Consider the following 57322-nt stretch of genomic DNA (forward strand, 5'->3'; position numbering starts at 1 on the left):
TGGCGCCCAGATCATCGACATCAACATGGGCTGCCCGGCCAAGAAGGTCTGCAACGTGGCCGCCGGCTCGGCGCTCCTGCAGAACGAGCCGCTCGTCGCACGCATCGTGTCGGCCGTGGTCGGCGCCGTCGGCGATGTCGTGCCTGTCACGCTCAAGATTCGCACGGGGTGGGATCGCGAGCACAAGAACGCGCTCACGGTCGCGCGTATCGCCGAGGACTGCGGCATCAGCATGCTCACGGTTCACGGCCGCACGCGCGCCGACCTGTACCACGGCGACGCCGAATACGAGACGATCGCCGCCGTGAAGGCCGCCGCGCGCATTCCGGTCGTCGCCAACGGGGATATCGCTACGGCACAGAAGGCGAAGCACGTGCTGGAAGTCACGGGCGCCGACGCCATCATGATCGGGCGCGCCGCGCAGGGACGGCCCTGGCTGTTCCGCGACATCGAACTGTTTCTCACGACGGGCGAGATCGCTTTGCCGCCGCGCGTCGACGAGATCCAGCAGATCATGAACGAACACCTCGAAGATCACTACGAGTTTTACGGGGAGTACACGGGTGTTCGGACCGCACGCAAACACATTGCGTGGTATTCGCGTGGCCTGCCGGGGGCAGCCACGTTCCGTCAGCGCATGAACACGCTCGACACCACGCAGGAACAGTTGGCTGCGGTCAATGAGTTTTTCGAACAGCAGAAGGCGCACTCGGACCGTCTCTGCTATGAACAAGAATCTCCGAGGGAGCTATTAGCCGCATGAGCAAAGCAAACATAGAACAATCCGTGCGCGACAGTCTGGATTCGTATTTCCGCGATCTGGATGGCGCACGTCCACACGATGTCTACGATATGGTCGTCTCGGTCGTCGAAAAGCCGCTGCTCGAGTTCGTGCTCGGCAAGGCCGATGGCAACCAGTCGCTCGCCGCCGAATATCTGGGAATCAACCGCAACACGCTGCGCAAGAAACTGCAGCAGCACGGCCTGTTGTAAGCGCGGCCGCACCCGACGCTTCGTCCGGTACGCCCATTTGTTCATTCGCCCGTTTTTGCCGCTTCACTTTCGTCCGTCATGATCAAGCAAGCTCTCATTTCCGTCTCCGACAAGACCGGCATCGTCGACTTCGCCAAGTCGCTCGCTGCGCAGGGCGTGTCGATCCTCTCCACTGGCGGCACCGCCAAGCTGCTGGCTGACGCCGGCCTGAAGGTGACCGAAGTGGCCGACTACACCGGTTTCCCGGAAATGCTCGACGGCCGCGTGAAGACGCTGCACCCGAAGGTCCACGGCGGCATTCTCGCCCGTCGCGACCTGCCCGAGCACATGGCCGCACTCGACCAGCACGGCATTCCGACCATCGACCTGCTCGTGGTGAACCTGTACCCGTTCGTGCAGACGATCTCGAAGGACGAGTGCTCGCTCGAAGACGCCATCGAGAACATCGATATCGGTGGTCCGACGATGCTGCGCTCGGCCGCCAAGAACCACCGTGACGTCACCGTCATCGTCGATCCGGCCGACTACGCCGTGGTGCTCGACGAGATGAAGGCGAACGCCAACACGGTCGGCTACGCCACGAACTTCCGTCTGGCCACGAAGGTGTTCGCGCACACGGCCCAGTACGACGGCGCGATCACGAACTACCTCACGAGCCTGGGCGAATCGCTGCGTCACGACGAACGCTCGGCCTACCCGGCCACATTGAACCTCGCGTACACCAAGGTGCAGGACATGCGCTACGGCGAGAACCCGCACCAGAGCGCGGCGTTCTACCGCGACATCGTCACGCCGGAAGGCTCGCTCGCGAACTATCGCCAGTTGCAGGGCAAGGAACTGTCGTACAACAACATTGCCGACGCCGATGCCGCCTGGGAATGCGTGAAGACGTTCGAAGCCCCTGCCTGCGTCATCATCAAGCATGCGAACCCGTGCGGCGTGGCCGTCGCGGCCTCGCCCGCCGAAGCCTACGCCAAGGCCTTCCAGACCGATCCGACGTCGGCCTTCGGCGGCATCATCGCGTTCAATCGCGAAGTGGACGAAGCTGCCGCGCAAGCCGTGGCCAAGCAATTCGTGGAAGTGTTGCTCGCGCCGTCGTTCACCGACGCTGCCAAGCAGGTCTTCGCAGCCAAGCAAAACGTGCGTCTGCTCGAAGTGCCGCTCGGCAACGGCGTGAACCAGTACGACTTCAAGCGCGTGGGCGGCGGCCTGCTCGTGCAGTCGCCGGACGCCAAGAACGTGGCCCCGCACGAACTGCGCGTGGTGACCAAGCGCCACCCGACGCCCAAGGAAATGGAAGACCTGCTGTTCGCCTGGCGCGTGGCCAAGTACGTGAAGTCGAACGCCATCGTGTTCTGCGCCGGCGGCATGACGCTCGGCGTGGGTGCCGGTCAGATGAGCCGCGTCGATTCGGCCCGCATCGCCAGCATCAAGGCACAGAATGCCGGTCTGTCGCTGAACGGTTCGGCCGTGGCGTCGGACGCTTTCTTCCCGTTCCGTGACGGTCTGGACGTGGTGGTCGACGCAGGCGCGACCTGCGTGATTCACCCGGGCGGTTCGATGCGCGACGACGAAGTCATCGCCGCCGCCGACGAGCGCAATGTCGCCATGCTGATGACGGGCACGCGTCACTTCCGTCACTAAGCCTCTTGCCGCCGTGGCCCCCACGGGCCACGGGTGCGCAAAGAAAAAGGACACCCGCGGGTGTCCTTTTTTCTTTGACTCAAGCCAGCCCTGCGCGCCTCAGAAGTAGTGCGCGAGACCCACCGCCACCCCCACCTGATTGCTGCCCGGCACGATGGTCATGCCATAGCCCGTCACGCCCAGGTTCGACTGATTCTGGTTGCGAGAGAAGCCGACCTGCGCGAACAACTGCGTGCGCTTGGAGAGCAGGTACGCCGCGTTGGCTGCCAGCAGGTACGGGTGCTGATTCGCCGACGTGATGTTGTTGTAGTAAATCGCCCCCGAGAGAATCACCTCGGTCACCGGACGATACTGCAAGCCCGCGAAGTAGAGTTCGTTGCGTCCCGCGACACCCGGCACATTGCTCAGATACCACTGATACCCGACGAACGGCTTGAAGTTGCCGATGGCATAGCTCGCCCCGGCCGCCACGCGCTGCGTCGTGTTGCCCTGCGTCGCGACGGACGTGCCCTGCTGCTGGTCGTAGACGAGCGACACGTTGAGCGGGCCCTGCGCATACCCCACGGAGACGCTGTACTCCTTGCCCACGCGCCATTGCCCCGGCACCTGCGCGCCATTGGTGATGGTGGCGTCGTAACCCGTCGAGAAAAGGCCCGAGACCTTGAAACCGTTGAAGTTGCCCGCGTATTTGATCGAGTTGTCCGCCTTGCCGACGAACTGGGCGTCCATCGCGGGCAACGAATAACTGTAGTACGAGAGCGGGTCGAGTTCGAGGAACGCGTCGTAGATCAGGTTCTTCTGACGGCCGATGGTCACCGCACCCCATGCATTCTGCAACCCGACATACGCCTGCCGGCCGAACATCCGACTGTTCTGCTGCAACTGCCCCGAGTCGAGATTGAAACCGGCCTCGAGCTGCATGATCGCCTTGAGCCCGCCGCCGAGATCTTCCGAGCCCTTGAAGCCGAAGCGGTTGGGCGCTTGCGAACCATTGCTCACGCGAAAGAGCGACTGTTTGCTGCCGTTCGCGCCGGTGCCCGCATTGCTCAGGTATTCCAGACTGTTGTCCAGAATGCCGTAGATCTGCAACCCGTCGGCCTTCGCGCAGCCCGCCGCAGCCGTAAGCACCATTGCCATCCAGATTTTGTGTTTCATGACATTCCCTGTTTTTTATAGGACTACGAATTACTTATCATCGCGAACTACATCATCTTCCGCATCGCACGCCTCGTGAGCGTGCGACCTGGTCGATGTTTTCCGGGGGGGTATCGGTACGCTCGCTTCCTCAGGCGGCGCAGAAGTGGCTCACACCCGGGGGAGTGCGCAGCCGAGACGAGGTGACGTGCGAGAGCACGCCGTTGCGCAATGCCGTCATCTCCGACAGGATCGCGAGCGCGATTTCCGGGGGGGTGCGTGCACCCAGCGGCAAGCCGATCGGGCCGTACAGACGTTCGATCTGTGTGGTGGTCAGATCGAACATGCCCAGTCGCTCTCGACGCGCGGCCTGATTGCGATGCGAGCCGATCGCACCGACGTAGAACGCGTCTGACTTGAGCGCTTCGAGCAACGCCATGTCGTCGAGCTTCGGATCGTGCGTCAGTGCCACGATCGCGGTATTGCCATCGGGACGCAGACGCACGATCAGGTCGTCGGGCATCTCGCGTGTGTGAGTCACATGCGCGCTGTCCTGCGTGACATCGTGGATGTCGCGTGGGTCGCAGATCACGATCTGGTAGCCCAGCGGCACGGCCATGCTCACAAGGTGGTGTGTGAGTTGCCCGTCACCGATCACGATGATTCGCCAGCGCGGCCCGAACGGCACCGTCAGCCGCGTGGGCGTGTAGGCGAACGCGCCCGGTTGCGCCACACCACGCACGCGCGCCAGTCCGGTGCGCAGGTCCAGCTCGCGTACCCCGAGCCGGCCTGCGTCGATGGCCTCGCGCATGGCATCGAGCGCGCTGCGTGACGTCACGCGCTCGATGACCAGCTCCAGCGTGCCGCCACACGGCAGGCCGAAGCGATGCGCTTCGTCTGCCGTCATCCCGTAGATCTGCACGTGCGGACGCAATCCGGGGCGGAACCCGGCGGCGACCTTGGCGAGCAGATCGTCTTCGATGCAGCCGCCCGAGACCGAACCGACAACACGCCCGCGCGAGGTCATCGCCATCATGGCGCCGACCGGACGGGGCGCAGAGCCCCACGTGCGCGCGACCGTGGCGAGCAGCACGTCGTCACCCTGCGCCTGCCAGCGCGCGACGGCCTCGAGCACCTCGGCGTCGAGCACGTCCATCAGGCGAGTCCCTGCTCCGACGCCAGTTCGTCGGCGGCGGCCCGTGCGAGCCCACGCGCCTCGGTCACCGTCTGCGGCAGCGGCATCGTGCGTGCCCGCACGCCGGTCGCGCGACGAATCGCCTGTGCGACGGCCGGCGCCATCGGCGGCAGCGACACTTCCCCGCACCCTTGCGGCGGACGATCGCTCGGCAGAATCACGGTCTCGATCCTGGGCATCTCGACGAGATACAACAGCGGATAGTCGCCGAAGTTGCTCTGCTCCACTGCACCGTTGGCAAACGTGATCTGGCTCTTGAACGTGTTCGTGAGCGCGAAGCCGATGCCGCCCTCGATGTTGGCGCGAATCAGATTCGGATTGATGGCACGGCCGCAATCCACACCGCACACCACGCGCTCGATCTTGAAGCGGTCGTTCACCACGCGCATTTCGACCGCGACGGCGACGTACGTCGAGAACGCGGCGGCACGTCCTGTGTAGGTACAGTAGCCGAAGCCGCGATGCACCCCGGGCTTCGCCTTGTTCTGCCAGCCCGCAGAGGCAACGGTCGTCTCGATCACACGCGTGGCCAGCGGGTCGTGCTTGAGCAGACGCTTGCGATACTCGATCGGCTCGATACCCGCCGCGTCGGCCATCTCGTCGATGAAGCTCTCGAGGAAGAACACGCTCGAGGTCGAGCCGACCGAGCGCATGAAGCTCACGGGAATGTTCGGCTGCGGCACGTCGATGCCCTCGACGCGCAGATTCGGCACCGCATAGGCGAGATCGTAGAGGCCGTCGAGCATGGTCTCGTCGTAGCCCGCCTTCTCGTAGTGATCCTTCTTGATGACGTTGTACAGCGACTGGCCAGCCACGCGTACGTGCAACGCCTTGGGCAGTCCGTCGTTGCCGAGCACGGCCTGGAAGCGCCCCGACGCGCACGGGCGATAGAAACCGTGACGCGTATCGTCTTCACGCGAGCGAATCACCTTGACCGGACGCCCCACGGCCGCCGACGCCACCGCCGCATGGATCACGAAATCGGGCACGTACTTGCGTCCGAAACTGCCGCCGAGGAACGTCGTGTGCACCGTGACCTTTTCGGGCGGCACCTTGAAGATGCCACCGAGCGCCCAGCGCACTTTGTCCTGCCCCTGAATCGGCCCCCAGACCTCGATCTCGCCTTTGTCCTTGCGCACATGCACGGTGGCATTCACGGGCTCCATCGTCGCGTGGACGATGTACGGCGTGTGGTACTCGCCCGTCACCACCTTGCCGCCTGCCGAGATCAGCCCCGGGGCGTCGCCGATGTTGGTGGCCACGCCGGCCTTGCCGTCGGCCAGCGCCGCGCGACGCGCCGCGAGAATCGTCGCGCTGTCGGCGGCCGGACCCGCCTTCCATTCGACGTCGAGCGCATCGCAGGCCTTCTTCGCGCGCCAGTAGTCGTCGGCCACCACGATGATGGCGTCCTTCGCGAGCACCACCTCGTGCACGCCCTTGCGTGCCTTGATCTCGTCGCGATTGCGCACCGAGATCGGCGCACCGCCGGACGTCGGCGCCATGCGCACGGCGCCCACGAGCATGTCCGGCACCTTCACGTCGATGCCGAAGACGGCCGAGCCGTCGACCTTGGCCGGCGTATCCAGACGCGACACCGTCTTGCCGATCAGCGCATGCGCCGACTCGTTCTTCAGGCGCGGATGCGGATTGAGCGGTTGCTTCGCGGCGTCGGCCGCCAGCTCACCGTAGCCGATCGAGCGACCCGTTTGCACGTGAATGACGCGGCCTTCGCGCGTCACACAGTTGGATGTCCGCACGCCAAGACGGCGCGCGCCCACGGTGACCAGCGCCTCGCGCGCTTGCGCCCCTGCGATGCGCAGACGCTCGTAGAACAGCGTGACCGACATCGAGGCACCCACGAACTGCTGCAGCGCCTCGTTGGCGGCGGCGGTGCGGTAGGCATCGCGCGCGGTCACGAACTCGACGCGCACGCGTCGCCAGTCGGCATCGAGCTCGTCGGCGAGCACCTGCGGCAGACCGGTGTAGACGCCCTGCCCGACCTCGCACTGCGAGAGACCGAGGACGGTCGTGCCGTCGGCATCGATGCGAATCCAGTCGTTGATCTCGACGAGGTTATCGCCAGCGGCGCGCGCTTCGGGGCTCGCCACCCACGACGCCGAAATCGGGATCAGGAGACTGCCCGCCGCGAGCGACATGCCCTTGAGCCAATGACGGCGGGCGGGCGACGCAGGGGCGTCGGACGAGGTCACGGCGCGCATCGTGCGCTCAGCGTTTTGCTGCGTCATGGATCGCCTCCCGGATACGGTGATAGGTCGCGCAACGGCAGAGGTTGGTCATCGCCTCGTCGATCTGGGCGTCCGTCGGATGCGGATGCTTCTCGAGCAACGCCGCAGCCGCCATGACCATGCCAGACTGGCAATAGCCGCACTGCGGCACGTCCTTGGCGATCCAGGCCTGCTGGATCGGATGCGAGCGCGCAGGCGACAGGGCCTCGACGGTCGTGATGCGCTTGCCCGCGACCGCCGAGACCGGCAGTACGCACGTGCGTGTGGCGACACCTTCGACGTGGACCGTGCAGGCGCCGCATGCGCCGATGCCGCAGCCGTATTTCGTCCCCGTCAGTCCCGCAGCATCGCGGATGACCCACAGCAAAGGCGTGTCGTCATCGCCATCGAAGACGAACGGTCGCCCGTTGAGTTGGAATTCCATTGACTCTCCCGTTGTGACTGCCGTCGGCGCGGACACCCTCGCGGTGGCCGGCTGATGGCGATTGAATTCTCACAACGAGAAAATTGGCGAACAACGGCCGTGCGGCCCGAAAAGGATGCCGTTCGTCCAGAGACGGGAAAACCCTCAGGCGTGAGGGTTCAGGCGAGCGTGCGTCAGTTGCCCAGTTCGCAGCTTCGGAGATATTCGCGCGGCGGCAGGCCGTAGCACCGCCGGAATGCGCGCGTGAAGGCCTTTTCCGAGGCGTAGCCCACGGCGTCGGCCACATCGGAGATACGCGCACCGGCGCCCGCCAGCCGGTCGGCAGCGAGGTACATGCGATGTGCGGTGAGATAGGACATCGGCGATTCGCCGACGAGTTCGCGAAATCGCAGGCAAAACTTCGAGCGAGACATGCCGGCAATGTCGGCGAGTTGCTCCACGGTCCACGCGCGCTGCGGGGCTTCGTGCATCGAGGCGATGGCGCGACTCAGTTGCGGGTCAGTCATGCCGCGCAGCCAGTGGGTGCTGACCCCGCCATTGGCACCGAGATACGCCCGCAGGATTTGCACGAACAGCACGTCGGCCAGACGCGCGACTGCCACACGCCATCCGGCGCCGCGGTGCATCGACTCTTCGATGAAACCCGCGATGGTAGTCGTGAGCAACGCGGGCACCGCCGGATCGCCGGCCCGGATGTGAATCAGTGGTGGCAAGGCAGCGAGCAAGGGGTTGCGCACGCGATCGCGGAACATCACGACACCGGTGTAGAGATCGCTGACGGCGCCCGTGCCGCCGGCACGAAAGGCGAGCGGCGTATCGAGCTTCGGCTCGATGCCCTGTGACGACATCAGATCCTCGAACACCACGGGGGGCTCGTCGAGCGACGAGCACATCACATGTTCGTGACCGTGCGGGAGCAGCACGCAGTCGCCCGGCTCGATGCGCACCGGCGCCATGCCCGCCACGACGAGCCAGAACGGCTCCCCCACGGCGGTACGGAAGGGCGCGCCCTCGAGCGCCGGCTTGCGTAGCGACCAGGGCGCACCGAACGTGAAGCGCCCCGTGACAACGGCATCGGCCCGCAGGTCGGCAAGTACGTCGCTTAACGGGTCCATGACGCCCGGCCTCGCGCGACGTCGGCATCGATCTGTTTCATGGGTGGAACGTTGATTTATCTATGAATAGACGAAGTATGCCGTTTCGCACGCCGGAAAAGTATCGGATTTGCCCTAGGGAAAGTACGGGGAGCGCTCCGGATCGTCGGAGGCGGTGCAGCGGGAGGGGAAAAGCGGCGGATGGCTGGGAGCAGCAGAGTGAAGCGGCGTCGGAACCCGGCCTGCCCCGCAATGCGCAGTTTGCAGGCCGGGTTCCGACGACATCAGCGACGCGAGAGCGACGTCAGGAAGACATCGGCAGCGCCGGTAGTGGCGCGCAGTTCGCACCGCAACTCCCCCGTTTCCCCATCGATGCGTAACGCGTGTGCGGCGGGCAGATTCACGATCTGGCTGTCGCCGAAGACCACCCGTACGTCACCGGCGGCGCAATACAGGAAGGCGACGGCGTCGTCGCCCGCCGGGAGCGTCCACGTCAGCGCTTCGTCACCCAGGTGATGTTGCGCAAGCGTGTGCTGCCAGCCGGCGCGACGCGTCATGACATTGAAGTCGTCGATGGGCACGCCTTCCGTTTCGAGCGTCGGCGTGCTGCTTACGGCCAATTCGCCACCAAACGCGTAGGGCGGCGTACGCGTCGTGAGCGTGACGTCGGGACGCCCTTCGACGTTGAGCGTCAGCGTGCCGCCTCGAACAATGGCGAGCGTTCTGTCGATGCCCGCAAAGACCGAGAATGGCCCCGGATTCGCAACGGTGGCCGTACTGATACGCCAGTCGAAGCCGTCGTCGCCGGGCTGTCGTGCCACGGCCAGTTCAGTGGTCACGCCTTGCCCGTTCTTCCAGGGCATCTTCAGAAAATCGGCCGGACCGAGGACCTGCAATTGCATGCGACGCATGGGATGCCCGGGTTACTTGCGAACTTCGCCGTGACCAAACACGACGTACTTCAGACTCGTCAGTCCCTCGAGACCTACGGGGCCGCGGGCATGCAGCTTGTCGTTGGAGATGCCGATTTCCGCGCCCAGACCAAACTCGAAACCGTCGGCAAAACGCGTGCTCGCGTTGATCATCACGCTGGCCGAATCGACTTCGCGCAGGAATTGCATCGCGGCGGTGTAGTCCTCGGTCACGATGGCGTCGGTGTGATGCGAGCCATAGCGGTTGATGTGCGCAATGGCAGGCGCCAGTCCGTCGACGATCTTGATCGCGAGCACCGGCGCGAGATATTCCGTCGACCAGTCTTCCTCGGTCGCCGCGATCGCGCCGTTCACGCCCGCTTCGACGAGCGCCGCCAGCGTACGCTCACAGCCGCGCAGCTCGACCTGTTTGTCCTGGAACATGCGAGCGATGGCGGGCAACTGGCCGATGGCCTGCTGATCGACGAGCAACGTCTCCATCGTGTTGCAGGTGCCGTAGCGGTGCGTCTTGGCGTTGTCGCAGATCGCCAGCGCCTTCGCGGCATCGGCGCGTGCGTCGACATACACGTGGCAGATCCCGTCGAGGTGCTTGATCATCGGCACGCGGGCGTCCTGCATCAGACGCGCGATCAGGCTCTTGCCGCCGCGTGGCACGATCACGTCGACGTATTCGGTCATCGTGATGAGTTCGCCGACAGCGGCGCGATCCGGCGTGTTCACGACCTGCACGGCGTCGCCGGGCAGACCGCTTGCGGCGAGTGCATCGGCAATCAGTGCGGCCAATGCCGTATTGCTTTCGATGGCCTCGGAACCACCCCGCAGAATCGTGGCATTGCCCGACTTCAGGCAGAGCGCTGCGGCATCGATCGTCACGTTCGGACGCGACTCGTAGATGATGCCGATGACGCCCAGCGGCACGCGCATCTGACCGACCTGAATGCCGCTCGGCTGCACGCGCACGTTGCTGATCTCACCAATGGGATCGGACAGACCCGCGATCTGGCGCAGACCTTCGATCATCGTGCGAAGCGCCTTGTCGGATAGCGTGAGGCGGTCGATGAAGGCAGCGTCCTGACCGTTGGCTCGGGCACGTTCGAGGTCGCGGCGATTCACGTCCTGCAGCTTCGCACCGTCGCGCTCGATGGCGTCGGCGATCGCGAGCAATGCGCGATTCTTGGCAGCGGTGTCGGCGCGCGCCATGGCGCGCGATGCCTCACGGGCGCGCTGGCCCAGCGACTGCATGTAGGCTTTGATATCCATATCGTCGTTCTGCGAGTTCTGTTGGCGGCGTCACCGCCATGGCATTCGGTTGGCTGTCGGTGTGACGGGTATTCCGAAAATTCGGACGCGTCGCACGGCATGGCGCCGGTCATGCGCCAGATTGTCCGTCAATTGCGGGGATTCTGCTGGCGCGGCTCCCGTGTCTCGGGAGGCACGGACCGGCGTGGACGGGGATTCGGGCGCGGTCTACGCGGGCACCGGACGCGGTACACGCGTGGAGCGCGCCATCGGCGGTCGCTCACCGGCGAGCAGCAGACCGAGTTGCAGCATGCCGTCCCACGGATCGCCGGGAAGGCCGTCGGCCCGAAGGCCCTTGACCTGACGATCCAGCCGCGCCGCGAGTTGCAGCGCTTTCGCGAGCATGGCCGGCGTGGCGCGGTTCGCAGCTTGTTCCATCAAGCGCTCGCGCGGGCCCCACACGCGGTACTCGCGCAGCAACACGGCCAGCGGTTTGCCTGCGGCCATGCCGCGCGTGATCTTCGCCAGCGTGCGGACTTCTTCGGTCAGCGCCCACAGCACGAGCGGTGCGGCCTCACCTTCGCCGCGCAGGCCGTCGAGCATCCGTACCAGACGGGCGGCGTCGCCCGCGAGCACGGCTTCACTCAGCTTGAAGACGTCGTAGCGTGCGACGTTGAGCACGGCGTCCTGCACCTGCTCGAACGTCAGCGTACCCGACGGATACAGCAGGCCAAGCTTCTGAATTTCCTGATGGGCAGCGAGCAGATTGCCTTCGACCCGGTCTGCGATGAATTGCAGTACGCGACGCCCCGGCTCGCCGGCTTCGACACGTTGTCCCTGCGCCGCCAGTCGTTGCGCGATCCAGTCGGGCAGACGGGTCCGGTCGACCGGATCGATCTTGACGGTGACACCGGCGCGATCGAGCGTCGTGAACCAGTCGGATTTGCTTGCCGACGCGTCGAGGCGCGGCAGGGTGATGATCGTCAGGACATCGCCGCTCGCGGCCTCGGCATGCGCCTTGAGCGCCGCACCGCCTTCCTTGCCCGGTTTGCCGCCGGGAATGCGCAGTTCAATGAGCTTGCGATCGCCGAACAGCGACATCGATTGCCCGGCGTTGGCGAGCGCGCCCCAGTCGAAGCTGCGCTCGACGCTCAGTACATCGCGTTCGGTAAAGCCGCCCGCACGTGCCGCCGTACGCACGCGATCCACCGCCTCCTGCACGAGCAGGCTCTCATCGCCGTAGATCGTATAGATCGGCGAGAGCGTCTTGGCGAGGTGCGCGTCGAGCGCGTCAGGGCGCAGTTGCATGGTGGCGGGCGAGCTCCGGCTTACTCTTGCGGCTTGGGCTCGGGCATGGACCGGACAGCTTCCATGCGGCGGATGATCTGATCGACGGCGTCGCGCTCCATGTCGCGGGCGAGCAACGCGGCTTCCGTATCACGTGCCGATGACTCGCTATCGCTGTAGGGCAGATTCCGCGTCAGGCGAATCGTGCTCAGCGGAATGATCGGCCGACCATCCGGCGTAACGAGCTGGAACGTGTACGACACGCGCATCTCGTATTCGCGCGCCTGACCGTTGGCATCGAGACTGACGGCAAAGCGAGAGGACTTCGTGCTCACCAACTCGAGACGGGCGTCGGCGTCCTTGGGATCTGTCACCACAACCGTTCCCTTGCTACCGAAACGGACATAGCGCGAAATGTCGGCGGCCATCTGCCCACCGCCCGCAATATACAGACGCTGGAATGCATACTCGCTCTGGCCGCGCAGCTGGAAGCCGCAGGCGGACAGCGCCAGTGCGCAGCCCAGCAGCGCGATCCAGCCGAAAATCCTGCGCGTCACGCCAACGCTTCGTTGCCCGGATGTCATTTGCACGTGGTGTGCCCTCTTCTCGCCAAACGTCAAAATCGTTGTCGGGCGGCAGTCGCTGCCGCCTCGAACCATCAATCTCGTCAGACTACAACGTTCACCAGACGCCCCGGCACGACGATGACCTTCTTCACCGGCTTGCCCTCGCCGAACTTGGCGGTCATTTCGTGGGCCAGCGCCGCCTGTTCGATGGCTTCGCGCGAAGCATCCTTGGCCACGCGGACCGCGCCGCGAACCTTGCCCGCGACTTGCAGTACCAGTTCGATCTCGTCCTGCACCAGCGCCGCTTCGTCGACTTCCGGCCACGGCGCGTCGAGCAGATCGCCCTGTTGCGCGGCATAGCCCAGTTCGTTCCACAGGCCGTGCGTGACGTGCGGCACCACCGGGTACAGCACGCGCAGCAGAATGCCGTAGCATTCGCGCACCGCGCCGGCGCCGGCCGCGCCCTTGTCGCTCTCGATGGCGTTGAGCATCTTCATCGCCGCCGACACGACCGTGTTGTACTGCACACGCTGGTAATCGTAGTTGGCTTGCTTGAGCACGCCGTGAATCTCCAGGCGAAGCGCCTTGGCCGCCGCGCTGGACGTGTCGATCGCTGCATCGGCCTGACGCAGCAACGCAGCCTGCGACTGGCCGAAGCCCCACAGACGACGCAGGAAACGGCTTGCGCCTTCCACACCGGCGCCCGACCATTCGAGCTGCTGCTCGGGCGGCGCGGCGAACATCACGAACAGACGCGCCGTGTCGGCACCGTACTGATCGATCAGCGACTGCGGATCCACGCCGTTGTTCTTCGACTTCGACATCTTCTCGATGCCGCCGAGCGTCACGTCGGCGCCGTCTTCCTTCGAGGTCGCACCGGCCGGACGACCCTTGTCGTCGAACTGCACCTGCACGTCGAGTGGGTTGAACCACGTCTTCTTGCCCGAGGTGTCTTCCCGGTAGAACGTCTCGTTGAGCACCATGCCCTGCGTGAGCAGGTTCTGCGCCGGCTCCTTGAAGCTCACCAGCCCCAGATCGCGCATGACCTTGGTCCAGAAGCGCGAGTACAGCAAGTGCAGAATCGCGTGCTCGATGCCGCCGATGTACTGATCCATCGGCATCCAGTAATCGGTGCGTGCGTCGACCATCGTGTCGGCGTCCGGGCAGGCATAGCGCGAGAAGTACCACGACGAGTCCACGAACGTATCCATCGTGTCCGTCTCGCGACGTGCGGGTTTGCCGCACTTCGGGCAGTCGCACTTGAGGAACGCCTCGGACTTGGCGAGCGGGTTGCCCGTGCCGTCCGGCACGAGGTCCTCGGGCAGCACGACCGGCAGATCCTTCTCGGGGACCGGCACGGCGCCGCACGACTCGCAATGGATGATCGGGATCGGCGTGCCCCAGTAGCGTTGACGCGAGATACCCCAGTCGCGCAGGCGGAACGTCACCTGCTTGTCGCCCGCGTCCTTCGCCTTGAGGTCGGCGGCAATCGCGTCGATGGCGGCCATGAAGCCCAGGCCATCGTACTTGCCGCTGTTGATCAGCGTGCCGTTTTCCTTGTCGCCGTACCAGGCCTGCCAGGCCTCCGTCGAATAGGTCTCGCCCGGCACGGCCACGACCTGCTTGATCGGCAGGCCGTACTTGCGCGCGAACGCGAAGTCGCGTTCGTCATGCGCCGGCACGCCCATTACGGCACCTTCGCCGTAACCCATCAGCACGTAGTTGCCGATCCACACTTCGACCTTCTCGCCGGTCAGCGGGTGCGTGACGAAGAAGCCCGTCGGCATGCCCTTCTTTTCCATCGTGGCGATGTCGGCTTCCGCCACGCCGCCTTGCTTGCATTCGGCGATGAAGGCCTGCAGATCGTCACGGCCTTCGGCCAGACGCGTGGCGAGCGGATGCTCGGCGGCGATCGCGCAGAAGGTCACGCCCATGATCGTGTCGGCACGCGTGGTGAACACGCGCAGCAGCTTCTGCTCGCCGTCGAGTTCGTACGGGAAGCCGAAGTTCACGCCGAAGCTCTTGCCGATCCAGTTTTGTTGCATCACCTTCACGCGCTCGGGCCAGCCGAGGTCGTCGAGGTCGCCGAGCAGTTCGTCGGCGTACTCGGTGATGCGCATGTAATACATCGGGATTTCACGCTTCTCGACGAGCGCGCCCGAACGCCAGCCGCGGCCGTCGATCACCTGTTCGTTGGCGAGCACCGTCTGGTCGACCGGGTCCCAGTTCACCGTGCCGGTCTTCAGATAGACGACGCCCTTTTCCAGCATCTTCAGGAACAGCCACTGGTTCCAGCGGTAGTACTCGGGCTTGCAGGTGGCCACTTCGCGCGACCAGTCGATCGCCAGGCCCATCGCCTGCATCTGCTTCTTCATGTACGCGATGTTGTCGTACGTCCACTTGGCCGGCGGCACGCCGTTGGCCATTGCCGCGTTTTCCGCCGGCATGCCGAAGGCGTCCCACCCCATCGGCATCAACACGTTGTAGCCGCGCATGCGCATCTGGCGGTACATCACGTCGTTGATGGTGTAGTTACGCACGTGCCCCATATGCAGCTTGCCCGACGGATACGGCAGCATCGAGACGCAATAGAATTTCTGTTTGTCCGCGCGCTCGGTGGTCTTGTAAGCATCGATCGCCTTCCAGTGGGACTGGGCGGAGGATTCGACGTCGGCGGGAACGTATTTTTCTTGCATGATGGGTCGGCGGATAGGATTCGGCTCGGCTTCGCCCCCTGTGCATGACGCAGCGCGCGGCGTGCGACACGCCGGGTCTTCGGGGCGGATCCGGGGAAAACGATGATTATAACGCCGCCGCGAGCGGATTCGGCCTGACGGCGGCGGGGGATGCGGCCAGTGGCGCCCTTCGATCCTGTGGACGCCGATGCGCCGGGCGATCCGGCGTGAACGCTTGCTGCAGCGGGCGGCTCGAGCAGGCCGGGAAACCGGGTGGCGTGCCCTGCGTCGCCTTTCCCGGCACAACCGCTGTCGCACGAGCCGCCGGCCATTGTGCCGGCGCTCGAGACGAGCCCGGTGCGATCAACGCAGGCCCAGGACGTCCTGCATGTCGAACAGGCCCGTCTTGTGTTGCGCGAGGAAACGTGCGGCGCGCAGCGAGCCTTGCGCGTACGACAGCCGGCTCGACGACTTGTGTGTGATCTCGATACGCTCGCCGATGCCGGCGAACAGCACCGTGTGATCGCCGACGATATCGCCGCCACGCACCGTCGCAAAACCGATCGTCGACGGATCGCGCTCGCCGGTCACGCCTTCACGACCATAGACCGCGCATTCCTTCAGATCGCGGCCCAGTGCCTCGGCAACGACCTCACCCATGCGCAGTGCCGTGCCCGACGGGGCATCGACCTTGTGCCGATGATGCGCTTCGATGATTTCGATGTCGTAACCGGTGTTCAGAATCTTGGCGGCGACTTCGAGCAATTTGAACGTGGCGTTCACTCCTACGCTCATGTTCGGTGCGAACACGACCGCCACGCGCTCTGCGCCCTTGGCCAGACGCGCCTTGTCCTCTTCGGAAAAACCGGTCGTGCCGACGATCATCTTCACGCCGTGCTTCTCTGCGGCGGCCAGATGGGCCAGCGTGCCCTCCGGGCGGGTGAAGTCGATCAGGTATTCGGCGCCGGCCAGTGCCGTGTCGAGATCGGCCGTGATCTTCACACCGGTCTCGCGGCCCAGAAATGCGCCGGCATCGTGGCCGAGCGCCGGGCTCTCTTCACGGTCGAGCGCACCGACCAGTTCGGCGTCGTCGGCGGCCAGAACGGTTTCGATCAGCATCCGGCCCATACGGCCCGATGCGCCAGCAATCGCAATCTTCATCATGGTGAGTCTTTCGTCGTCGTTCTGACAGCTTACTGCGGGGCCGAGAACAGCCCGCCGCCCGAGGTCACGCGCGGCGAAGGCACAAGACCCGCGCCTGCTGCCGCACCGGTAGCGCCAGTCGCGCCTGCGGCCGGCGTCTGCGGCGCCAAAGCGACCGGCTTGGCCGCTGCAGCCACGTTGGCGGCGGCCGCGTCGGTCGACACGGCGGCGACATCGGTTGCAGCCGGCGCGGCGGTCGGTGCGATGGCGGCGGCATCCGGCGACGGTGCCGCGCCCTCGGCGGCGGCAGCGCTCGCCGTCGACGGGGCCGGCGCCTCGGTCTTCACGGACTTGCGCCCCTTCTGACCGTCGATTTCCTCAACCAGCTGGTACTCGGTCGGCAGGTTCTCGCCACCTTCCCAGCGGGCCAGCGTATCGCCTTCGAAGTACACCTTCAGATGGCGCTCCTGCACCACCGACGCGTTACCGCGCTTGAAATAGAAGACGTAATCCCAGCGGTTTGCGTGGAAGATATCGGTGAGCAGCGGCGTGCCGAGCAGTTGACGCACCTGATCGCGCGTCATGCCGGCTTTGAGCTGGTCGTAGGCCTCCTTCGAGACGAAGTTGCCTTGAACGATGTTGATCCGATACGGCGTAACCACGCCGATCACTTTGTCGGTCACGCTGTCATACGTCGAGCAGCCGGCCAGGGCCAGGAATGCCGCCGCAGCGCAGACGGAGAGCGGAAGGGAGAGATAACGACGCAAATCTGACTCGCTTTCAAAAAAATCGAACTTGATCCGGCACGCCGGGCGCGCCGCCACATCGCCCTCGTTGACGGCATAAACCGTCCCGTTTGCCCCGGTTTGCGCCCGGGCAAGGCAAAAAGGCATTATTATTGGGGCTGTATTGTACTCTAGGGACGTAGAGCGATGCCGAATCCCGCCGATCTGAAAAATATCGGACTGAAAGCCACGCTTCCGCGCCTCAAGATTCTGGAAATTTTCCAGAACAGCGAGGTGCGCCATTTGACCGCCGAAGACGTATATCGTCATCTGCTCGGTGAAAATCTCGATATCGGCCTGGCCACGGTCTACCGTGTCCTGACCCAATTCGAGCAAGCCGGGCTATTGTCGCGCAGCAACTTTGAATCCGGCAAGGCCGTTTTCGAACTGAACGAAGGCCATCACCACGATCACCTCGTGTGCCTCGACTGCGGCCGTGTCGAAGAATTCTTCGACGCTGAGATCGAACGCCGCCAGAAGCTGATTGCCAAGGAACGCGGCTTCGCGCTCCAGGAGCACTCGCTTGCGATGTACGGGAGCTGCACGAAAGATCCCTGCCCGCATCGTCAAAAGAACTGAGCGATTGCCCCACGCCGTCACAGACAGATTGGGAAACTGCTCAAGAAAAAACGCCCGCTGACTTTAGCGGGCGTTTTTTCGTGGATCGAACCGTTTGGCTTACCGCAACTTACTTGGCGGCCATCAGCGCGACGGTCGTGTCGAGCATGCGGTTCGAGAAGCCCCACTCGTTGTCGTACCACGAGCCAACCTTCACCAGACGACCCGACACCTTCGTCAGCGTGCCGTCGAAGTTCGACGAGGCCGGATTGTGGTTGAAGTCGACCGACACCAGCGGCGCCGTGTTGTACGTGGCGACGGCCTTGAGCGGGCCTTCTGCGGCTTCCTTCAGGATCGCGTTCACTTCGTCCACCGTCGTGTCGCGCTTGGCAACAAACGACAGGTCAACGATCGACACATTGATCGTCGGGACGCGAATGGCGTAGCCATCGAGCTTGCCATTGAGTTCCGGCATCACCAGACCCACGGCCGAAGCGGCACCCGTCTTCGTCGGGATCATGCTCATCGTGGCCGAACGGGCGCGACGCAGATCTTCGTGATAGACGTCGGTCAGCACCTGGTCGTTCGTGTAGGCGTGAACCGTGGTCATCAGACCCGATTCCAGACCGATCTTCTCATGCAGCGGCTTGACCAGCGGTGCGAGGCAGTTCGTCGTGCACGATGCGTTCGAGATGACCGTATCGGTCGCCTTGAGCACGCCTTCGTTCACGCCGAACACGATCGTGGCGTCCACGTCCTTGCCGCCCGGGGCCGAAATGATGACCTTCTTCGCGCCGCCGTTCAGGTGGGCGCTGGCCTTTTCCTTCGAGGTGAAGAAGCCCGTGCACTCGAGCACGACGTCCACGCCCAGCTCGCCCCACGGCAGCTCGGCCGGGTTGCGGTTGGCCAGCACGCGAATCTTGTCGCCGTTCACGACCATGTAGTCGCCGTCGACCGTCACGGTGCCCGGGAACTTGCCGTGCGCCGTGTCGTATTGCGTGAGGTGCGCGTTCGTCTGCGCATTGCCGAGATCGTTGATGGCGACGATTTCGATGTCGTGCTTCTTGCCACCTTCATAGTGGGCACGCAGTACGTTGCGGCCGATACGGCCGTAGCCGTTGATAGCGACGCGAATGGTCATGGGGGTTTCTCCGTAAGGTCTAACGAAATCAGCCAAGCACGGACTTGACCGTCGCGACCACGTGGTCGACGGTGAAGCCGAAGTGTTTGAACAGCACGCCGGCCGGGGCCGACTCGCCAAAGGTGTCGATACCGACGACGCCGCCTTCCAGGCCGACGTACTTATGCCAGAACGCCGTCACGCCGGCTTCGATCGCCACACGCGGCACGCCGCGCGGCAGCACGCTCTCGCGGTACGCCTTGTCCTGACGGTCGAACACGTTCGTCGACGGCATGGACACGACACGCACGGCGATGCCCTCGGCGGCCAGCGCGTCGGCGCCCTTGAGCGCCAGATCCATTTCCGAACCGGTGGCGATCAGCACGATCTGCGGATTCGCCGCGTCGCGCAGCACGTAGCCACCACGACGAATATTCGCGATCTGCGCGTCGTCGCGCGAGACGAACGGCAGGTTCTGACGGCTCAACACCAGGCTCGACGGACCGTCGTGACGCTCCACCGCAGCCACCCATGCGGCTGCCGTTTCGGTCGTATCGCACGGACGCCACACGTCCATCTGCGGGATCAGGCGCAGGCTCGACACGTGCTCGATCGACTGGTGCGTCGGGCCGTCTTCGCCGAGACCGATCGAATCGTGCGTGAACACGAAAATCGAACGCAGCTTCATGAGCGCGGCCATGCGCAGCGCATTGCGGCTGTAATCGGAGAACGTCAGGAACGTGCCGCCGAACGGGATGTAACCACCGTGCAGCGCAAGGCCGTTCATGATGGCGCTCATGCCGAACTCGCGCACGCCGTAGTTGATGTGATTGCCGAACTGCACGCCTTCCGCGTTGGCACGCACGGCCTTGCTGGCCTTCCAGTTCGTCAGGTTCGAGCCGGTCAGGTCGGCCGAGCCGCCCAGGAATTCCGGCAGCACGGCAGCCAGCCCCTCGATCGCCAGTTGCGACGCCTTGCGCGTGGCCACCGTTTCGGCCTTCTCGTTGGTCTTGGCGATGAGTGCGGCGGCAGCCGACTTGAAGTCACCCGGCAGCTCGCCCTTCATGCGGCGCTCGAATTCAGCGGCTTCGGCCGGGAACTGGCTGCGATAAGCGGCAAAACGCTCGTTCCAGGCGGCTTCGGCCTGTTGACCGGCGGCCTTCGCGTCCCATGCCGTATAGACTTCAGCCGGCACTTCGAACGGCGGCAGGTTCCAGCCCAGCGCAGCGCGCGTGGCGGCGATTTCGTCGGCGCCCAGCGGCGCGCCGTGAACGTCGTGACCGCCTTGCTTGTTCGGTGCGCCCTTGCCGATCAGCGTCTTGCAGCAGATCAGCGTCGGGCGATCCGACGTCTTGGCCTTGGCGATGGCCGCGTCGATGGCGTCGACATCATGACCGTCGATGCCGCGGATCACGTTCCAGCCGTAGGCTTCGAAACGCTTGGGCGTGTCGTCGGCGAACCAGTACTCGACATCGCCATCGATCGAGATGCCGTTGTCGTCGTACAGCGCGATGAGCTTGTTCAGGCGCAGCGTGCCTGCCAGCGAACAGGCTTCGTGCGAGATACCTTCCATCAGGCAACCGTCGCCGAGGAACGCATACGTATAGTGATCGACGATGGCGTTGCTCGGGCGGTTGAATTCCTTGGCGAGCAACGCTTCGGCGAGGGCGAAGCCGACAGCGTTGGTAATGCCCTGGCCCAGCGGGCCCGTGGTCGTCTCGATGCCCGGGGTGATACCCACTTCCGGGTGACCCGGCGTCTTGCTGTGGAGTTGACGGAAGTGCTTGAGCTCTTCGATCGGCAGGTCGTAGCCCGTCAGATGCAGCAACGAATAGATGAGCATCGAGCCGTGACCGTTCGACAGCACGAAGCGATCGCGATCGAACCAGTGCGGATTGACGGGGTTGTGCTTCAGATGGCGGCCCCAGAGAGCGACCGCGATGTCGGCCATGCCCATCGGCGCGCCAGGGTGACCGGAGTTGGCCTGTTGGACCGCGTCCATGGAGAGGACGCGAATAGCAGATGCCATCAGCGCAGCCGTAGCAGGAGAGGAGTTCGTCATGGTGACCAGCCGGATGAGCGGGCGTGCCCCGTTGCCGCGAGCTGCCGCGCGAAATTCAAATGCAGGAAAAGACCAAGATTTTACCAGATACGACACCTGCCCGGGTCGTCGACTGCGAACTTCCCCAACCGACGGGAACGTGGAATCATGCGAAGAAGTGACGCGTTCGCCACAAATTAGAGGAAGTTGCCTCGCCAATGCCCGCCAAACGTGACCTCTCCGCCCACGAATCCGCTGCCGCGGCGACGCCTTTCACGGCCCCGATCGGCCCGTGGGCGGGCTATTCGTTCTTCGCGCACCCGATTTTCGCCGTCACAACACGCTGGCAGCATATCGAGGTCGTCGATTTGCCGGCGTTCGGTGCGCTCGGCCGGGCGTACCGGCTCGATGGCCGCTTCATGGCGTCGCTCGCCGACGCTCATATCTGTCACGAATGCATGGTGCACCCGCTGTTGCTCGCGCACGGGCAGGCGTGTCGCGTGCTGATACTCGGCGGCGGCGACGGCGGCTCGGCCCGCGAAGCCTTGCGGCATGCGAGCGTGCGCGAGGTGGTCATTGCCGAGCTGGACGCGCAGGTACCCGCCACGATTACGCAACATATGCCTGCGCTGGCCGACGGCGCATTCGACGATCCCCGCACCCGACTCGTGATCGGTGACGCCCGGACGTTTGTCGACGCCGCCCTTTCCCGTGGCGAGCGCTTCGACGCCGTCATATTCGATCTGACCGAGGCCGACGGCGACGCCGCCACCCTGCACGACGCCCCCTTCTTCGCCAAGGTTCGCGCGCTGCTCGCGCCTCGCGGCGGCATCGCCCTGCAACTGGGCGCGCCGTGGTTCGACGGCGCACGGGTGCATCGCATGCTCGATGCGTTGCGCTCGGTATTCCCCGTCGTCCGGCCGATGACGGCCTACGTGCCGCTGTACGGCACACTTTGGGCGCTCGCGATCGCGGGCGACTCACTGGATGTGCGCAACATCCCGAATGCGCTCCCGGAATCTCTGCGGACACTGCGGCACTACGCGCCATCGAGACACGCGGCGTTGTTCGACATCCCTCCGGATCTGGCAGCCATTCTTGGCGAAACGACGCCGACGAGATGACGCCCGACGGGTGAATCGCGCCCGCGTTCCTTGTATATTGAGGTTTCGACACGACCGTCGGTGCACTGCCTGTCCGTCGAAAGCCTTTTTTTCGGACAAGCACCGCTCACCCATCACGATTCGCCGACGGACTTACCGGAGCCTAGTCATGTCCGATCCCCGTCCCTCCCATGTGCCGTGGCTGACGCCTTACCTCACCGTGCGCGACGCCAAGGCGGCGGCGGCGTTCTACGAGCAGGCGTTCGGGTTCACGGTGCACGACATGGTGGACGACGATGGTGCCGTGATGCACGTCGAGATGTTCTACCAGGGTCAGTTGATTCTGATGTTCGCGCCCGAGGGTGCCTTTGCGAGCACCGCCCGAACACCGCGCACCTCCGGTGTTGAGGCGCCGCAGAGCTTCTATGTCTATACCGAGGATGTGGATGCCCTTTACGCGCGTGCGACCGCCGCCGGTGCAAAGGGGCTCATGCCACCGAACGATCAGTTCTGGGGCGACCGTTTCTGCCAGTTGGAAGATCTGGATGGATACCGGTGGGGCTTCGCCCGTCCGGTCTCCCCTCGCAGCTAGGCCGGCTTCGGAAGCCCGCCCCGCGCGACGTCGGCGTTGGGGTATGCTTCTGTCCCCGGCACCGCTCTCGGCCGCCCTCCTTCGCCTTCCGACCGTATGCCTCGTTTTTTCATCGATGCGCCGCTACACGCCGGCGCACTGCTCGACCTCCCGGAGACCGTCGTTCGCCATGTTCAGGTATTGCGCCTGAAGACCGGCGATGCGCTCACGCTGTTCAACGGCGCGGGGGGTGAATATCCGGCAGTCCTCACGACATTGGAGAAGCGTCATGCCACCGCCCAACTCGGGGCGCACGATACGCGTGAGGTGGAGACGCCCTATCGCGTCACACTGGCGCAGGGGATCGCCGGTGGCGACAAGATGGACTGGCTGATCGAAAAGGCCATCGAGCTCGGCGTGACGGAAATTCAACCGCTGGCGACCGAGCGTTCGGTGATTCGCCTGGACGGTGAGCGCGCCGTAAAACGCGTCGCCCATTGGCAGGCGTTGGTCGAGGCCGCGTGCGAGCAATGCGGCAGAAATCGCGTGCCACGCGTCTTGCCGATTCGCCCGATAGCGGCCTGGCTGCAAGACCGGAACACGGTGACGAGTTACGAATGGCATGTGCTATTGTCACCTCGAGCAGACAGCGGCCTAGATTCGCTACCGCAGGAAGCGCCATCGCAACCCGGCGTGCTGCTCTTCGGCCCGGAAGGTGGGCTGTCGCCTCAGGAGGAAACGCTTGCGCGGGCGGCCGGATTCTCGGCGATTCGACTGGGTGAGCGCATCCTGCGCACGGAAACGGCAGGCATTGCGGTATTGGCCGCGTTGGCCGCACGTTGGGGCGGCTGGTAAGCAACGATGATCTGAAAATTGGCTTCACAAGCCTAAAGGAGTGTCGTCATGGGTCTCCTCGACTCGATTCTCGGTAGCGGGTCCGGCAATCAGGCCGGTGGCAATAGTGGCGGCGGCAATACCAAGATGCTGCTGCTCATGGGCTTGCTGGCGATGATCGCCAGCCGGTCGGGAAGTGCACAAGGGCAAGGCGGCGAGGGTGGCGGCCTGCTGGGTTCATTGGGCGGCGCCCTCGGCGGCATGCTGGGCGGCGGCGGGGCAGCGGGCGGTGGCGGCCTCGGCGATTTGCTGGGCGGGCTGCTCGGCGGATCGCAGGCAGCGCAACCCGCAGGCGCAGGGGCACCGGCCACGTCGCCGGGCGACTTGCTCGGCTCGCTGGGTGGCTTGGGCGGCCTGACGCAAATTCTGGGGAACGCCGGCCTGGGTGACGCCGTGCAATCGTGGGTCGGCACGGGCGCCAATCAGGCGGTCTCGGCCGATCAGGTCACGCAGGCGCTCGGCCCGGGTGGTCAGTTGCAGCAACTCGCCGACACGGCCGGTGTCAGCCAGAACGAAGCGGCACAGCAGTTGTCGTCGCTGCTGCCGGAAGTCGTCAATCACCTGACGCCTAACGGCGACGTGCCCCAAGGCCAACTCGACCTGGCGAGCCTCGCGCAACAATTTCTTGGTGGCCATAAAGGCTAAACCGGGCAGCAACAGACGAATACCTCATCGTCTGGCAATCCATGAAAAAAGGTCCGCATTGCGGACCTTTTTTCATGGCCGTCGACCGACAACGGCTGACAGCGATTTCATGTGCGTTCGGCCCCGTAGGCGGGCAAACGTCAGGCGAACGAGTAGAAAACGCGGAAGGCGGTACGACGCTCGCTCCAGAACTCGGCAGCGTCGCGGAACACATCGAGCAGCGTTTCGCGACCATCCTTGTCGAACTTCGTGGCAATGGGCAAGCCTTCGAGGACCACAACGAACCCGGGCTGTTGGCCGCAGTGGCTGACGAGGTCGGTCAAGCAGTCGTGCAGGGCATCGTAATTCTTCCCGAAATGCTTGGGGAAGAGGAATGCGGTCGCAATCGTCTCCAGCACTTCGGCCTTGCTTTGCGCCTGGGAGCAATTGGCATACAGGAAGTGCTGCCCGAGTCGCTCGGCCTCAGCGGCCAGTTCCGGCACGCGGAATGCACGGATCGACTGCACGATATTCGGCCTGACGGTCTTGAAAAGACTCATATCTCCCTCTTCCGATAAGGTATGGCGGTGGCCAGCCCGCGCTACAGCATGCAGGCCCAGCACCTGCTTGAACAAGTTGCCCTCGCCCGCACCGAATGGATCTGCCATAAGATCTTTCCCGCGTTCCTGTGCGAAAACCGGCTCACTCATACTGCTGTCATTCCCTTATGCGTCTAAAGCTGTTGTAGTGGTCTTGAGTGTAGTAACACGGATCGGTGGCGCGTTGGTCACCGCCGCAGATGATGCGCCTGGCACCTCTATTGCGGGCACCGGGAGTCGGCACCGTGTATTCATGGTAATAGCCGCGCGGCTTTTTGGGCAGGCGCTTTTCGTAGTTCCCGAACACAATGCCGTCTTTGGCATAGGGAAACGGCCCGCCCTGGGCAATCAGCGTCAGCGTGCGCTGCGCTTCGCGTGGCAACTCGGCAACAGCAACCGCTACCGTTGGATCCGTGACGTATGGCGCGGTTTCGCGCGCCAAGGTGTTGCCCCCCAGAAACACACTACCAGCCGCCGTCAGCGCCACGATGCTCCGGTGAAGCCAACGTGCCATGGTCATAGCTAGCCTGTCGCCCGGCGCGGTGTTGCGCTGCGAGCTCGTTCTGGTGGGTGAAGCCGTAAGGTTATCGCTATTGGTCCAGAGAATCAATGTCGGCTTACATTTTGCAACCAAACTAGTCAACAAATTCACGAAAATACATGGATTTCCGCGACAGTGAGTGCCCACATGATTCCAGGTAATGCGAAAAAAGCATCGCCATAACGACAAAACGCCGCCCCGGACCGGAGCGGCGTTTTGTCGTTAACGTGCGCCGAACAGCGGTGAACCGCCATTCGCACCAGCCGGTGGTTCAGCGCGCCTGTTGCTGCGCTGCCGCATCGGCCACTACCAGCGCAGCCATGTTGATGATGCGTCGCACCGTCGCCGATTCCGTGAGAATGTGAACCGGCTTCGCCGCGCCGAGCAGGATCGGCCCGATTGCCACGTTATTGCCCGCTGCCGTCTTGAGCAGGTTGTAGGCAATGTTCGCCGCATCGATGTTCGGCATGATGAGCAGGTTCGCCGCGCCGGTGAGCGTCGAATCCGGCATGATGCGCGCACGCAATTCCGGATCGAGCGCGCAATCGCCGTGCATTTCCCCATCCACTTCGAGTTCCGGCGCACGCTCCTGCAGGATTGCCAATGTTTCGCGCATCTTGCGGGCACAGCTCGCCTCGCTCGTGCCGAAATTCGAGTGCGACAGCAGGGCGACCTTCGGCTGGATACCGAATCGACGAATCTCCTCGGCCGCCATCAACGTGATCTCGGCGAGTTCCTCGGCGTTCGGATCCTGATTGATGTGCGTATCGACCAGGAAGATCTGACGATTCGGCAGAATCAGCGCGTTCATCGCGCCATAGACATGCCCGCCTGCGCGCTTGCCGATCACGCGATCGATGAAGTGCAAGTGACGGCCCGGGGTCGACACCGTACCGCAGATCATGCCGTCGGCTTCGCCCTTGCGCACCAGCATGGCGGCGATGAGCGTCGTACGGCGGCGCATCTCGACGCGCGCATACGATGCCGTCACGCCCTTGCGGTTGGTCAACTGATGATACGTCTCCCAGTAATCGCGATAACGCTCGTCGTGCTCCGGGTTGACGATCGTGAAGTCGACGCCCGGCGTCAGGCGCAGACCGTACTGCTGAATGCGATGCTCGATCACGGCCGGGCGTCCGACCAGGATCGGCGTTGCGACGCGCTCGTCAACGAGCACCTGCACCGCGCGCAGCACACGCTCTTCTTCGCCTTCGGCGAACGCAATGCGCTTCTTGTCGGCCGATACGCTACGCGCCACCGAGAACAGCGGCTTCATCAGGCCACCGCTGTGATAGACAAATTGCTGCAGCGACTGCGAGTAGGCGTCGACATCCGCGAGCGGACGCGTTGCCACGTTGGCCGCCATTGCCGCTTCGGCCACTGCCGTCGCGACCTTCACCAGCAGGCGCGGATCGAACGGCTTCGGAATCAGATACTCCGGCCCGAACGACAGGTTCTTGATGCCGTAGGCCGACGCGACGATATCGCTTTGCTCCTGACGTGCAAGCTCTGCAAGCGCGTTCACGGCCGCGATTTCCATCGAGCGTGTGATGGTCGTGGCGCCCACATCGATGGCGCCGCGGAAAATGAACGGGAAGCACAGGACGTTGTTGACCTGATTCGGATAGTCCGTACGGCCCGTGGCCATCACGCAATCCGGACGCACTTCCTTCGCGAGCTCCGGCGTAATTTCCGGATTCGGGTTGGCCAGGGCGAAGATCAGCGGCTTGTCGGCCATCGTCTTGACCATCTCAGGCTTGAGCACGCCGGCGGCTGACAGGCCGAGGAAAATGTCCGCACCGCCGATCACGTCGGCCAGACCACGGGCATCGGTCTTTTGCGAAAAGCGGATTTTCTCCGGGTCCATCAATTCGGTACGGCCTTCGTAGACCACACCCGCCAGGTCGGTCACCCAGATGTTCTCGATGGGCAACCCCATATCGACGAGCAGGTCCAGGCACGCAAGCGCAGCAGCACCGGCACCCGAGGTGACCAGCTTGACCGACTTCAGATCCTTGCCCACGACCTTCAGGCCGTTGATGAGCGCCGCCGCGACCACGATGGCCGTGCCGTGCTGATCGTCGTGGAAGACCGGAATCTTCATGCGCTCACGCAACTTGCGCTCGACGATAAAGCACTCGGGAGCTTTGATGTCTTCGAGGTTGATGGCGCCGAACGTCGGTTCCAGCGCCGCAATGATGTCGACGAGCTTCTCGGGGTCCTTCTCGTCGATTTCGATATCGAACACGTCGATATTGGCGAACTTCTTGAAGAGCACGCCCTTGCCTTCCATCACCGGCTTCGACGCCAGCGGACCAATGTCACCCAGGCCCAGCACGGCAGTCCCGTTCGAGATCACGCCGACCAGATTGCCGCGCGCCGTGTAGCGCGAAGCGTTGAGCGGATCGACGACGATCTCCTCGCACGCGGCCGCAACGCCCGGCGAGTACGCCAGCGCCAGATCGCGCTGGTTCAGCAACTGCTTGGTCGGCGCGATGGCGATTTTGCCGGGCGTGGGAAATTCGTGATACTCGAGCGCAGCTTCGCGCAGTTTCGGATCGATCGGCGTGGGCATGAGGGAAGGCTCTTGGCTAACAAAACAAGTCAAAAAATCTGTGCGAAATTGTAGCCCCATTTATTCACGTCATTTATGCAAATAACGGATAAGGGCCGCAACCGCGCTGCGGTATTTCCTCGCCGATAGTGGCTAACTTTGCGCGCAAATTCAACGTTGCATCGCACCATGCCCGGCTTTTTCAGACTACGGATGAAACATGACCGGGGTGTTGTCCGAGACACCCCTCGGAGCGCGCCTGAAATCGGGACATCCAGCCAATTGTCTGCTTGGGAAAGGGGGCCGGGGCCTCTTAGAATAGGGGTTCGCGCTGCGACGTTTGCTCATTGTTTTTTCATTTCAATGTCTTTTTCGCGGCCCTCGCTGTTTCGCTCCGCAGTCATGCCGCCAACGCATGACTGGCAACCGTGCCGTAGCTCATGACCACGACCGCCTCGCCCACCTCGTCCACCTCGCCGCTGTCCGAGTTCTCGCTGATCGATCGCTTTTTCGCCCGCGCGACGCATCAGGGCGAGCATGTGACGCTCGGCATCGGCGACGACTGCGCCCTGCTGCGCCCGCCGGCAGGCGAACAGCTCGCGATTTCTACGGACATGCTCGTGGAGGGACGCCACTTCTTCCCGGACGCCGATCCCCGTGCGTTAGGTCACAAGACACTCGCCGTGAATCTGTCGGATCTGGCGGCGATGGGCGCTCGGCCCATCGGCTTCACGCTGGCGCTGGCACTGCCCGACAGTGACCCCGCGTGGCTCGCGCCCTTCGCCGAAGGCCTCGCCGCCCTGGCCGACCGCTATGCATGCCCGCTCGTCGGGGGCGATACCACGCGCGGACCGCGCAACCTCTGTGTGACAGTATTCGGCAGCGTGCCGGGGGCGCACGCGTTGCGGCGCGATGCCGCCCGGCCCGGCGACGACGTCTGGGTCTCGGGCACGCTGGGCGATGCCCGGCTCGCCCTGGGCGCGATGCGGGGGGAGTGGTCATTGCAGGAGGACGAACTGGCGCTCGCACGCCGTGCGATGGACTGGCCGGAACCGCAGATCGCGCTCGGCCTGGCGCTGCGCGGCGTTGCACGCGCGGCGCTCGATGTCTCGGACGGCCTGCTCGGCGACCTAGGACACATTCTCGAGCGTTCGGGCGCGAGTGCCAGCGTGAACGTCGATGCGTTGCCGCGCTCCCCGTTGCTTGCTGCACAACCGCTCGCCATCCAGCGCCACTGCACGCTCGCCGGCGGCGACGATTATCAGTTGTGCTTTTGCGCCGATCCTGCGGAACGACAACGGATTACGGCGATTGGCGACGAACTGGGCATACGCGTCACGCGTATCGGTACAATAGCGCTACCCGACGCGCGCCAAACGATGCTGCAACTTCATGACAATACCGGCGCAGCCGTCGCAGCCGATTTCAAAAGTTTCGACCATTTCCAATGAGTACTGATCAGACGGCCACCGTCAATCCGGGCAGTGGCCCGCGCCGGCCGACCTCGCGTTTCCTGGTGTCGCATCCCGCCCATCTGTTTTCGCTCGGATTCGGCACCGGCCTGTCGTCGTTCGCCCCCGGCACCGTGGGCACGCTTTTCGGTTGGGCGTCGTATCTGGTGCTCAATCTGTATCTGACGGTCACGGGCTGGGGTGTGCTGATCGCGGCTTCTCTCGTCGGCGGCATCTGGATCTGCGGCTATACCGCGCGCAAGCTCGGTGTGCAGGACCCGAGCGCGGTCGTCTGGGACGAGATCGTTGCGTTCTGGATCGTGTTGTTACTGATTACGCCGGCGAGTTTCGTCGGCCAGCTCGTGGCGTTCGTGCTGTTCCGCTTCTTCGACGCGGTCAAGCCGCCGCCGATCAGCTATTTCGACCGCACCGTCAAGGGCGGCCTCGGCATCATGCTCGACGACCTCGTCGCGGCATTCTGCACGCTGCTGGTTATCGCGCTCTGGCGCTCGATTTGATAGGCACTGACTCGTGGTCTCCGAACAACATCTTCTGGCGCAATTGTCGGTCAAGGTCGGCAACCGTTTGCGCGATGAGCGCCTGATGCTCGCCACTGCCGAGTCGTGTACGGGGGGCCTGGTAGCCGCCGCGATCACCGATATCTCGGGCAGCAGCAACTGGTTCGAGCGCGGCTTCGTGACGTATTCGAATCAGGCCAAGTCGGAGATGATCGGCGTGCCGCCCGAACTCATCGACAAGCATGGCGCCGTAAGCGAACCGGTGGCACGTGCCATGGCTGAAGGCGCACTGCTCAACAGCCGCGCCCAGATTTCCGTGTCGATCACCGGCGTGGCAGGCCCGGGAGGTGGCACCGCCGACAAACCGGTCGGCATGGTGTGCTTCGGTTGGAGCAATCGCGTCACGACCGTCGTCGAGACGAAACACTTCAAGGGCGATCGCACACAGGTGCGCAGTCAGGCTGCGCAGCACGCGCTGCGCGGCGTGCTCGAATTGCTCGACAAAGGCGACGCCTAGCACAGCGGCCCCAACCCGGCGACGCAACAGCAAAAGAAAACGCCTGCGATTCCCATAGGATCGCAGGCGTTTTTTGTCGCCGTGAATCGCGACTTCGGCGATCAGCGATAGGCGTTGATGCTGTCGCGCGTCTTCTCTGCGGCCGTCGCAGCGGCGGCGGCGAATTGCTCGTCGCGTCCGGCATAAATGATGGCGCGCGACGAGTTGATCATCATGCCCGTGCCGTTGGCGGTGCGGCCGGCCTTGACCGTCGCCTCGACGTCACCGCCCTGCGCGCCCACGCCCGGGATCAACAACGGCATGTCGCCGACGATGCTTCGCACCGAAGCGATTTCAGCAGGGAACGTCGCCCCGACCACCAGTCCGATCTGACCGGTCGTATTCCACGGCCCCGCCGCGAGACGCGCCACAGTCTGATACAGCGGCTTGCCCTCCACGTCGAGGAATTGCAGGTCGCTGCCGCCGGGATTCGACGTCCGGCAGAGCACGATCACGCCCTTGTCCGGGTGTGCCAGATACGGTTCGAGCGAGTCGAAACCCATGTACGGATTGACCGTCACGGCGTCGGCACGATAGCGCTCGAATGCCTCGCGCGCGTATTGCTCGGCCGTGCTGCCGATGTCGCCGCGCTTCGCGTCGAGGATCACCGGCAGCCCCGGGTGATCGGCGTGAATATGCGCGATCAGGCGCTCGAGCTGGTCTTCGGCGCGATGGGCGGCAAAGTAGGCAATCTGCGGTTTGAAGGCGCAAGCATAAGGCGCCGTGGCGTCGACGATCTGTCGGCAGAACTCGAAAATCGCGTCCGGCTGGCCTTGCAGATGGGCCGGGAGGCGCGACGGCTCGGGATCGAGCCCCACGCAAAGCAGCGAATGATTGCGCGTCCAGGCGGCGTTGAGCGATTCGGTGAATGTCATGACAGTGTTCCGGCGGGATTCCAACGGCAGCGCGCCATCGAAAAATGAGTCGATACTGGCCCGATCCGTGCGTCCGATCGGGCGAGGCCGCCATTTTACCTGCTCGGCGGCCTCGCGCCGTGCACACGGTGCGTCAGTCGAGCCAGCCGCGATGACGGAAGTACAGGAAGGGCGCAATCGCCGAAAGAATCATCAGGCCGATGGCGAACGGATAGCCGACCTCCCATCGCAGCTCCGGCATCATCTGGAAATTCATGCCGTAGATACTGGCGATGAGCGTTGGCGGCAAGAAGGCCACGGCCGCCACCGAGAAGATCTTGATGATCTTGTTCTGGTTGATGTTGATGAAGCCGATCGTGGCGTCCATCAGGAAGTTGATCTTGTCGAACAGATACGCCGTGTGATTGTCTAGCGACTCGATGTCGCGCAGGATCTGCTTGCCTTCCTGATATTGCTCGTCCTTGAGCATACGGGCGCGCATGAGAAACGACACGGCGCGACGCGTATCCATCACATTGCGTCGAATGCGGCCGTTCAAGTCTTCTTCTGCGGCAATGCTCTCGAGCGCCTTGGCGGCATCGGCATCGGTCAGGTTCTTGCCCAGCACCCGCTTGCTCACCGCTTCGAGCGCGGCATACACGCCTTCGAGCGAATCGGCCGAATACTCGGCGTCGGTCGAATAAAGGTCGAGCAACACGTCCATCGCGTCGCGCACCGATCCCGGACGAATCCGCGCACGCATGCGCACCAGCCGGAATACCGGCAGGTCTTCGTCATGGATGGAGATCAGCAGATCCTTGAGCGCCACGAACGCCACCGGCACGTTACGCGACTGCTCTTCGTCGTCGAGCAGGAAGTCCGTGCGAATGTGCAGCACACCACCGTCGTCTTCGTAATAGCGGGCGGACGCCTCGATATCGGTGATTTCGTCCCGCGTCGGCAGCTTGACCTTGTAAGCCTCTTCGACCCAGCGGCGCTCCTCCTCGGATTCGCTGTGCAGATCGACCCAGACCGGCGAGACGCTGGTCAGATCGCTGGGGTGGTCACATGTCACCTGCTGCAGGCGGCCGTTATTGATGACGAAAGCATTGATCAAATGAGGTTCTCCCTGCGACAAAGCGACGCCAAGTGTAGCAGACACGTCAAGTGCGGCACAGGCGCGGCGACATGCCCGCAATCGACAAATTCGTGTGTAGGAATGCGCTTAAAATCGTTGCATCAGGTCTTGCCGGGCACCCATGATGGCAAGCTTATCGAACCAATTCACGCCCTTTGCGTCAACCTTGATATCGACGCCGCTCGGTGTCTGTCGATAGGGAGAACAGCAAAATGACTGAAGTCACGACCCCACTCGCGTCCGTTGACGCCGTGATGGGCTTTCTGGCGGCAAATGCCGTGCATTACGGTCTGTCGTTCGTGCAGGCCGTGGTAATCCTGCTGATCGGCTTCTGGATCGCCAAACGATTGTCGCGCGTCGTTCATACAACGCTTAGCCGCTCCCCGCACTTCGATGCCACCCTCCGGCCGCTCATCGAGTCGGTTGTCCTGTGGTCGGTGCGCATCATCACGATCATCGCGGTACTCGCCCAGTTCGGTGTACAAACGGCCAGCATCGTCGCGGTACTCGGTGCAGCGGGTCTGGCCATCGGTCTCGCGTTGCAGGGTACGCTGCAAAACATTGCGGCCGGCACGATGCTGCTGGTGCTGCGTCCGTTCCGCAACGGCGACTACATCACGGCCGGCACTGCCGTGGCCGGCACGGTCGAGGAGATCGGCTTGTTCACGACCACGCTCACCAATGCCGACGGCATCTACGTCTGTGTGCCGAACAATCAGATCTGGGGGCAGCCGATCACGAACTTCAGCCGCAACGCCACGCGTCGCATGGAAATCACCGTGGGCATCGGACTTTACGACGATCTCGACGCCGCGATCCAGGCGCTGCGTACCCATGTGGCAGATGACAAGCGCGTGCTGAACGCGCCCGCCCCCGAAATCATGGTCAAGCAAGTCAGCGACAGCGCCGTGATCGTGAATGTTCGGGCGTGGGCGTCGCAGGGCGACTACTGGAGCCTGTACTGGGATTTGCAACGTAGCGTCAAGGAGACCGTCGAGCGTGCCGGTTGCTCGCTGCCGTACCCCACGCGCACGGTGATGCAGGTGCCGGTACCGTCGATGCCGGACGCAGCGCAACCTCGACACTGAGCGTGACGGCCGATTCCGTGGTCCGTCGGACAAGGATCGCGGGACTGGCCGCAGATCGAGGCAAGTCAGAACGTAGCGAAACCGGCTGCCGCGATCACTGCGGCAATTCGGCCGCGCCCATGCGGCGAGCGATCACGCCGGCACGTTGTGCGAGATACGGCGAGTTGCGATGCGTGTCGAAGTATCGCGGACGTGGCAGCATGACCGCGAGTCGCGCGGCCTGCCAGGGTGAGAGCTTCGACGCCGGAATGCCGTAGTAGTACTGCGCCGCTGCCTCGGCACCGAACACGCCCTCGCCCCACTCGACCGAATTCAGATAGATCTCGAAGATCCGCTGCTTGTCCATCCAGAACTCGAGCATCCACGTGATGGTGAATTCCTCTGCCTTGCGCAGATAACTCTTCTCGCTCGACAGAAAGAGATTCTTGGCCAGTTGCTGCGTGAGGGTCGAACCGCCGGCGACGATGCGTCCCCGCTTCTGATTCTTCTCCCACGCGCCGAGCATCGCGTCGATCTCGTAGCCGTCGTGATTGACGAAGTTCGCGTCTTCGCTCGCAATGATCGCGCGCTTCAGGTTTCGCGAAATCTGATCGTAGGGCACCCATTGGTGTTTGAGCGTCGCGTTCGGATCCGTCTCACGCAAGCGCGCCTGAGCAGCCCGCATGAACGCCGTGGACTGCGGGTTGAAGTGGACCCACCAGCCGATCTGGAGGAAATAGTAGAGTTGCGTCGCCAGCACGCCCGCGATGAATAGCGTGACAACGTAACCCGCCCACCGCCACGGGCCCCAGGGGCGCTTGCGGGAAGCGGTACGCGATGGACGACGCTGCGAGGCCATTGAACCGTATCAGCCTTTTGCCGTCAGGCGCGCGCGCAACGCTGCACGAACCGCGTCGGTTGCGGGCCGTACGCCGCGCCACACGGCAAACGCCTCGGCTGCCTGCTCGACCAGCATGCCCAACCCGTCCGCCACCCGCGACGCGCCGGCTGACAACGCGTGGGCCATGAAAACCGTCGGCTGTGCGCCATACATCATGTCGTAAGCGAGAGCGCCGGCCGCATAGACGCCGTCAGGCAACGGCGGCACATCCCCTTGCAGACTGCCGGCCGTGGCATTGATGACCACGTCGAAACCCGCGGGTACGGCCTCCCAGCCGCCACCAGCGAGCTTCACACCGTGGCGTCGGGCGGCGTCGGCGAAGCGCGCGACGAGTTCGTCGGCGCGCGCGGCCGTGCGATTGGCGACGAAAAGCGCCGCCGGCGCTGCTTCGATCAGCGGCAGCATCGCACCTCGCGACGCGCCGCCGGCACCGAGCAGCAGCACGCGACGCCCCTCGAGCGCAACACCCAGAGGCCCTTCGATGTCGCGCACCAATCCCACACCGTCGGTGTTGTCGCCTGTGATGCCTTCGGCATCGAACACCAGGGTGTTGACTGCGCCGGCCGCTTGCGCGCGCGCCGTCAGACGATCGGCGAGCGCGTGGGCTTCGAGCTTGAACGGGACGGTGACATTGGCGCCGCGGGCGCCGTCGCCAATGAACGCGTGCACCGTGGCGGCGAACGCATCGAGCGGCGCGAGCAAACGTTCGTACGTCAGATGCTGCCCCGTTTCACGCGCGAACTCGGCGTGAATGAACGGCGACTGGCTGTGCTCGACAGGATGACCGATCACGGCGTAGCGATCGGCCGGCGTTTCCCCGGTAGGCGTTTGGTTTGTCATCGTTTTCAAAGACGCGGCGCCTGGCTTTCGCTCAGGCGCCGCTGTTGCGACCGTCAAATAAGGACTTGGGCCGGATCCAGGCGACCCCGATCACTGGAAGATCCACAGCAGAATGCCGCCGAACATCGCCCATTTCACCGCATAGTACACGTACCGATTCCACGCCTTGAGGCGCTTGCCGACGATGCGGATCGAGTAAATATACTTGAATACCTTGTTCAGCCCGCCCGTGCGGTCGCCCGCCTCGTTCGGCGAGGCGGCAGCACCGACCAGATGCCGTCCGAACCAGCGGTTCACCGCCTGCGTCCAGCGGTATTGCATGGGGCGCTCGATGTCGCAGAACAGAATGACGCGGTTCCGGCCGCTCTGGTTCTCGGCGTAGTGGATGTACGTTTCGTCGAAGAGTACGCCTTCGCCATCGCGCCAGCTGTAGCGCTCGCCATCCACGTCGATGTAGCAACGGTCGTCGTTCGGGGTCACGAGGCCCAGGTGATAGCGCAGCGAGCCGGCATACGGATCGCGGTGACGCACGAGACGACTGCCGTGTGGCAATTCAGCGAACATGGCCGCCTTGATCGTCGGAATCTTGCTCACGAGATCGGTCGTGACCGGGCAGAGTTCGCTCGCTGACGGATGGGTTTCGTCGTACCACTTCAGGTAGAAACGCTTCCAGCCGCTCTTGAAGAATGAGTTGAAGCCAACGTCGTTGTACCTGTCCGAGGCCTTGATGTGGCGCGCTTCGAGCAGCGACACGGCTTCGGCACGAATCGCTTCCCAGTTCTCGCGCAACGGCGCCAGCTCGGGAAGATGATCGGCTTTCAGATAGGGCGTGGTGGGCACGCGCGAGAACGCGTACATGAAAACGTTCAGGGGCGCCAGAAACGTCGAGTGGTCGGACAATTGCCGGAAGAATCTGTGGCGTACCCTACCGCGGAGATGCACGTAGAGCGCGCATCCGAGAATGATCGCCAGAACAATCCATTTCATCTTGGACTTTCCAGAGTTCGAAAAAACCCCGCAATTATAGAAACAATTGGAAAGGTTCACTGGGCACGCTTGCTGCGTTGGGGCGCAGCCTACTGTGCCGCACCGCCCGCCGGGGCGGCCAGTGTTTCGGCCTGAACGCCCTGACGCGAAAATGTCATTCGCGTGACGATTTCGAGAATGTCGTAGCGCTGCTTCATGTCGGAGGAGAAGTCGCCGAACGGCGCGCTGGCCTGCACGATTGCCACGGCGCGGCGGTCCAGATCGCGATTACCCGAACTGCGCGTGACTTCGACGCCCACGACGTTCCAGCCGTCTTTGTGATAGCCGAGGCCGCCACGCTGATTCACGTTGAGCGTGACAATCAGCTCACCATAGAGACGCTCACTGCCAATCTGGGGGAAGTGGTCGGTGCCGTAGCGCTCCACGCGGTGGCGTAACGTGTCGAAGTAACGCGCATAGGCAACTTCGCGTGTGTTGGCGGTGACCTGTCCGCGCTTGGGGCGCGTCTGATAGGTTCGCAACTGCTTGTCGATTTCCGCTTGCAGCCGCGCGATTTGCTGATCGACGTTCTGATCGTCGGCGCCCTGCCCGTGCTGCGGCGCATCAGCGCGATTGCGTTGTGAGGCCGGTGCGGCCGCGTATTGACTGCGCAACTGCGACAACAGCTTTTCCTGTACGGCTTCCAGCTCGCTCACGTTGCGCTGCATCTGTGCGACGGGTGCGCCGTCGCGCTCGATCGCCCGCGAGGGAAGCGGCGACGTCGCGCGTTCGCCGTCATGCTCCCCGCCTCCCACAAGGTTGGCCTGTGCAAGTGCAGTGGCCTTGTCGGGTGCGTTGGCCGACTTCGCGTTCACGAGCACGACTTCGAGCGGCGTATCGGCACTGTGCAACCGGAAGCTGTCCGGTGCGACGAAATGCACGGCCAGCGCCAGCAGATGGACTACCGCCGAAAACACGAGCCCCGTGGCAAGCGGGTGCTCGCGCATGAGCGACCAGCCGCGGCGTCGCGCCGCGCGCAGGTTCCCGGTGGGCAGCGCCGGTTTCAGCACGCTGCGCCGGAAGACGCGTCGCGTGCACCCGCCGCCATCAGCGCGGCGGCAAGCGACGAGCCATCGGCAGACGCGGAGGCGGTCGCATCGTCAGCCGTGTGGCCGCCGGCATGACTGTCGAGGTCATCGGCCCCATCGCCACCCTCGGCGCTGTCAGTCCCGTCGGCCCCTTCGTCGCGGTCGTCGCTGTCGTCGCCGTCGCTGCCATTGCTGCCGTCGGCGCTGCCATCGCTGCCGTTGTCGCTACCCTCACCGCCGTCGCCCTCGCCGCCGTCACCTTCGTCGTCATCGTCGGCGAGCAGCGCCTGCCCGGCGTCGAGCACTTGCGAGATGCGCACGGAAATACTGAGCGTGACGACATCGAGCGAGAGCACGTCGAGCATGATCTGCGTGCCGCGGGCATGCAGGCCAAGGCCCGGCACGATCAGCGTGAGCGGAATGTCGTTCAGGCGAACGGTGTCGCCCTTGAGCACACTCGCCTGCACCTGCGACTTGTTCTCCTGAAGCAACCAGCGCAGGCACCAATAGCGCTCCATGCGGCTCTGGTGCTCGCCATAGGCCGCATAGGCCGCTTCGAAGCTCGACACGGTCGCGTAAAGATCGGCGTCCTTCGGCTTGAACGGGGCGGCCAGCTTGGCCGTCACACCGTGACGCACGCAAGCGATCAACTGCCATTGGTTGACCAGATCGACGTAGCGGCGCAGGGGCGACGTGCTCCACGCATATTGTTCGACGCCCAAACCTTCATGCGGCGCCGGGGACGTCTGCATGCGCGTGCGATTCACGCCGTAAGCACGCTGCGCGCGGTAAATGCCGGGCACCCCGCATTCGGCCAGCAGACGGCCCCAGCGGCTGTTCGCCAGAATGGCCATCTCGGCCACGATCAGATCGAGCGGGGCGCCACGCAGGCGCTGCTTGATCGTGACATGCTCGCCATCGACGTAAAAGTTGAAGTCGGTCTTGTTCTGTACTTCCGGACGCAGGCCGTAGCCCACGCGCGCGGCCTGGCGCTTGTCGTACAGCGACTGCGCAAACGGCCACAGCAGACGCAATTCTTCCTTGTGGGGATAGTCGCCGGTGCCGTCGGCCAATGTTTCGGCCGTGATGATCGCGTCGAGTTCGTTGTGACGCAGATTCGCGGAAATCGGCACCAACTCCGCGCGCGTTTCGGTCGCGGTAATCTCGTACGTGTCGGCCTTGACCACGACATACAGAGACAGTGCCGGACGGGCGCCGCCTTCGGCCAGCGTGTAGGCTTCGACGACGGCATCGGGCAGCATCGTGATCTTCTCGCCCGGCGCGTACACCGTCGAGAGGCGCACACGCGCGATTTCGTCGATGGCGTCGCCACGCGTCAGTCCCAGGGCCGGCGCCGCAATGTGGATACCCACGCGCAGCAACCCGTCGGGCAGCACCTGCACCGAGAGCGCGTCGTCGATTTCCGTGGTCGTCGAATCGTCGATCGAAAACGCCTGCACATCGGCGAGCGGCAGATCGTCGGCCGGCATCGGCGTCGGCCCGACATCGGGGAAGCCGGTGCCACGCGGGAAGTATTCGTAGAGGAAAGCCGCCTCGTGATAGGCGCGCGGCGACGCGATGCCGCCGCAGGCCAGCATCACTTCGGCATGGGTCTTGCCCAATGCGATGGCCGCCGCGTCGAGTGCCTTCCATTCGATGGCGTTCTTGTCCGGTCGGAACAGCAGCAGCAGTTCCTTGCCCTTGAGGGCGTCGGGCAACGTGCCGGCGATCAATTGATCTGCATAGCCGGCCTGCAATTCCGCCTGTTGCTGCTTGCGCGCCAGGCCGGCCAGTGCGGCCTGCAGCTGTTCCTGCGCCGCGCGCTGATATTGACCGCGCCCCTTGCGGCGGAAGTAGATCGGCGACGCCTGCAGGGCCAGCGCCAGGCCGGCCTGCTGCGCAACGCTCGCGCCTTCGCCGAAGTACTCGGCGGCCAGTGTCGGAAACGGAAACTCTTCGGCAGGCGCGCATTCCCACAGGAAACTCATATCGATGTCCTGTGCCGCGGCCTGCGCTTGCGCGATCAGTTCGGCGGGGGTGGGCGACTCGAAACGCAGCAGCACGTCGCGGCCCTTGATCTTGCTGCGGCGTCCGCCAGGCAGCTCCACCTGATAAGACTCGCCCTGCTGCGACAACACCGTGCCAGCCTTGAAGCCGCCGGATTCCTCAAAAAAAATGTTCATGAAACAGCCATCGATCGCAATAGGCGATATTGTAGCCCGCCAACGTACGGCGGTTTAGCGCGAAACGCTCAGACGCGTCATTCGCCCGCGAACGGGCCCGCAGCGCCGGGAGAAGGAGGAACGTCGATGCCGGCAAAACGCAGCACGTCGTTCATATAGTTGCCGAAATCGGAAATTCCGTGATCGCTGCCCTCAATCAACGTGAGCTTGGCCCCCGGATACTTGGCCACCATGTCGCGATAGTCCAGCGTCTGGTCGCCGGTAGCGGCCACAAGGTAGTAGCGCTCCGGACGCGTGATCTGCGCCACATCGATCATGCGCAGCTCGTCCAGATGACGCGGCTCGACAAGGATCGTGCCGCCGCCGTGCCAAGTCGGCTGCTCGCCGAGCCATTTGCCGAGATCGTCGTACGGGCGCGTGGCCGGATTGAGCAACACGGCACGGCATCCGAGCTTTTCGGCCAGATAGGTGGCGTAGTAGCCCCCCAGCGAGCTACCCACGATGGTCAGCTCATCGGCACTCACCCCCGTGAGCAGGCGCTGCGCGTCAACGACGGCGGCCAGCGGCGAGGGTGGCAGTTGCGGGCACGCCCAGTCGTGCCCGAGCCCGAGCCGATGCATGCGGGCGGCCATCAGTTGCGCCTTGAAGGAACGCGGCGACGAACGGAAGCCGTGCAAATAAAGAATCATGTGAGCTCCCGGTAGAACCTGTTGAGAAGAGACGGACGGCGAGCAGGCGCCGGTCACGCCCGCGCCGCCAGCGCATCGAGCAATTTCTGATGGATGCCACCGAAGCCGCCGTTGCTCATCACCACGATCTGATCGCCGGGCCGGGCAGCGGCGCTCACCGCGCGCACCAGGCCGTCGATCTCGCTGAACGCCTGGGCACGGGGCCCCAGCGGAGCAAGCGCTTCGGCGAGATTCCAGCCGAGTGCGTCCTTGCCGGACGGCGCGCCGTAGCCGAACACCAGATCGGCATCGGCCAGGCTGGCCGGCAACTGCGCCTTCATCACGCCCAGCTTCATCGTATTCGAGCGCGGTTCGAGCACCGCCAGAATGCGGGCGCTCCCGGCACGGCGGCGCAACCCGGCGAGGGTGGTCTGGATCGCCGTCGGATGGTGGGCGAAGTCGTCATAGACGGTCACGCCGGCTGCTTCGCCGCGCACTTCCATGCGGCGCTTCACGTTCTGGAACTTGCCGAGCGAGGCAGCGCCCTGTTCGGCCGGCACGCCGACGTGCCGAGCCGCGGCCAGTGCGGCCAGTGCGTTCATCCGGTTATGTTCGCCTTGCAGCGCCCACTTCACCTCGCCTGCGGCGCTGGGGCCGTGATGGACCCAGAACGCTTCCTGTCCCGCGCCGGATGCCGAGGTCTCGACCGACGACGTCTCGTGCCAGCCATCGGTCACGCCAAATCGCTCGACCTCGCTCCAGCAGCCGCGGGCTAGCACGCGCTCCAGGGCCGGCTCGCGACCGTTGACGATCAGACGCCCTTGCCCCGGCACCGTGCGCACGAGATGGTGGAATTGTGTCTCGATCGCTGCCAGATCCGGGAAGATGTCGGCGTGATCGAATTCGAGGTTATTCAGAATGGCCGTGCGCGGGCGGTAGTGAACGAACTTCGAACGCTTGTCGAAGAACGCCGTGTCGTACTCGTCGGCCTCGATGACGAAGAAGTCGCTGTCCGTCAGGCGCGCCGAAATGCCGAAGTTCATCGGCACACCGCCGACGAGAAAGCCCGGGTTGTAGCCGGCGTCTTCGAGAATCCACGCCAGCATCGACGTCGTGGTCGTCTTGCCGTGCGTACCGGCCACGGCCAGCACCCACTTGTTGGCGAGCACGTGCTCGCCCAGCCACTGCGGACCGGAGGTGTACGGCAGGTTCCGGTTCAGGATCTCTTCCATCAGCGGGTTGCCCCGCGAGACCACGTTACCGATGACGAACAGATCGGGCTCCAGCGAGACCTGATCGGCGCCAAAGCCCTCGATCAGGCGAATGCCCTGCGCCTCGAGCTGGGTGCTCATCGGCGGATAGACATTGGCGTCGCAACCCGTGACGGTGTGCCCCGCCTGACGCGCGAGAACTGCCAGACCGCCCATGAACGTGCCGCAGATGCCAAGAATATGAATATGCATGGATGGGGAGCGTGGTGAGACGGGCCGAACCCGTGCAGGAAATGGGGGATGCGCAAACGACAAGGGCTCCATTGTACCTGCGGCGTGCTCCGCAATGCCTTTCGGGTATCATCGTCCGCATGACACGCAAATCCTGGACCGATGCCCAACGCTTGCGCGAGGAAATCGCGCTGGCGGCCGCCCGCCTCATTGCCGAGGAGGGCGCCGACTACGCCTCCGCCAAGCGAAAGGCAGCGAAACAGGTGACTGGCGAGACGCGAATTGCCGGTGAGTTGCTACCGGATAACGACCAGATCGAAGCGGAAGTCCGTGAGTACGTCCAGACATTCCTCTCCGACACACAGCCGGCGGAGCTTGCCCATCTGCGTGACGTCGCGTTGACGGTCATGACCGAACTGGCACGCTACCGGCCGTATATCACCGGCGCGGTGTACAACGGCACGGCCACGTCGCTATCCGACATCTATTTGCAAGCTTTTTGCGACAACCCCAAGGAAGTCGCCATCGACCTGCTCAACCGGGGCATCGACTACGAGGTCTCGGAAAGCCGCCATTTCAATGGACGGGGCATGGTCGAAACCCTCAGCTTCCTTTGGCGACAACGCGGCCAGCGCGGCGACCCGGCGGGCGTTCATCTGTCGCTGTACTCGCTCGACGACATGCGTGGCGCGCTCAAGGCGACCGACGGCAACGGCCGGACGATCCGCACCGACGCCGACGGCCTGCGCGCCCTCATGGCCGAGGCCGAAAAAGCCCGGCACGAGCCCAGCCACTGAACTGACGTCTTATATAGGCGCAATCGCCACGATTTCTTCGCAATTGCCGACCACGACTCGTCTATCGTCTATTCCGGCACCTATCGCCCTTCCCTTATGGCAAAACGCATCCTCATTCTGGTAATTCTGGCGCTCGGCGGGCTCGGCGCCGGATTCTGGCTGGGCCACAGGAACACCGCACCGACCGGCGCGTCGGACGCGGCCGTCGCACAACTCCTGGCCACGCGCCTGCCGGACCTCGCCGGCAACGATCAGGCGATCTCGCAATGGCGGGGCAAGACGCTCGTAGTGAACTTCTGGGCGCCCTGGTGCGGCCCGTGCGTGGAAGAAATGCCCGATCTGCAAGCGCTTTCGAAGGAATTCGGCGCGAAAAACGTGCAGTTTGTCGGGATCGGCATCGATACCGCGCAGAACATGATCGCGTTCGAACAAAAGGTGAAGGTCGATTACCCGCTGCTCGTGGCCGGCTACGCGGGCACCGATCTCGCCCGCGCGCTGGGTAACAAAGCCGGCGCCCTCCCGTTTACGGTGGTCGTCGACCCGCAAGGGCGTGTTCATTATGAGAAGCTCGGGCGGATTACGTCGGATGAGGTCCGCGCGGCGCTCAAGCCTCTCATCTGACCCCATTGACGAAAACCGAAGGCGGCGGGGAAGCCCCGCCAGCCGTGAGTTGCGGGCGCCCGGGTGATGGCACCCAGTGGGCATCCCTTTTCGCCCCACTGGACAAAATCCACCAACTGGCGTTTAATTGCGCCCAATTTCGTGAAATTTGATTCGCCGATGCCTCACCGCATTCTCGTGCTCCACGGCCCCAACCTGAACCTGCTCGGTACTCGCGAGCCGGAGGTGTACGGTCGCACGACGCTGGCGGACATCGACGCTGCCCTTGCGGCGCAAGCCCGGACGGCAGGTGCCGAGGTGGCGACCTTTCAAAGCAATCACGAAGGTGCATTGGTTGACCGGATCCAGGCGGCACGCGGTGAGTCGATCGACTTCATCGTCATCAACCCCGCTGCCTATACGCATACCAGCGTGGCGATTCGCGACGCGTTGGCCGGTGTAGGCATCCCGTTCGTCGAGGTTCACCTCTCGAACGTCCATGCGCGCGAGGCCTTCCGGCATCACTCGTACTTTTCCGATATTGCGCAAGGCGTGATCTGCGGCCTGGGCTGGCGCGGCTATACCTACGCACTCGATTTTGCCCTGCGGCGTCTTGCCGGCGGGTAGTCCTCTCATCCCCAATTTCCTATCGCGGGACGCTGCTCCCGCGCCGATACCGAATCAAGGAGCTTCCTTCATGGATTTGCGCAAACTCAAGACGTTGATCGACCTCGTGGCCGAATCGGGTATTTCCGAGCTCGAAGTCACCGAAGGCGAAGGCAAGGTCCGCATCGTCAAGGCGCCGCCCCAGGTGATCGCCGCCCCGATGCAGATGGCCATGCCGGCCGCCATGCCGCAGGTCGCCGCGCAAGCTCCCGTCGCCGGCGCGCCCGCCGCACCGGCACCGGCCGCACCGGTCGTGCCGCAAGGTCACATCGTGACCTCGCCGATGGTCGGCACGTTCTACCGCGCCCCGTCGCCGGGCGCCGATCCGTTCGCGCAAGTCGGTGACTCGGTCAAGGAAGGCCAGACGCTGTGCATCATCGAAGCGATGAAGCTGCTCAACGAGATCGAGTCGGACAAGGCCGGCGTGATCAAGGAAATCCTCGTCGAGAACGGTCAGGCCGTGGAATACGGTCAACCGCTGTTCGTGATCGGCTAATGCCGGTTGTCGGACGCCTCGCCGGTGCGGCTGCAAGCCGCGTGGCGATGTAAAGCGTCCGGCCCCGCTCCTCTCCCCTTACGGGCAGGACTGCACATAATGTTTGAAAAAATCCTCATCGCCAACCGCGGCGAAATCGCTTTGCGCGTCCAGCGCGCGTGCCGCGAGATGGGCATCAAGACCGTCGTGGTCTATTCGGAAGCCGACAAGGAAGCGAAGTACGTCAAGCTCGCCGACGAAGCCGTCTGTATCGGCCCGGCACCTTCGCCGCTCAGCTACCTGAACATGCCGGCGCTCATCAGTGCCGCGGAAGTGACCGACGCCCAGGCCATCCACCCGGGTTACGGTTTCCTCTCCGAGAATGCCGACTTCGCCGAACGCGTCGAGCAATCGGGTTTCACTTTCATCGGCCCGCGCCCCGACACCATTCGCCTGATGGGCGACAAGGTCTCGGCCAAGCAGACGATGATCAAGACCGGTGTGCCGTGCGTGCCGGGTTCGGAAGGCGCGTTGCCCGACGATCCGAAGGAAATCGTGCGTATTGCACGCCAGATCGGCTACCCGGTGATCATCAAGGCCGCAGGCGGCGGCGGTGGCCGCGGCATGCGCGTGGTCCATACGGAAGCGGCGCTCGTGAACGCGGTCAACATGACCCGTGAAGAAGCCGGCCGCGCCTTCGGCAATCCGGAAGTCTATATGGAGAAGTTCCTCGAGAACCCGCGCCATATCGAAATCCAGATTCTCGCCGACAAGCACAAGAATGCGATCTGGCTGGGCGAGCGCGACTGCTCGATGCAGCGCCGTCACCAGAAGGTGATCGAAGAGGCGACTGCACCGCTGATCCCGCGTCGTCTGATCGAGCGCATCGGCGATCGTTGCGCCGACGCCTGCAAGAAGATGGGCTACGTGGGCGCCGGTACGTTCGAATTCCTGTTCGAAAACGGTGAGTTCTACTTCATCGAAATGAACACGCGCGTGCAGGTCGAGCACCCGGTCACGGAAATGATCACGGGTATCGACATCGTGCAGGAACAGATCCGCATCGCGGCTGGCGAGAAGCTCGCCTACCGTCAGCGCGACATCCAGTTCCAGGGTCACGCGATCGAGTGCCGTATCAACGCCGAAGATCCGTTCAAGTTCACGCCGTCGCCGGGCCGTATCACCGCATGGCATATGCCGGGCGGCCCCGGGATTCGCGTCGACTCGCACGCTTACAACGGCTACTTCGTGCCGCCCAACTACGATTCGATGATCGGCAAGCTGATCGCCTACGGTGCAACGCGCGAGCAGGCCATCCGCCGCATGCGTGTGGCACTGTCGGAAATCGTGATCGAAGGTATCCAGACGAACATCCCGCTGCATCGGGAACTGATGATCGACGCCAAGTTTGTCGAAGGTGGTACGAGCATCCATTATCTGGAACACAAGCTGGCGCAGAAGTCTGCCGTCGGCGGCGGTAACTAAGTCGTTAATCGGTATTCAATAGCAGGAAGTCCTCGCCATGTATCGCGAACTCGTCGTAGAAGTTGCCCGTGCCCAAGCCGAGGCCCTGTCAGACGCCCTGCTCGATCTGGGCGTGCTGTCGGTCTCCGTGGAAGACGCGGACGCTGACACGCCCGACGAGCAACCGATGTTCGGCGAGCCGGGTCTCACCCCGCCGGACACCGCGTGGCAGCACTCGCGCGTGGTCGCGCTGGTGGGGGAAGACCAGGACGCCGCCGTGTTGCTCGCGGCGGCCGTCAACGAACTGGGGCTCGCCGAGACGCCCGCGTTCACGTTGCGCGACGTGGAAGAGCAGGACTGGGTGCGTCTCACGCAATCGCAGTTCGAGCCGATGCAGATCGGCCAGCGGATCTGGGTCGTGCCGTCGTGGCACGACGCCCCGGATACCGACGCGCTCATTCTCGAGCTGGACCCGGGCCTTGCCTTCGGCACCGGCAGTCACCCCACGACGCGCCTGTGCATGGAGTGGCTCGAACAGCATGTGCAAGCGGGTCAGTCGTTGCTCGACTACGGTTGCGGCTCCGGCATTCTGGCGATCCTCGCACGCAAGTGTGGCGCCGATCCGGTCATCGGCATCGACATCGATCCGCAGGCGGTCGAGTCCGCCCGTTACAACAGCGAACGCAATCACGCGCCGGTCGAATACGGCTTGCCCGACGATCTGCGTGACGGTCAGTTCAACATCGTGGTCGCCAACATCCTGTCGAATCCGCTCAAGTTGCTCGCGTCGATGCTGACGTCGCGCGTGGCACCGGGTGGACGCCTCGCGCTGTCCGGCGTGCTCGAGCGGCAGGCCGACGAGGTGATCGCGGCCTACGCGCCCTATATGAAGATGTCGGTCTGGCGCGCTCACGACGGCTGGGTCTGCCTGCACGGGCAGGCCGCCGGCTAAGGCGCGGCCAACGCGCCGAGATCCCCGAGTCCCATGACCCAGTCCTCGCGCGTTCTCGCTACTCGCTGCCCCCACTGTCACACGGTCTTTCGCGTCGTCGCCGATCAGCTCAAGCTGCGCGACGGCCTCGTGCGTTGCGGCCACTGCCGTGAAGTCTTCGACGGACGCGCCTACCTCTGCGATCCACCGGCCGACGACGAGAACGACCTCTCATCGATCGCCGCGCCCGCAAGCGGGGGGACAGACGCGGCGGCACCCGCTGGAAATACCCACGCGCTCGATGCCACCGGCGAAGCAGATGCATCGGGCGTCACTGACCCTGCGTCGAATGCGGCATCGATTTCCGGTGACGCTTCGGCCCGAGCATCGACCGACAAGCCCCCGGTGCCCGAAATGCTCACGCCGACGGCCATCGCCGCGCTGCTCGGCGCCCCCGACGAAAGTCGCGCGCAGATGCACCACGGCCCCGGACGCTATATCGACGACGATGCAACGGCGCTGCCGGCGCCTACCGCTTCGCCTGCACGCACGGAGTCGTCTTCATTGGCGGCGTCCGGCGTGCGGAGATCTCGTCCCGGTGCTGCGCGCGTGATCTGGCGCCTGTTGATGACGATCGCGGTCATCGCGTTGCTCGCCCAATGGGCGTGGATCGAACGCGCGGGCCTCGTCGACCGCATTCCCGCATTGCGCGGCGTCTTCACCGCCGTCGGACGACCGATGCACGTGACGATCGCACCGCCGCGCCAGCCGGATGTCATCCAGATTTCCAGCGTCACGCTCGTGACCGATGTCCGCGATGTCCGCGATGGTCGCGACGTTGGCGATGTCTCCGCCAATGACGCGGCGAACGCGTCCGACGCGCTCGCACGAAGCGCCGGCGATTCGGCTTCCGCCGCCGTCGGCGACGCCGTGCCGATGACGCTCACCGTGTTCGTTCGCAATCAGGCCGACTACGCCGTGGCGTGGCCATCGCTCGAACTGACGCTGTCCGACCTCGACGGCAAGCCCGTTGTGCGTCGCGTTTTTTCAGCCAACGACTACGTTGGCGATGCGGCACTGCGTGAAGCCGGTCTGGCGCCACGCAATGAACGCACGATTCGGTTACGATTGTCGGCGCAGGCAGCGCTAGCCAGTAATTACCGGGTGCTCGCGTTCTATCCGTGATAGCGCTGTTGCACTCAACCTAGGAGATATCGATGTCCCAAGTCACGCTCGGGGGCAACCCCATCGAAGTCAACGGCCAGTTCCCGCAGAAGGGGCAGACCGCACCGGCTTTGTCGCTGGTCAACGCCAAACTGCAGGACGTCACGCTCGCTGACTTCGCTGGCAAACGCAAGGTCCTGAACATCGTGCCGAGCCTCGACACGCCGACCTGCGCCACCTCGACCCGCAAGTTCAACGAAGCCGCAGGCAAGCTCGAGAACACCGTCGTGCTCGTCATCTCGGCCGATCTGCCGTTCGCCATGAGCCGCTTCTGCGCCACGGAAGGCCTGAATAATGTCGTCACGCTCTCGACCATGCGCGGTCGCGAGTTCCTCGAGAACTACGGCGTGGCCATCGCCACCGGCCCGCTCGCCGGTGTGACGGCACGTGCCGTCGTCGTGCTCGACGCCGAGAACCGCGTGCTGCACGCCGAACTCGTGCCCGAGATCAAGAACGAGCCGAACTACGACGCAGCGCTCGCCGCCCTGTCGTAATCCGCCCGTTCCATGCCGTTCCGCCGGCGCGCCTTTCCTCAGTGTCAGTGCGCGCCGGATCGCCGTTTCCCTATCGGTGCCGTCAACCGAACACCGTTTTCAGCAGCATCATGCAGCACTTCGCGGCCGCCGGCGACACCGCCGACCGCATGCGTCCTCCATCGTTTGCTGCCCCCCTTACCATTTGAGAAGGACTCACCCGTGACTACCGTGATCTGCGGCTCGCTCGCCTACGACAACATCATGACGTTCGAAGGCCGCTTCGGCGAGCACATCCTGCCCGATCAGGTGCACATCCTGAACGTCAGCTTCCTCGTGCCGACGATGCGCCGCAACTTCGGCGGCTGCGCGGGCAACATCGGCTACAGCCTGCATCTGCTGGGCGGTGCGCCGGTGGTCATGGCCACGGTGGGTGAAGATGGTGCCGCGTACCTCGATCGCTTCCAGTCGCTCGGCATGACGACCGAATTCGTGCGCACGGTCCCGGACAGCATGACGGCCAACGCGATGATCACGACCGACCTGGACAACAACCAGATCACCGCCTTCCACCCGGGCGCGATGATGTTCTCCACGCAGAACCATGTGGCCAACGTGAAGGGCGCGACACTCGGCATCGTCGCCCCGGACGCGTCCGACGCCATGCTCGCGCACGCCGAAGGTTTCGCCGCGGCAGGTGTGCCGTTCATGTTCGACCCGGGCCAGGGCCTGCCGATTCTGTCGCCTGAGGCACTGCGTCGCATGGTGGAACTCGCGACTTATCTGGCGGTCAACGACTACGAAGCCAAGCTCCTCTGCACGAAGACCGGCTGGTCGATGGAAGACCTCCAGTCGCGTGTCGAGGCACTTGTCGTGACGCGCGGAGAACACGGGGCCCAGATCTTCGCCGACGGCAAGCAGCATGACATTCCTGCCGTGACCGCCAAGCGCGTCGTCGACCCGACCGGGTGCGGCGACGCTTTCCGTGGCGGGTTGCTGTATGGCATCGAGAAGGGCCTCGACTGGCCGACCACTGGCCGCCTGGCCAGCCTGATGGGTTCGCTCAAGATTGCCGAGCAAGGCCCGCAGACTTACGCACCGACGCGCTCCGAGATCGAAGCGCAATATGAAGAAGCGTTCGGCCACCGCTTCGAATGAATCGATAAAAAGGCATAACGATGGCACGACTGACCACACCGCTCATTATTCTCACCGCCGCTGCTTCGCTCACGCTGTCCGCCTGTACGGCGTTCGGCCCGAGCAATTCGGCAAGCGTCTACAGCAGCCGTCAGGCGCAACGCGAACAGGTCGTGCGCATGGGCACGGTCGAATCGATTCGCCCGGTCACGATCGACAGCAGCAACGGCGACCCGGGCATTCTGGGCATTGCCGGCGGCGGCGCGCTGGGCGCCATTGGCGGCAGCGCCATCGGCGGTGGTCGCGGCTCGATCGCGACGGGCATCGTCGGCGGTCTGCTTGGCGCCGTGGCCGGGCAAGCCATCGAGAGCCGCATGAGCAAGAAGGCCGGTCTGGAAATCACCGTGCGACTCGACAACGGCGAGCTGCGCGCCATCACGCAAGATGCCGACGAATCGTTCCAGCCGGGACAGCGCGTACGTCTGCTCTCGAGCGGCGGCGTGACACGTGTGACGCACTAAGGCATTCGCCTGCCCGGCATAACGCGCGACGTCGGGTCGCGCACCACACGCAACGTGTAATGCTTGGCGTGGGAATCGAGCGGGGTGCGGGCAATGTGGACGTTGCGAACCACAAGCGGGCGACATGCGTGTCGCCCGTTTTTTATTCGCGCATGAAAAAACCCGCCGTAACGATCGCTCATCACGGCGGGTTTCGGATCGAGTAGGCCTACTCGATCAAAAGACACCTAAGTGCCTTGGGTACTGCATCGGCACTCGGATTACGGACGGCTGCCGGTCGGGAACGGCCATGCCGCTGCCGGATTGAGCGCCGTCTTCGGTGCTGCCGGGGCTGCGGCCGGAGCAGCAGGCTTGGCGGCAACCTTCTTCACTGCCGGCTTCTTGGCAGCGGCGGGCTTCTTCGCAGCAGGCTTGGCAGCAGGCTTCTTCGCCGCAACCTTCTTGGCAGCAGGCTTCTTCGCAGCAGCCTTCTTTGCAGCCGGCTTCTTCGCAGCAACCTTCTTCACTGCAGCCTTCTTGGCAGCCGGCTTCTTGGCAGCAACCTTCTTCACTGCTGCTTTCTTGGCGACCGGCTTCTTGGCGGCAACCTTCTTGACTGCTGCCTTCTTGGCGACCGGCTTCTTGGCGGCAACCTTCTTCACTGCAGCCTTCTTGGCGACCGGCTTCTTGGCAGCAACCTTCTTCACTGCAACCTTCTTGGCTGCCGGCTTCTTGGCGGCGACCTTCTTCGCTGCCGGCTTCTTGGCAGCAGCGGCCTTCTTCGCTACCGGCTTCTTGGCAGCCACAGCCTTCTTCGCGACCGGCTTCTTGGCAGCAGCAGCCTTCTTCGCTACCGGCTTCTTGGCAACAGCCTTCTTGGCTGCGGGTTTTTTCTTAGCAGTAGTAGCCATCACTTTGCTCCTTAATGTGAGAGATCACTCAAACATAACTACCTGAGAAGGAAACCCGACCACCGTGCGGCGAACCGCCGGCGAGCGGGCTATTCATCGGCGTACGCATCGGACTTCGACGGCTTACGCTAATGAATTCGGCGCTGCGCGCATGACGCTGACCGTGAGTGGTCACGCGCGCAAAAAAATTGCCGGCGACATTGCCGCCAGCAATTCGATTGTCTTGAGAAGGGGGATTCGCCAGATTCTTCGGGGGGTAGCTTGCCTGTCCCGTCATCGGGATGGAGGAGATTGCGATAGCGGATAAGCGATACTGCTTGCTATGCACCAAGGTTTTTACGCTCCGTAACTACCAGCTCTCTGTCGCGGGAGGAAAGCAGTGAATGCTTTCGTGTGTTCATCGAGACTGCAATTTATTTGAGCGAATAATAATTCTTTTGTGATGCGATGTTAATACTTTGCGCGTAAAAAAGCGCACATCATTCGCACCGAAGAAGTCAATCTGTTGTATTTGATGCACAGCGCACGCGTATGTCGAAGCACACGAAGCACATGCGAAGCGAGTTCGATCACTCGCGAGTGAGGATGATGTGCGTGACCTGCACGTTCTCTTTTACTTCTCTTGCTGTCAGTCACACGTGCGATGCACGCACACACCACCCTCTGAAAACCCGCATGGATGCTGGCTTTCCAGCCAGCACCCATTTTCACATCAACGCTTGCCGAAGACTTAGTCCCAGCTCAGTGCGCCACCGGTCTGGTACTCGATGACTCGCGTTTCGAAGAAGTTGCGTTCCTTCTTCAGGTCGATCATCTCGCTCATCCACGGGAACGGATTTTCTTCGTTCGGGTAGAGCGCTTCGAGACCGATTTGCGCGCAGCGACGGTTCGCGATGAAGCGCAGGTAGCTCTTGAACATGCCCGCGTTCAGTCCGAGCACGCCGCGCGGCATCGTATCTTCGGCGTAGCGATATTCCAGCTCGACGGCCTTCTGGAACAGCGCGCGAATCTCTTCGCGGAACTCCGGCGTCCACAGGTTCGGGTTTTCCAGCTTCACCTGGTTGATCAGGTCGATGCCGAAGTTGCAGTGCATCGACTCGTCGCGCAGGATGTACTGATACTGCTCTGCAGCACCGGTCATCTTGTTCTGGCGACCCAGCGCGAGGATCTGCGTGAAGCCGACGTAGAAGAACAGACCTTCCATGATGCAGGCGAACACGATCAGCGAGCGCAGCAGCTTCTGGTCGGCTTCCTGCGTGCCCGTCGTGAACGACGGATCGGCCACCACCTCGATGAACGGCAGCAGGAACTCGTCCTTGTCGCGAATCGACGGCACTTCGTGATACGCGTTGAAGATCTCGCCTTCGTCCAGCCCCAGGCTCTCGACGATGTACTGATACGCGTGCGTGTGGATCGCCTCTTCGAACGCCTGACGCAGCAGGAACTGACGGCACTCCGGCGCGGTGATGTGGCGATAGGTGCCCAGCACGATGTTGTTCGCGGCGAGCGAGTCGGCCGTCACGAAGAAGCCGAGGTTACGCTTGATGATGCGGCGCTCGTCTTCGGTCAGACCGTTCGGGTCCTTCCACAGGGCGATGTCGCGCGACATGTTGATTTCCTGCGGCATCCAGTGGTTCGCGCAACCGGCGAGATACTTCTCCCAGGCCCACTTGTACTTGAACGGCACCAGCTGATTCACGTCCGTCGTGCCGTTGATCACGCGCTTGTCCGAGGCGCTCACACGACGCGTCGACTGCGACGCGATCGTATTCGGGGTTTCCCCTTGGGTGCCGAGGATATTCGACGCAGGCGCAGCGGCCGGGTTGAGGGCGGCGGCCGGGGCGGCCGATTTGGCAGAGGTGTCTTCTTCCCAGTTCAGCATAGGGTCTCAGTCCGTTCAGGTTGATGCGATACACGCGTGGGCGCGCACCGCCGAAGTGACAGATCAGCCGTTCGCGTACGAAGGCTGACAAAAAATTTGCGTTCCGGCGACCGGCAACCCGTCGCCGGCAGCGAAAAATCCGCCGGAAAAATTGCCGTGTTTCGGGGGTAATGCAGATGCGCTATTGCGCAATGTTGAACACCAACGTCGACGCGAGAGCAGCAACAACATCCTGACCTCCCGACGTCGAATTGAATGACTCCAATTTAGCACAATTACGTGACTCATTCCAGCAAACAACACTATATCTAGTGCCGCACAGCAGGCCGACCACTATACCTAGTGTTCACCCGAATTCTCCGGGAGACGGCCGCGCAGCCTTGCGGGACCGGCATCTTGCCACGAAACGGCGTCGCGCGACAGCCAGAGCGGCGCGTCAAAATGGCGCTGCGTCACATTGGCGTATCCTTGACGCCAAGCGTCACTGCGTGGCGCATCGGGACAACAGATTCCGGACCACGCGCCCCACCGACGCACACGAAGGAGATACCGACAATGACTTCCCCCGGCGCACCGGCGCAACCAGTTTCGCCCGGCCCGACACCGCTCACCCTCACCCCCGGCAAACCGATCCGCCTGTCCAAGGGCGCACTCGTTGCCGAGGTACAGCCAGGCGCCGGCGGACGCCTCGCGCGACTGGCGCGCCGCGACACCCGCGGCGATCTGTTCGACTATCTCGTGCCGCTCGGCAACGAGCCGTTCGCGTCGGACGAATGGCCGAAAGCCGGTGCCTTCCCGATGCTGCCGTATACCAATATGCTGCGCGACGACACGCTGCACTGGCGCGAGCGCACCATCACTGTTCGCGAGGCGCCCGCGGCGACCAGCTCGCTGCATGGTTGGGGGCTGCGCCGCGTGTGGGACGTCGTCGACGAGAGTCCGCATTGCTGCGTGCTGCAACTCGACAGTCCCGCACAACCCGAGTGGCCGTGGCACTACCAGGCCTATCTGTCCATGACGCTCGACGAGCAGGGCCTCGACATGCAGCTCTCGATCACGAACCTCGGCGCCGAGGCGATGCCTGCCGGACTCGGCTTGCACCCCTACTTTCGTTGGCCCGCCGGTGCGCGCCTGACCTTCGAATCGGAGGCCATCTGGCGTTCGGCCACCGAGGACATCCGCTGGCCGAGCGAGCAACGCGTGCACGTCGGGGCCATCGAAGTGGTATCGGTGGGCGGCGGTCTCGACACGGAGGGCCGCTCGACATGGTTCGCCGAAGTGCCCACGGGCTCGGGGCGCTTCGACGCTCGCATCGACTATGCCGGCGGCCTGCGCTCGGCCACCGTGCGCAGCACCGACGCGCCCTGGCTGGTCGTACACTCGCCGGCAGGACGTCCGTACCTCTGCCTCGAGCCGTCGACACATCGCGTAGGCGAGTTCGACGACGACCATGTCGTGGTACCGCACGGCGCCACATTCGAGCTGTCGATGCGGATCGATCTCGCTTGAGGATCGGCGTGAGGCGCTACCCCGCGTAGCGCTGCGCAACCGCCCCAAAGAAAAAACCCCGCCGGCCCGCAAGGGCGACGGGGTTTTTTCCTGACCGGGGCAGCGGGTCCGCCACCCCGGCAGCTTCCGCTGACGAATCAGCTGACGAAGCCGCTTACTGGCAAGCCTCGCACTCGTCGAAGCCCGGGTCGCCCGGACGCATCGTGCAGACTGCGCCTTCGGCTTCCGGCATCGGCTGGGCCAGCGGCGAGGTCGGCTCGGCCGAGAAGCCACCCGACACACCGCCCGAGCTCGGCACCGCGTTCAGCGCGCCGTGGCTCACCGTCGACTTCTCGACGTGCGTTGCCGCCATCGTGCGGAGGTAGTACGTGGTCTTCAGACCGCGCGTCCACGCCAGCTTGTACGTCTCGTCGAGCTTCTTGCCCGAAGCGCCCGCCATATAGATGTTGAGCGACTGCGCCTGATCGATCCACTTCTGACGACGCGACGCGGCCTCGACAAGCCACTTGGGCTCGACTTCGAACGCCGTGGCGTAGATCTCGCGCAGATCGGCCGGCACGCGGTCGATACGCGAGAGCGAACCGTCGAAGTACTTCAGGTCAGCGACCATCACTTCGTCCCACAGACCGCGGGCCTTCAGGTCACGCACCAGGTACTCGTTGACCACCGTGAATTCGCCCGAGAGGTTCGACTTCACGTACAGGTTCTGGAACGTCGGCTCGATACAGGCCGACACGCCGATGATGTTCGAGATCGTTGCCGTCGGCGCGATGGCCACGCAGTTCGAGTTGCGCATGCCGTGCGAAGCGATGTGCTTGCGCAGGCTGTCCCAGTCGAGCGTGCTCGACAGGTCGACGTCGACGTATCCGCCGCGCTCTTCGACCAGCAGCTTGAGCGAGTCCTGCGGCAGGATGCCGCGATCCCACAGCGAGCCCTTGTACGACGAGTACTGACCGCGTTCCTTGGCCAGCTCGGTCGACGCCCAGTAGGCGTAGTAGCACACGGCTTCCATCGAGCGATCGGCGAATTCGACGGCATCGTTCGAGGCATACGGCGTGCGCAGCAGGTGCAGGCAGTCCTGGAAACCCATGATGCCCATGCCCACCGGACGGTGATGCAGGTTCGAATTGCGCGCCTTCGCCACCGCGTAGTAGTTGATGTCGATGACGTTGTCGAGCATGCGCATCGCCACGCGAATGGTGCGCTGCAGCTTGTCGTGATCGAGCTCGTAACCGTTGGCGGTCTGCTTCAGGTGAGCCACGAGGTTCACCGAGCCGAGGTTACACACGGCGATTTCGGTCTCGCTCGTGTTGAGCGTGATTTCCGTGCACAGGTTCGACGAGTGCACCACGCCCACGTGTTGCTGCGGCGAGCGGATGTTGCACGGATCCTTGAACGTGATCCACGGATGGCCGGTTTCGAACAGCATGCCCAGCATCTTGCGCCAGAGCGCCTGCGCCGGAATCTTCTTGAACAGCTTGATCTCGCCGCGGGCCGCCTTGGCTTCGTAGGCGGTGTACGCCTGCTCGAAGGCCTTGCCGTACTTGTCGTGCAGGTCCGGGCAGGTCGACGGCGAGAACAGCGTCCACTCGGCGCCTTCCATCACGCGCTTCATGAACAGATCGGGAATCCAGTTCGCCGTGTTCATGTCGTGCGTGCGGCGACGGTCGTCACCGGTGTTCTTGCGCAGCTCGAGGAATTCTTCGATGTCCAGGTGCCACGTTTCCAGATAGGCACACACGGCGCCCTTGCGCTTGCCGCCCTGGTTCACGGCCACGGCCGTATCGTTGACCACCTTCAGGAACGGGACCACGCCCTGGCTCTTGCCGTTCGTGCCCTTGATGTGCGAGCCGAGCGCGCGCACCTGCGTCCAGTCGTTGCCCAGGCCGCCGGCGAACTTCGAGAGCAGTGCGTTTTCCTTGAGCGCTTCGTAAATGCCTTCCAGATCGTCCGAGACGGTCGTGAGGTAGCACGACGAGAGCTGCGAGCGGCGCGTGCCCGAGTTGAACAGCGTCGGCGTGGAGCTCATGAAGTCGAAGCTCGACAGGATCTGGTAGAACTCGATCGCGCGCGCTTCGCGCTCGACTTCGTTCAGGGCCAGGCCCATCGCCACACGCATGTAGAACGCCTGCGGCATTTCAATGCGATGACCGTCGATGTGCAGGAAGTAGCGGTCGTACAGCGTCTGCAGGCCGAGGTAATTGAACTGCAGGTCGCGGTTCGCGTCGAGCGCGGCGGCCAGCTTGACCAGATCGTACGAGAGCAGTTGCTCGTCGAGCAGCTCGGCATCGACACCCTGCTTGATGAAGCGCGGGAAGTACTCGATGTAACGCGCGGCCATCTCGCCCTGCGGCACTTCTTCGCCGAGGATCTCGCGGCGGATCGTGTGCATCAGGATACGGGCGGTCACCTGGCTGTAGGCCGGTTCCTTCTCGATGAGGGTACGCGAGGCGAGGATCGCCGAATCGTAGACCTGCGACAGCGGCACGCCGTCGTACAGGTTCTTGATGGTTTCGGTCAGGATCGGCTCGGCGTCGACTTCGCTGCCGAGATTCTCGCAGGCGGCCTGCACCACGCCACGCAGCGCGCCCATGTCGAGCGCACGCGACACGCCGTTGTCGGTGACATGCAGCACCGGGGCGTCGGGCGTGGCGGCTTCCGGCGCGGCTTCGACCGCGTGAGCGCGCTCTTGCGAACGCTTCTCGCGATACAGCACATAGGCACGGGCCACGTTGTGCTCGCCCTCGCGCATGAGCGCGAGTTCGACCTGATCCTGAATGTCTTCGATGTGGAACGTGCCGCCGTTCGGACGGCTGCGCACCAATGCGCGCACGACCTGCTGCGTCAGTTGCTCCACGAGTTCGCGAACACGTGCCGAAGCGGCACCTTGACCGCCGTTCACGGCCAGGAACGCCTTCGTCACGGCGATCGCGATCTTCGACGGCTCGAAACCCACCACCGCGCCGTTGCGTCGAATCACTTTGAAGTCGGCGTTGGTCGCCGGCTCGAAGGCACCCGTCGTCTGGGGCGCCGACGCACCCGTGCCAGTGCCGGTCGTCGCGGCAGGCGTCGGGTTCGGGCGGGTGAGGTTTTCGTTAGTCTGCATGTAAAAACTCCCG

Annotated in this window: 52 protein-coding genes; 23 read left to right on the forward strand and 29 right to left on the reverse strand. The window is 63.8% G+C overall.

What is annotated here, in order from left to right; genetic code table 11:
• The 3 genes from dusB to purH all read left to right on the forward strand — a co-directional run.
• Positions 1-763 (forward strand): tRNA dihydrouridine synthase DusB (gene dusB, locus ABWO90_RS20425; RefSeq protein ID WP_353193060.1); only part of this gene is annotated, 763 nt, incomplete at its 5' end.
• A complete protein-coding gene (locus ABWO90_RS20430) occupies positions 760-993 on the forward strand; it encodes a Fis family transcriptional regulator (RefSeq protein ID WP_023594207.1) in 234 nt (77 codons plus the stop codon). The genes dusB and ABWO90_RS20430, both read left to right, overlap by 4 nt.
• A gap of 78 nt (positions 994-1071) precedes the next feature.
• Positions 1072-2637 carry a bifunctional phosphoribosylaminoimidazolecarboxamide formyltransferase/IMP cyclohydrolase gene (purH, locus tag ABWO90_RS20435; RefSeq protein ID WP_353193061.1) on the forward strand — a complete coding sequence of 522 codons (1566 nt, stop codon included), beginning with the start codon at positions 1072-1074 and terminating at the stop codon, positions 2635-2637.
• A 99-nt stretch (positions 2638-2736) separates the two neighbouring features.
• On the opposite strand, the gene ABWO90_RS20440 is transcribed toward purH, so the two are convergent.
• The 12 genes from ABWO90_RS20440 to ABWO90_RS20495 form a co-directional block, all read right to left on the reverse strand.
• Positions 2737-3792, reverse strand: a complete 1056-nt coding sequence (locus ABWO90_RS20440; protein ID WP_353193062.1) for a porin — start codon at positions 3790-3792, stop codon at positions 2737-2739.
• A gap of 130 nt (positions 3793-3922) precedes the next feature.
• On the reverse strand, positions 3923-4927 hold the full coding sequence (locus ABWO90_RS20445) for an XdhC family protein (RefSeq protein ID WP_353193063.1): 1005 nt from the start codon (positions 4925-4927) through the stop codon (positions 3923-3925).
• Entirely contained in the window at positions 4927-7212 is a 2286-nt protein-coding gene (locus ABWO90_RS20450) for a xanthine dehydrogenase family protein molybdopterin-binding subunit (RefSeq protein WP_353193064.1), read from the reverse strand. Before ABWO90_RS20450 ends, ABWO90_RS20445 begins: the two co-directional genes overlap by 1 nt.
• Entirely contained in the window at positions 7193-7636 is a 444-nt protein-coding gene (locus tag ABWO90_RS20455) for a (2Fe-2S)-binding protein (protein ID WP_353193065.1), read from the reverse strand. The genes ABWO90_RS20450 and ABWO90_RS20455 overlap by 20 nt, the downstream gene beginning before the upstream one ends.
• Positions 7637-7809: 173 nt before the next feature.
• Positions 7810-8751, reverse strand: coding sequence for an AraC family transcriptional regulator (locus ABWO90_RS20460; RefSeq protein WP_353193066.1), 942 nt, complete (start codon positions 8749-8751; stop codon positions 7810-7812).
• A gap of 263 nt (positions 8752-9014) precedes the next feature.
• A complete protein-coding gene (locus ABWO90_RS20465; protein WP_353193067.1) occupies positions 9015-9641 on the reverse strand; it encodes a HutD/Ves family protein in 627 nt (208 codons plus the stop codon).
• Positions 9642-9653: 12 nt separating this feature from the next.
• Positions 9654-10922: a glutamate-5-semialdehyde dehydrogenase gene (locus tag ABWO90_RS20470; RefSeq protein WP_353193068.1), complete on the reverse strand. Its 1269-nt coding sequence runs from the start codon at positions 10920-10922 to the stop codon at positions 9654-9656.
• Positions 10923-11129: 207 nt separating this feature from the next.
• On the reverse strand, positions 11130-12209 hold the full coding sequence (gene holA / locus ABWO90_RS20475) for a DNA polymerase III subunit delta (RefSeq protein ID WP_353193069.1): 1080 nt from the start codon (positions 12207-12209) through the stop codon (positions 11130-11132).
• 20 nt (positions 12210-12229) lie between these two features.
• The gene (locus ABWO90_RS20480) at positions 12230-12745 is read right to left on the reverse strand and encodes an LPS-assembly lipoprotein LptE (protein ID WP_353193070.1); all 516 of its coding nucleotides are present in this window, start codon (positions 12743-12745) and stop codon (positions 12230-12232) included.
• A gap of 110 nt (positions 12746-12855) precedes the next feature.
• The gene (gene leuS / locus ABWO90_RS20485; RefSeq protein WP_353193071.1) at positions 12856-15450 is read right to left on the reverse strand and encodes a leucine--tRNA ligase; all 2595 of its coding nucleotides are present in this window, start codon (positions 15448-15450) and stop codon (positions 12856-12858) included.
• A gap of 342 nt (positions 15451-15792) precedes the next feature.
• Positions 15793-16590 carry a 4-hydroxy-tetrahydrodipicolinate reductase gene (gene dapB, locus ABWO90_RS20490; RefSeq protein WP_353193121.1) on the reverse strand — a complete coding sequence of 266 codons (798 nt, stop codon included), beginning with the start codon at positions 16588-16590 and terminating at the stop codon, positions 15793-15795.
• Positions 16591-16622: 32 nt separating this feature from the next.
• Entirely contained in the window at positions 16623-17339 is a 717-nt protein-coding gene (locus ABWO90_RS20495) for an outer membrane protein assembly factor BamE (protein WP_353193072.1), read from the reverse strand.
• Between the two features lie 165 nt (positions 17340-17504).
• Here ABWO90_RS20495 and fur point away from each other — a divergent pair, with 165 nt between their 5' ends.
• Positions 17505-17936 carry a ferric iron uptake transcriptional regulator gene (gene fur, locus ABWO90_RS20500; RefSeq protein WP_023594193.1) on the forward strand — a complete coding sequence of 144 codons (432 nt, stop codon included), beginning with the start codon at positions 17505-17507 and terminating at the stop codon, positions 17934-17936.
• A gap of 109 nt (positions 17937-18045) precedes the next feature.
• On the opposite strand, the gene gap is transcribed toward fur, so the two are convergent.
• Positions 18046-19056, reverse strand: a complete 1011-nt coding sequence (gap, locus tag ABWO90_RS20505) for a type I glyceraldehyde-3-phosphate dehydrogenase (RefSeq protein WP_353193073.1) — start codon at positions 19054-19056, stop codon at positions 18046-18048.
• A gap of 28 nt (positions 19057-19084) precedes the next feature.
• Positions 19085-21097 (reverse strand): transketolase, encoded by a 2013-nt coding sequence (tkt, locus tag ABWO90_RS20510; protein ID WP_353193074.1) that lies wholly within the window; start codon positions 21095-21097, stop codon positions 19085-19087.
• Between the two features lie 197 nt (positions 21098-21294).
• On the opposite strand from tkt, the gene ABWO90_RS20515 reads away from it, so the two are divergent.
• The 4 genes from ABWO90_RS20515 to ABWO90_RS20530 all read left to right on the forward strand — a co-directional run bounded on the left by ABWO90_RS20515 (position 21295) and on the right by ABWO90_RS20530 (position 24289).
• Positions 21295-22200: a spermine/spermidine synthase domain-containing protein gene (locus ABWO90_RS20515; RefSeq protein ID WP_353193075.1), complete on the forward strand. Its 906-nt coding sequence runs from the start codon at positions 21295-21297 to the stop codon at positions 22198-22200.
• 148 nt (positions 22201-22348) lie between these two features.
• Positions 22349-22771 carry a VOC family protein gene (locus ABWO90_RS20520; protein WP_353193076.1) on the forward strand — a complete coding sequence of 141 codons (423 nt, stop codon included), beginning with the start codon at positions 22349-22351 and terminating at the stop codon, positions 22769-22771.
• Positions 22772-22867: 96 nt separating this feature from the next.
• The gene (locus ABWO90_RS20525; protein WP_353193077.1) at positions 22868-23605 is read left to right on the forward strand and encodes a 16S rRNA (uracil(1498)-N(3))-methyltransferase; all 738 of its coding nucleotides are present in this window, start codon (positions 22868-22870) and stop codon (positions 23603-23605) included.
• Between the two features lie 48 nt (positions 23606-23653).
• The gene (locus ABWO90_RS20530) at positions 23654-24289 is read left to right on the forward strand and encodes a YidB family protein (protein ID WP_353193078.1); all 636 of its coding nucleotides are present in this window, start codon (positions 23654-23656) and stop codon (positions 24287-24289) included.
• 140 nt (positions 24290-24429) lie between these two features.
• On the opposite strand, the gene ABWO90_RS20535 is transcribed toward ABWO90_RS20530, so the two are convergent.
• From ABWO90_RS20535 to ABWO90_RS20545, 3 genes are all read right to left on the reverse strand, one after another.
• A complete protein-coding gene (locus ABWO90_RS20535; protein ID WP_353193079.1) occupies positions 24430-24978 on the reverse strand; it encodes a barstar family protein in 549 nt (182 codons plus the stop codon).
• Between the two features lie 7 nt (positions 24979-24985).
• On the reverse strand, positions 24986-25381 hold the full coding sequence (locus tag ABWO90_RS20540) for a guanyl-specific ribonuclease (RefSeq protein WP_353193080.1): 396 nt from the start codon (positions 25379-25381) through the stop codon (positions 24986-24988).
• A 298-nt stretch (positions 25382-25679) separates the two neighbouring features.
• Positions 25680-27983: an NADP-dependent malic enzyme gene (locus tag ABWO90_RS20545; RefSeq protein ID WP_353193081.1), complete on the reverse strand. Its 2304-nt coding sequence runs from the start codon at positions 27981-27983 to the stop codon at positions 25680-25682.
• Positions 27984-28402: 419 nt separating this feature from the next.
• Between ABWO90_RS20545 and thiL the strand changes: the two genes are divergently transcribed.
• Genes thiL through ABWO90_RS20560 form a run of 3 tightly spaced genes read left to right on the forward strand, consistent with a single transcriptional unit; the run spans position 28403 to position 30448 of the window.
• Entirely contained in the window at positions 28403-29413 is a 1011-nt protein-coding gene (thiL, locus tag ABWO90_RS20550; RefSeq protein ID WP_353193082.1) for a thiamine-phosphate kinase, read from the forward strand.
• The gene (locus ABWO90_RS20555) at positions 29410-29931 is read left to right on the forward strand and encodes a phosphatidylglycerophosphatase A family protein (protein ID WP_353193083.1); all 522 of its coding nucleotides are present in this window, start codon (positions 29410-29412) and stop codon (positions 29929-29931) included. Before thiL ends, ABWO90_RS20555 begins: the two co-directional genes overlap by 4 nt.
• Before the next feature lie 13 nt (positions 29932-29944).
• Positions 29945-30448, forward strand: a complete 504-nt coding sequence (locus tag ABWO90_RS20560; RefSeq protein WP_353193084.1) for a CinA family protein — start codon at positions 29945-29947, stop codon at positions 30446-30448.
• Between the two features lie 101 nt (positions 30449-30549).
• Here ABWO90_RS20560 and pyrF read toward each other — a convergent pair whose 3' ends face one another.
• The gene (gene pyrF / locus ABWO90_RS20565) at positions 30550-31362 is read right to left on the reverse strand and encodes an orotidine-5'-phosphate decarboxylase (protein WP_353193085.1); all 813 of its coding nucleotides are present in this window, start codon (positions 31360-31362) and stop codon (positions 30550-30552) included.
• Between the two features lie 133 nt (positions 31363-31495).
• Positions 31496-32458, reverse strand: coding sequence for a magnesium/cobalt transporter CorA (gene corA / locus ABWO90_RS20570; RefSeq protein WP_353193086.1), 963 nt, complete (start codon positions 32456-32458; stop codon positions 31496-31498).
• A gap of 233 nt (positions 32459-32691) precedes the next feature.
• Here corA and ABWO90_RS20575 point away from each other — a divergent pair, with 233 nt between their 5' ends.
• A complete protein-coding gene (locus tag ABWO90_RS20575) occupies positions 32692-33567 on the forward strand; it encodes a mechanosensitive ion channel family protein (protein ID WP_353193087.1) in 876 nt (291 codons plus the stop codon).
• A gap of 94 nt (positions 33568-33661) precedes the next feature.
• On the opposite strand, the gene mtgA is transcribed toward ABWO90_RS20575, so the two are convergent.
• The 7 genes from mtgA to mpl form a co-directional block, all read right to left on the reverse strand.
• Complete coding sequence (gene mtgA, locus ABWO90_RS20580; protein WP_353193088.1) at positions 33662-34405, reverse strand: monofunctional biosynthetic peptidoglycan transglycosylase; 744 nt, start codon at positions 34403-34405, stop codon at positions 33662-33664.
• A 9-nt stretch (positions 34406-34414) separates the two neighbouring features.
• Entirely contained in the window at positions 34415-35287 is an 873-nt protein-coding gene (aroE, locus tag ABWO90_RS20585; protein ID WP_353193089.1) for a shikimate dehydrogenase, read from the reverse strand.
• Positions 35288-35377: 90 nt separating this feature from the next.
• Positions 35378-36274 (reverse strand): lipid A hydroxylase LpxO, encoded by an 897-nt coding sequence (lpxO, locus tag ABWO90_RS20590; protein WP_353193090.1) that lies wholly within the window; start codon positions 36272-36274, stop codon positions 35378-35380.
• An 89-nt stretch (positions 36275-36363) separates the two neighbouring features.
• Positions 36364-37323 carry an energy transducer TonB gene (locus ABWO90_RS20595; protein ID WP_353193091.1) on the reverse strand — a complete coding sequence of 320 codons (960 nt, stop codon included), beginning with the start codon at positions 37321-37323 and terminating at the stop codon, positions 36364-36366.
• Positions 37317-39524, reverse strand: coding sequence for a ribonuclease catalytic domain-containing protein (locus ABWO90_RS20600; protein ID WP_353193092.1), 2208 nt, complete (start codon positions 39522-39524; stop codon positions 37317-37319). Before ABWO90_RS20600 ends, ABWO90_RS20595 begins: the two co-directional genes overlap by 7 nt.
• A 77-nt stretch (positions 39525-39601) precedes the next feature.
• Complete coding sequence (locus ABWO90_RS20605) at positions 39602-40213, reverse strand: YqiA/YcfP family alpha/beta fold hydrolase (protein WP_353193093.1); 612 nt, start codon at positions 40211-40213, stop codon at positions 39602-39604.
• Between the two features lie 53 nt (positions 40214-40266).
• Positions 40267-41655, reverse strand: coding sequence for a UDP-N-acetylmuramate:L-alanyl-gamma-D-glutamyl-meso-diaminopimelate ligase (gene mpl, locus ABWO90_RS20610; protein WP_353193094.1), 1389 nt, complete (start codon positions 41653-41655; stop codon positions 40267-40269).
• A 119-nt stretch (positions 41656-41774) separates the two neighbouring features.
• Between mpl and ABWO90_RS20615 the strand changes: the two genes are divergently transcribed.
• The 10 genes from ABWO90_RS20615 to ABWO90_RS20660 all read left to right on the forward strand — a co-directional run bounded on the left by ABWO90_RS20615 (position 41775) and on the right by ABWO90_RS20660 (position 49922).
• Positions 41775-42431, forward strand: a complete 657-nt coding sequence (locus ABWO90_RS20615) for a UDP-N-acetylmuramate--alanine ligase (RefSeq protein WP_353193122.1) — start codon at positions 41775-41777, stop codon at positions 42429-42431.
• Positions 42432-42527: 96 nt separating this feature from the next.
• Positions 42528-43052 (forward strand): TlpA family protein disulfide reductase, encoded by a 525-nt coding sequence (locus ABWO90_RS20620; RefSeq protein ID WP_353193095.1) that lies wholly within the window; start codon positions 42528-42530, stop codon positions 43050-43052.
• A gap of 159 nt (positions 43053-43211) precedes the next feature.
• Entirely contained in the window at positions 43212-43658 is a 447-nt protein-coding gene (gene aroQ, locus ABWO90_RS20625; RefSeq protein WP_353193096.1) for a type II 3-dehydroquinate dehydratase, read from the forward strand.
• Positions 43659-43728: 70 nt separating this feature from the next.
• On the forward strand, positions 43729-44193 hold the full coding sequence (accB, locus tag ABWO90_RS20630) for an acetyl-CoA carboxylase biotin carboxyl carrier protein (RefSeq protein ID WP_353193097.1): 465 nt from the start codon (positions 43729-43731) through the stop codon (positions 44191-44193).
• A gap of 99 nt (positions 44194-44292) precedes the next feature.
• Positions 44293-45657 carry an acetyl-CoA carboxylase biotin carboxylase subunit gene (accC, locus tag ABWO90_RS20635; protein WP_353193098.1) on the forward strand — a complete coding sequence of 455 codons (1365 nt, stop codon included), beginning with the start codon at positions 44293-44295 and terminating at the stop codon, positions 45655-45657.
• A gap of 37 nt (positions 45658-45694) precedes the next feature.
• Positions 45695-46588 carry a 50S ribosomal protein L11 methyltransferase gene (gene prmA, locus ABWO90_RS20640; RefSeq protein ID WP_353193099.1) on the forward strand — a complete coding sequence of 298 codons (894 nt, stop codon included), beginning with the start codon at positions 45695-45697 and terminating at the stop codon, positions 46586-46588.
• A 33-nt stretch (positions 46589-46621) separates the two neighbouring features.
• Positions 46622-47752 (forward strand): DUF3426 domain-containing protein, encoded by a 1131-nt coding sequence (locus ABWO90_RS20645; RefSeq protein ID WP_353193100.1) that lies wholly within the window; start codon positions 46622-46624, stop codon positions 47750-47752.
• Positions 47753-47784: 32 nt separating this feature from the next.
• The gene (gene tpx / locus ABWO90_RS20650; protein WP_353193101.1) at positions 47785-48285 is read left to right on the forward strand and encodes a thiol peroxidase; all 501 of its coding nucleotides are present in this window, start codon (positions 47785-47787) and stop codon (positions 48283-48285) included.
• A 201-nt stretch (positions 48286-48486) separates the two neighbouring features.
• Entirely contained in the window at positions 48487-49422 is a 936-nt protein-coding gene (locus ABWO90_RS20655) for a carbohydrate kinase family protein (RefSeq protein ID WP_353193102.1), read from the forward strand.
• Between the two features lie 20 nt (positions 49423-49442).
• Positions 49443-49922 (forward strand): outer membrane lipoprotein, encoded by a 480-nt coding sequence (locus ABWO90_RS20660; protein WP_353193103.1) that lies wholly within the window; start codon positions 49443-49445, stop codon positions 49920-49922.
• A gap of 260 nt (positions 49923-50182) precedes the next feature.
• Here ABWO90_RS20660 and ABWO90_RS20665 read toward each other — a convergent pair whose 3' ends face one another.
• Together ABWO90_RS20665 and ABWO90_RS20670 are read right to left on the reverse strand one after the other, a co-directional pair.
• Entirely contained in the window at positions 50183-50812 is a 630-nt protein-coding gene (locus tag ABWO90_RS20665) for a histone H1-like DNA-binding protein (RefSeq protein WP_353193104.1), read from the reverse strand.
• A gap of 730 nt (positions 50813-51542) precedes the next feature.
• Positions 51543-52694, reverse strand: coding sequence for a ribonucleotide-diphosphate reductase subunit beta (locus ABWO90_RS20670; protein ID WP_353193105.1), 1152 nt, complete (start codon positions 52692-52694; stop codon positions 51543-51545).
• A 555-nt stretch (positions 52695-53249) separates the two neighbouring features.
• Here ABWO90_RS20670 and ABWO90_RS20675 point away from each other — a divergent pair.
• Positions 53250-54203 (forward strand): aldose epimerase family protein, encoded by a 954-nt coding sequence (locus ABWO90_RS20675; protein WP_353193106.1) that lies wholly within the window; start codon positions 53250-53252, stop codon positions 54201-54203.
• A gap of 154 nt (positions 54204-54357) precedes the next feature.
• On the opposite strand, the gene ABWO90_RS20680 is transcribed toward ABWO90_RS20675, so the two are convergent.
• A complete protein-coding gene (locus ABWO90_RS20680; RefSeq protein ID WP_353193107.1) occupies positions 54358-57309 on the reverse strand; it encodes a ribonucleoside-diphosphate reductase subunit alpha in 2952 nt (983 codons plus the stop codon).
• Positions 57310-57322: the final 13 nt, after the last annotated feature.

The organism is Pandoraea pnomenusa, from assembly GCF_040391475.1.
GTDB classification, from domain to species: Bacteria; Pseudomonadota; Gammaproteobacteria; order Burkholderiales; family Burkholderiaceae; genus Pandoraea; species Pandoraea pnomenusa_C.

Excerpts from the sequence above, each read along its gene's own strand:
- ABWO90_RS20430 (WP_023594207.1), top strand. The coding sequence starts at position 760 with ATGAGCAAAGCAAACATAGAACAATCCGTGCGCGACAGTCTGGATTCG.
- purH (WP_353193061.1), top strand. The coding sequence starts at position 1,072 with ATGATCAAGCAAGCTCTCATTTCCGTCTCCGACAAGACCGGCATCGTC.
- ABWO90_RS20440 (WP_353193062.1), bottom strand. The coding sequence starts at position 3,792 with ATGAAACACAAAATCTGGATGGCAATGGTGCTTACGGCTGCGGCGGGC.
- ABWO90_RS20445 (WP_353193063.1), bottom strand. The coding sequence starts at position 4,927 with ATGGACGTGCTCGACGCCGAGGTGCTCGAGGCCGTCGCGCGCTGGCAG.
- ABWO90_RS20450 (WP_353193064.1), bottom strand. The coding sequence starts at position 7,212 with ATGACGCAGCAAAACGCTGAGCGCACGATGCGCGCCGTGACCTCGTCC.
- ABWO90_RS20455 (WP_353193065.1), bottom strand. The coding sequence starts at position 7,636 with ATGGAATTCCAACTCAACGGGCGACCGTTCGTCTTCGATGGCGATGAC.
- ABWO90_RS20460 (WP_353193066.1), bottom strand. The coding sequence starts at position 8,751 with ATGGACCCGTTAAGCGACGTACTTGCCGACCTGCGGGCCGATGCCGTT.
- ABWO90_RS20465 (WP_353193067.1), bottom strand. The coding sequence starts at position 9,641 with ATGCGTCGCATGCAATTGCAGGTCCTCGGTCCGGCCGATTTTCTGAAG.
- ABWO90_RS20470 (WP_353193068.1), bottom strand. The coding sequence starts at position 10,922 with ATGGATATCAAAGCCTACATGCAGTCGCTGGGCCAGCGCGCCCGTGAG.
- holA (WP_353193069.1), bottom strand. The coding sequence starts at position 12,209 with ATGCAACTGCGCCCTGACGCGCTCGACGCGCACCTCGCCAAGACGCTC.
- leuS (WP_353193071.1), bottom strand. The coding sequence starts at position 15,450 with ATGCAAGAAAAATACGTTCCCGCCGACGTCGAATCCTCCGCCCAGTCC.
- dapB (WP_353193121.1), bottom strand. The coding sequence starts at position 16,590 with ATGAAGATTGCGATTGCTGGCGCATCGGGCCGTATGGGCCGGATGCTG.
- fur (WP_023594193.1), top strand. The coding sequence starts at position 17,505 with ATGCCGAATCCCGCCGATCTGAAAAATATCGGACTGAAAGCCACGCTT.
- gap (WP_353193073.1), bottom strand. The coding sequence starts at position 19,056 with ATGACCATTCGCGTCGCTATCAACGGCTACGGCCGTATCGGCCGCAAC.
- tkt (WP_353193074.1), bottom strand. The coding sequence starts at position 21,097 with ATGACGAACTCCTCTCCTGCTACGGCTGCGCTGATGGCATCTGCTATT.
- ABWO90_RS20515 (WP_353193075.1), top strand. The coding sequence starts at position 21,295 with ATGCCCGCCAAACGTGACCTCTCCGCCCACGAATCCGCTGCCGCGGCG.
- ABWO90_RS20520 (WP_353193076.1), top strand. The coding sequence starts at position 22,349 with ATGTCCGATCCCCGTCCCTCCCATGTGCCGTGGCTGACGCCTTACCTC.
- ABWO90_RS20525 (WP_353193077.1), top strand. The coding sequence starts at position 22,868 with ATGCCTCGTTTTTTCATCGATGCGCCGCTACACGCCGGCGCACTGCTC.
- ABWO90_RS20530 (WP_353193078.1), top strand. The coding sequence starts at position 23,654 with ATGGGTCTCCTCGACTCGATTCTCGGTAGCGGGTCCGGCAATCAGGCC.
- ABWO90_RS20535 (WP_353193079.1), bottom strand. The coding sequence starts at position 24,978 with ATGAGTGAGCCGGTTTTCGCACAGGAACGCGGGAAAGATCTTATGGCA.
- ABWO90_RS20540 (WP_353193080.1), bottom strand. The coding sequence starts at position 25,381 with ATGGCACGTTGGCTTCACCGGAGCATCGTGGCGCTGACGGCGGCTGGT.
- ABWO90_RS20545 (WP_353193081.1), bottom strand. The coding sequence starts at position 27,983 with ATGCCCACGCCGATCGATCCGAAACTGCGCGAAGCTGCGCTCGAGTAT.
- thiL (WP_353193082.1), top strand. The coding sequence starts at position 28,403 with ATGACCACGACCGCCTCGCCCACCTCGTCCACCTCGCCGCTGTCCGAG.
- ABWO90_RS20555 (WP_353193083.1), top strand. The coding sequence starts at position 29,410 with ATGAGTACTGATCAGACGGCCACCGTCAATCCGGGCAGTGGCCCGCGC.
- pyrF (WP_353193085.1), bottom strand. The coding sequence starts at position 31,362 with ATGACATTCACCGAATCGCTCAACGCCGCCTGGACGCGCAATCATTCG.
- ABWO90_RS20575 (WP_353193087.1), top strand. The coding sequence starts at position 32,692 with ATGACTGAAGTCACGACCCCACTCGCGTCCGTTGACGCCGTGATGGGC.
- mtgA (WP_353193088.1), bottom strand. The coding sequence starts at position 34,405 with ATGGCCTCGCAGCGTCGTCCATCGCGTACCGCTTCCCGCAAGCGCCCC.
- aroE (WP_353193089.1), bottom strand. The coding sequence starts at position 35,287 with ATGACAAACCAAACGCCTACCGGGGAAACGCCGGCCGATCGCTACGCC.
- lpxO (WP_353193090.1), bottom strand. The coding sequence starts at position 36,274 with ATGAAATGGATTGTTCTGGCGATCATTCTCGGATGCGCGCTCTACGTG.
- ABWO90_RS20600 (WP_353193092.1), bottom strand. The coding sequence starts at position 39,524 with ATGAACATTTTTTTTGAGGAATCCGGCGGCTTCAAGGCTGGCACGGTG.
- ABWO90_RS20605 (WP_353193093.1), bottom strand. The coding sequence starts at position 40,213 with ATGATTCTTTATTTGCACGGCTTCCGTTCGTCGCCGCGTTCCTTCAAG.
- mpl (WP_353193094.1), bottom strand. The coding sequence starts at position 41,655 with ATGCATATTCATATTCTTGGCATCTGCGGCACGTTCATGGGCGGTCTG.
- ABWO90_RS20615 (WP_353193122.1), top strand. The coding sequence starts at position 41,775 with ATGACACGCAAATCCTGGACCGATGCCCAACGCTTGCGCGAGGAAATC.
- ABWO90_RS20620 (WP_353193095.1), top strand. The coding sequence starts at position 42,528 with ATGGCAAAACGCATCCTCATTCTGGTAATTCTGGCGCTCGGCGGGCTC.
- aroQ (WP_353193096.1), top strand. The coding sequence starts at position 43,212 with ATGCCTCACCGCATTCTCGTGCTCCACGGCCCCAACCTGAACCTGCTC.
- accB (WP_353193097.1), top strand. The coding sequence starts at position 43,729 with ATGGATTTGCGCAAACTCAAGACGTTGATCGACCTCGTGGCCGAATCG.
- accC (WP_353193098.1), top strand. The coding sequence starts at position 44,293 with ATGTTTGAAAAAATCCTCATCGCCAACCGCGGCGAAATCGCTTTGCGC.
- prmA (WP_353193099.1), top strand. The coding sequence starts at position 45,695 with ATGTATCGCGAACTCGTCGTAGAAGTTGCCCGTGCCCAAGCCGAGGCC.
- ABWO90_RS20645 (WP_353193100.1), top strand. The coding sequence starts at position 46,622 with ATGACCCAGTCCTCGCGCGTTCTCGCTACTCGCTGCCCCCACTGTCAC.
- tpx (WP_353193101.1), top strand. The coding sequence starts at position 47,785 with ATGTCCCAAGTCACGCTCGGGGGCAACCCCATCGAAGTCAACGGCCAG.
- ABWO90_RS20660 (WP_353193103.1), top strand. The coding sequence starts at position 49,443 with ATGGCACGACTGACCACACCGCTCATTATTCTCACCGCCGCTGCTTCG.
- ABWO90_RS20665 (WP_353193104.1), bottom strand. The coding sequence starts at position 50,812 with ATGGCTACTACTGCTAAGAAAAAACCCGCAGCCAAGAAGGCTGTTGCC.
- ABWO90_RS20670 (WP_353193105.1), bottom strand. The coding sequence starts at position 52,694 with ATGCTGAACTGGGAAGAAGACACCTCTGCCAAATCGGCCGCCCCGGCC.
- ABWO90_RS20675 (WP_353193106.1), top strand. The coding sequence starts at position 53,250 with ATGACTTCCCCCGGCGCACCGGCGCAACCAGTTTCGCCCGGCCCGACA.
- ABWO90_RS20680 (WP_353193107.1), bottom strand. The coding sequence starts at position 57,309 with ATGCAGACTAACGAAAACCTCACCCGCCCGAACCCGACGCCTGCCGCG.